The sequence below is a fragment of the Opitutia bacterium KCR 482 genome (assembly GCA_029269845.2).
Lineage (GTDB): Bacteria > Verrucomicrobiota > Verrucomicrobiia > Opitutales > Intestinicryptomonadaceae > Merdousia.
In genome coordinates, this window is the sequence record CP149973.1 from 1,447,672 (window position 1) to 1,505,342 (window position 57,671).

At 55.7% G+C, this 57,671-nt stretch carries 47 protein-coding genes and 2 tRNA genes (2 of these 49 only partly in view); 38 read left to right on the forward strand and 11 right to left on the reverse strand.

The features are described from left to right. From truB to P3B99_006050, 6 genes are all read right to left on the reverse strand, one after another. Nucleotides 1-184 carry the beginning of a tRNA pseudouridine(55) synthase TruB gene (gene truB, locus P3B99_006025; GenBank protein WYJ06765.1) on the reverse strand. 545 nt of this gene lie to the left of the window's left edge, so the window shows 184 of its 729 coding nt (coding positions 1-184); the start codon lies at nucleotides 182-184; the stop codon falls past the left edge of the window. Further along, on the reverse strand, nucleotides 184-1,188 hold the full coding sequence (locus P3B99_006030) for a DHH family phosphoesterase (GenBank protein WYJ06766.1): 1,005 nt from the start codon (nucleotides 1,186-1,188) through the stop codon (nucleotides 184-186). The genes truB and P3B99_006030 overlap by 1 nt, the downstream gene beginning before the upstream one ends. Continuing rightward, entirely contained in the window at nucleotides 1,185-1,556 is a 372-nt protein-coding gene (gene rbfA / locus P3B99_006035; GenBank protein ID WYJ06767.1) for a 30S ribosome-binding factor RbfA, read from the reverse strand. The genes P3B99_006030 and rbfA overlap by 4 nt, the downstream gene beginning before the upstream one ends. A 3-nt stretch (nucleotides 1,557-1,559) precedes the next feature. After that, nucleotides 1,560-4,133, reverse strand: coding sequence for a translation initiation factor IF-2 (gene infB / locus P3B99_006040; protein WYJ06768.1), 2,574 nt, complete (start codon nucleotides 4,131-4,133; stop codon nucleotides 1,560-1,562). Nucleotides 4,134-4,172: 39 nt separating this feature from the next. Beyond that, the gene (gene nusA / locus P3B99_006045; protein WYJ06769.1) at nucleotides 4,173-5,426 is read right to left on the reverse strand and encodes a transcription termination factor NusA; all 1,254 of its coding nucleotides are present in this window, start codon (nucleotides 5,424-5,426) and stop codon (nucleotides 4,173-4,175) included. A gap of 271 nt (nucleotides 5,427-5,697) precedes the next feature. Continuing rightward, nucleotides 5,698-6,600: a hypothetical protein gene (locus P3B99_006050; GenBank protein WYJ06770.1), complete on the reverse strand. Its 903-nt coding sequence runs from the start codon at nucleotides 6,598-6,600 to the stop codon at nucleotides 5,698-5,700. Between the two features lie 55 nt (nucleotides 6,601-6,655). Between P3B99_006050 and P3B99_006055 the strand changes: the two genes are divergently transcribed. Further along, entirely contained in the window at nucleotides 6,656-7,324 is a 669-nt protein-coding gene (locus P3B99_006055; protein WYJ06771.1) for a hypothetical protein, read from the forward strand. A gap of 210 nt (nucleotides 7,325-7,534) precedes the next feature. On the opposite strand, the gene P3B99_006060 is transcribed toward P3B99_006055, so the two are convergent. Continuing rightward, nucleotides 7,535-10,324 (reverse strand): family 78 glycoside hydrolase catalytic domain, encoded by a 2,790-nt coding sequence (locus tag P3B99_006060; GenBank protein WYJ06772.1) that lies wholly within the window; start codon nucleotides 10,322-10,324, stop codon nucleotides 7,535-7,537. 232 nt (nucleotides 10,325-10,556) lie between these two features. Here P3B99_006060 and pflB point away from each other — a divergent pair, with 232 nt between their 5' ends. The 4 genes from pflB (at nucleotide 10,557) to pflA (ending at nucleotide 16,297) form a co-directional block, all read left to right on the forward strand. After that, on the forward strand, nucleotides 10,557-12,803 hold the full coding sequence (gene pflB, locus P3B99_006065) for a formate C-acetyltransferase (GenBank protein ID WYJ06773.1): 2,247 nt from the start codon (nucleotides 10,557-10,559) through the stop codon (nucleotides 12,801-12,803). A gap of 324 nt (nucleotides 12,804-13,127) precedes the next feature. Continuing rightward, on the forward strand, nucleotides 13,128-14,237 hold the full coding sequence (locus P3B99_006070; GenBank protein ID WYJ06774.1) for a hypothetical protein: 1,110 nt from the start codon (nucleotides 13,128-13,130) through the stop codon (nucleotides 14,235-14,237). 153 nt (nucleotides 14,238-14,390) lie between these two features. Beyond that, nucleotides 14,391-15,356 carry a hypothetical protein gene (locus tag P3B99_006075; protein ID WYJ06775.1) on the forward strand — a complete coding sequence of 322 codons (966 nt, stop codon included), beginning with the start codon at nucleotides 14,391-14,393 and terminating at the stop codon, nucleotides 15,354-15,356. A 185-nt stretch (nucleotides 15,357-15,541) separates the two neighbouring features. Continuing rightward, nucleotides 15,542-16,297 carry a pyruvate formate-lyase-activating protein gene (gene pflA, locus P3B99_006080; GenBank protein ID WYJ06776.1) on the forward strand — a complete coding sequence of 252 codons (756 nt, stop codon included), beginning with the start codon at nucleotides 15,542-15,544 and terminating at the stop codon, nucleotides 16,295-16,297. Between the two features lie 171 nt (nucleotides 16,298-16,468). Here the strand turns inward: pflA and P3B99_006085 are convergent, their stop codons facing one another. Genes P3B99_006085 through miaB form a run of 3 tightly spaced genes read right to left on the reverse strand, consistent with a single transcriptional unit; the run spans nucleotide 16,469 to nucleotide 19,162 of the window. After that, entirely contained in the window at nucleotides 16,469-16,876 is a 408-nt protein-coding gene (locus P3B99_006085) for a GNAT family N-acetyltransferase (protein ID WYJ06777.1), read from the reverse strand. Then, nucleotides 16,873-17,736, reverse strand: coding sequence for a phosphatidylglycerol lysyltransferase domain-containing protein (locus tag P3B99_006090; protein WYJ06778.1), 864 nt, complete (start codon nucleotides 17,734-17,736; stop codon nucleotides 16,873-16,875). Before P3B99_006090 ends, P3B99_006085 begins: the two co-directional genes overlap by 4 nt. A gap of 34 nt (nucleotides 17,737-17,770) precedes the next feature. After that, a complete protein-coding gene (gene miaB / locus P3B99_006095; protein WYJ06779.1) occupies nucleotides 17,771-19,162 on the reverse strand; it encodes a tRNA (N6-isopentenyl adenosine(37)-C2)-methylthiotransferase MiaB in 1,392 nt (463 codons plus the stop codon). Nucleotides 19,163-19,310: 148 nt separating this feature from the next. Between miaB and P3B99_006100 the strand changes: the two genes are divergently transcribed. From P3B99_006100 to P3B99_006200, 21 genes are all read left to right on the forward strand, one after another. After that, entirely contained in the window at nucleotides 19,311-20,765 is a 1,455-nt protein-coding gene (locus P3B99_006100; GenBank protein WYJ06780.1) for a pyruvate carboxylase subunit B, read from the forward strand. A 188-nt stretch (nucleotides 20,766-20,953) separates the two neighbouring features. Continuing rightward, complete coding sequence (locus tag P3B99_006105; GenBank protein WYJ06781.1) at nucleotides 20,954-21,763, forward strand: hypothetical protein; 810 nt, start codon at nucleotides 20,954-20,956, stop codon at nucleotides 21,761-21,763. A gap of 257 nt (nucleotides 21,764-22,020) precedes the next feature. Continuing rightward, nucleotides 22,021-22,530, forward strand: a complete 510-nt coding sequence (gene nuoB / locus P3B99_006110) for an NADH-quinone oxidoreductase subunit NuoB (GenBank protein ID WYJ06782.1) — start codon at nucleotides 22,021-22,023, stop codon at nucleotides 22,528-22,530. Between the two features lie 8 nt (nucleotides 22,531-22,538). Beyond that, nucleotides 22,539-23,150, forward strand: coding sequence for an NADH-quinone oxidoreductase subunit C (locus P3B99_006115; protein WYJ06783.1), 612 nt, complete (start codon nucleotides 22,539-22,541; stop codon nucleotides 23,148-23,150). 13 nt (nucleotides 23,151-23,163) lie between these two features. Next, nucleotides 23,164-24,381: an NADH dehydrogenase (quinone) subunit D gene (gene nuoD / locus P3B99_006120; protein ID WYJ06784.1), complete on the forward strand. Its 1,218-nt coding sequence runs from the start codon at nucleotides 23,164-23,166 to the stop codon at nucleotides 24,379-24,381. 18 nt (nucleotides 24,382-24,399) lie between these two features. Then, on the forward strand, nucleotides 24,400-24,951 hold the full coding sequence (locus tag P3B99_006125) for an NAD(P)H-dependent oxidoreductase subunit E (GenBank protein ID WYJ06785.1): 552 nt from the start codon (nucleotides 24,400-24,402) through the stop codon (nucleotides 24,949-24,951). Nucleotides 24,952-24,954: 3 nt separating this feature from the next. Beyond that, a complete protein-coding gene (gene nuoF / locus P3B99_006130; protein ID WYJ06786.1) occupies nucleotides 24,955-26,319 on the forward strand; it encodes an NADH-quinone oxidoreductase subunit NuoF in 1,365 nt (454 codons plus the stop codon). Between the two features lie 2 nt (nucleotides 26,320-26,321). Then, on the forward strand, nucleotides 26,322-27,998 hold the full coding sequence (locus P3B99_006135) for a 2Fe-2S iron-sulfur cluster-binding protein (protein WYJ06787.1): 1,677 nt from the start codon (nucleotides 26,322-26,324) through the stop codon (nucleotides 27,996-27,998). A gap of 3 nt (nucleotides 27,999-28,001) precedes the next feature. After that, nucleotides 28,002-29,126 carry a complex I subunit 1 family protein gene (locus P3B99_006140; GenBank protein WYJ06788.1) on the forward strand — a complete coding sequence of 375 codons (1,125 nt, stop codon included), beginning with the start codon at nucleotides 28,002-28,004 and terminating at the stop codon, nucleotides 29,124-29,126. Between the two features lie 18 nt (nucleotides 29,127-29,144). After that, nucleotides 29,145-29,681 carry an NADH-quinone oxidoreductase subunit I gene (locus P3B99_006145; GenBank protein ID WYJ06789.1) on the forward strand — a complete coding sequence of 179 codons (537 nt, stop codon included), beginning with the start codon at nucleotides 29,145-29,147 and terminating at the stop codon, nucleotides 29,679-29,681. Beyond that, the gene (locus P3B99_006150) at nucleotides 29,681-30,187 is read left to right on the forward strand and encodes an NADH-quinone oxidoreductase subunit J (protein WYJ06790.1); all 507 of its coding nucleotides are present in this window, start codon (nucleotides 29,681-29,683) and stop codon (nucleotides 30,185-30,187) included. Before P3B99_006145 ends, P3B99_006150 begins: the two co-directional genes overlap by 1 nt. 14 nt (nucleotides 30,188-30,201) lie before the next feature. Next, nucleotides 30,202-30,507 carry an NADH-quinone oxidoreductase subunit NuoK gene (gene nuoK, locus P3B99_006155; GenBank protein WYJ06791.1) on the forward strand — a complete coding sequence of 102 codons (306 nt, stop codon included), beginning with the start codon at nucleotides 30,202-30,204 and terminating at the stop codon, nucleotides 30,505-30,507. A 4-nt stretch (nucleotides 30,508-30,511) separates the two neighbouring features. After that, nucleotides 30,512-32,419: an NADH-quinone oxidoreductase subunit L gene (locus tag P3B99_006160; protein WYJ06792.1), complete on the forward strand. Its 1,908-nt coding sequence runs from the start codon at nucleotides 30,512-30,514 to the stop codon at nucleotides 32,417-32,419. A gap of 12 nt (nucleotides 32,420-32,431) precedes the next feature. Beyond that, a complete protein-coding gene (locus P3B99_006165) occupies nucleotides 32,432-33,940 on the forward strand; it encodes an NADH-quinone oxidoreductase subunit M (protein ID WYJ06793.1) in 1,509 nt (502 codons plus the stop codon). 6 nt (nucleotides 33,941-33,946) lie between these two features. Continuing rightward, a complete protein-coding gene (locus P3B99_006170) occupies nucleotides 33,947-35,389 on the forward strand; it encodes an NADH-quinone oxidoreductase subunit N (GenBank protein ID WYJ06794.1) in 1,443 nt (480 codons plus the stop codon). Between the two features lie 45 nt (nucleotides 35,390-35,434). Beyond that, a complete protein-coding gene (locus P3B99_006175; protein ID WYJ06795.1) occupies nucleotides 35,435-35,803 on the forward strand; it encodes a hypothetical protein in 369 nt (122 codons plus the stop codon). A 21-nt stretch (nucleotides 35,804-35,824) separates the two neighbouring features. Further along, the gene (locus P3B99_006180) at nucleotides 35,825-37,192 is read left to right on the forward strand and encodes a TrpB-like pyridoxal phosphate-dependent enzyme (protein ID WYJ06796.1); all 1,368 of its coding nucleotides are present in this window, start codon (nucleotides 35,825-35,827) and stop codon (nucleotides 37,190-37,192) included. A gap of 304 nt (nucleotides 37,193-37,496) precedes the next feature. Further along, nucleotides 37,497-38,912, forward strand: a complete 1,416-nt coding sequence (locus P3B99_006185) for a tetratricopeptide repeat protein (protein ID WYJ06797.1) — start codon at nucleotides 37,497-37,499, stop codon at nucleotides 38,910-38,912. 334 nt (nucleotides 38,913-39,246) lie between these two features. Beyond that, nucleotides 39,247-41,337 (forward strand): beta-agarase, encoded by a 2,091-nt coding sequence (locus P3B99_006190; GenBank protein WYJ06798.1) that lies wholly within the window; start codon nucleotides 39,247-39,249, stop codon nucleotides 41,335-41,337. Between the two features lie 289 nt (nucleotides 41,338-41,626). Further along, entirely contained in the window at nucleotides 41,627-41,848 is a 222-nt protein-coding gene (locus tag P3B99_006195) for a hypothetical protein (GenBank protein ID WYJ06799.1), read from the forward strand. Between the two features lie 28 nt (nucleotides 41,849-41,876). Beyond that, on the forward strand, nucleotides 41,877-42,755 hold the full coding sequence (locus tag P3B99_006200) for a 5'-3' exonuclease H3TH domain-containing protein (protein ID WYJ06800.1): 879 nt from the start codon (nucleotides 41,877-41,879) through the stop codon (nucleotides 42,753-42,755). Nucleotides 42,756-42,871: 116 nt separating this feature from the next. On the opposite strand, the gene P3B99_006205 is transcribed toward P3B99_006200, so the two are convergent. Then, nucleotides 42,872-44,386, reverse strand: coding sequence for an SGNH/GDSL hydrolase family protein (locus P3B99_006205; GenBank protein WYJ06801.1), 1,515 nt, complete (start codon nucleotides 44,384-44,386; stop codon nucleotides 42,872-42,874). Nucleotides 44,387-44,517: 131 nt separating this feature from the next. Here P3B99_006205 and P3B99_006210 point away from each other — a divergent pair, with 131 nt between their 5' ends. The 12 genes from P3B99_006210 to rpoC form a co-directional block, all read left to right on the forward strand. Next, nucleotides 44,518-46,137: a fumarate hydratase gene (locus tag P3B99_006210; protein WYJ06802.1), complete on the forward strand. Its 1,620-nt coding sequence runs from the start codon at nucleotides 44,518-44,520 to the stop codon at nucleotides 46,135-46,137. A gap of 789 nt (nucleotides 46,138-46,926) precedes the next feature. Continuing rightward, a tRNA-Thr gene (locus P3B99_006215) sits at nucleotides 46,927-46,999 on the forward strand. A 47-nt stretch (nucleotides 47,000-47,046) separates the two neighbouring features. After that, nucleotides 47,047-48,237, forward strand: coding sequence for an elongation factor Tu (gene tuf / locus P3B99_006220; GenBank protein WYJ06803.1), 1,191 nt, complete (start codon nucleotides 47,047-47,049; stop codon nucleotides 48,235-48,237). Nucleotides 48,238-48,346: 109 nt separating this feature from the next. Further along, nucleotides 48,347-48,419, forward strand: a tRNA-Trp gene (locus P3B99_006225). 47 nt (nucleotides 48,420-48,466) lie between these two features. Then, on the forward strand, nucleotides 48,467-48,679 hold the full coding sequence (secE, locus tag P3B99_006230) for a preprotein translocase subunit SecE (GenBank protein WYJ06804.1): 213 nt from the start codon (nucleotides 48,467-48,469) through the stop codon (nucleotides 48,677-48,679). Nucleotides 48,680-48,688: 9 nt separating this feature from the next. Beyond that, the gene (gene nusG, locus P3B99_006235; protein WYJ06805.1) at nucleotides 48,689-49,273 is read left to right on the forward strand and encodes a transcription termination/antitermination protein NusG; all 585 of its coding nucleotides are present in this window, start codon (nucleotides 48,689-48,691) and stop codon (nucleotides 49,271-49,273) included. Between the two features lie 59 nt (nucleotides 49,274-49,332). After that, entirely contained in the window at nucleotides 49,333-49,758 is a 426-nt protein-coding gene (gene rplK / locus P3B99_006240) for a 50S ribosomal protein L11 (protein WYJ06806.1), read from the forward strand. A 97-nt stretch (nucleotides 49,759-49,855) separates the two neighbouring features. Next, nucleotides 49,856-50,542 carry a 50S ribosomal protein L1 gene (rplA, locus tag P3B99_006245; protein WYJ06807.1) on the forward strand — a complete coding sequence of 229 codons (687 nt, stop codon included), beginning with the start codon at nucleotides 49,856-49,858 and terminating at the stop codon, nucleotides 50,540-50,542. 15 nt (nucleotides 50,543-50,557) lie between these two features. Continuing rightward, the gene (gene rplJ, locus P3B99_006250) at nucleotides 50,558-51,064 is read left to right on the forward strand and encodes a 50S ribosomal protein L10 (GenBank protein WYJ06808.1); all 507 of its coding nucleotides are present in this window, start codon (nucleotides 50,558-50,560) and stop codon (nucleotides 51,062-51,064) included. Nucleotides 51,065-51,238: 174 nt separating this feature from the next. Further along, nucleotides 51,239-51,616: a 50S ribosomal protein L7/L12 gene (rplL, locus tag P3B99_006255; GenBank protein WYJ06809.1), complete on the forward strand. Its 378-nt coding sequence runs from the start codon at nucleotides 51,239-51,241 to the stop codon at nucleotides 51,614-51,616. A 221-nt stretch (nucleotides 51,617-51,837) separates the two neighbouring features. Further along, nucleotides 51,838-55,608, forward strand: coding sequence for a DNA-directed RNA polymerase subunit beta (rpoB, locus tag P3B99_006260; protein ID WYJ06810.1), 3,771 nt, complete (start codon nucleotides 51,838-51,840; stop codon nucleotides 55,606-55,608). A gap of 37 nt (nucleotides 55,609-55,645) precedes the next feature. Beyond that, a protein-coding gene (gene rpoC, locus P3B99_006265; GenBank protein ID WYJ06811.1) for a DNA-directed RNA polymerase subunit beta' crosses the window boundary here: on the forward strand, nucleotides 55,646-57,671 show its 5' end (the start). Its footprint extends 2,156 nt past the window's final position; the window shows 2,026 of its 4,182 coding nt (coding positions 1-2,026); the start codon lies at nucleotides 55,646-55,648; its stop codon lies off the right edge, out of view.

The following is a 57,671-nucleotide window of genomic DNA, read 5'->3' on the forward strand; positions in this document are numbered from 1 at the left end:
CTTTCGTCGCGCGTCCCACGAGGATTACGAGCAGCCCCGTCGCGAGGGGGTCGAGCGTGCCCGCATGACCCACGCTTCTGATTTTGAGTATGCGCCGCACTTTGTTCACGACGTCGTGCGACGTGCAGCCCGCGTCTTTGTCGATGAGGAGAATGCCCTCGTATTCAGAACCCGCTTTTTCCATTATTTTGACCTGTCTGCGTTTTGAAGCGAAGCCTCTATTAGATTCAAGAGCTTCGGATAGAACGTGTTGATTGTTTCGCCCTCGGCGGTGAAGCCCGCCGCCGCAAGGTGTCCGCCGCCGCCGAAATGTGCGGCGATTTCGTTGACTTTGTATTCGGGCGTTTTTGCGCGGAGGCTTCCCTTGACGCCGTTTTTCATGTCTTCGAGAAGCACCGCGATGTCCACGCCGTCCACGCTTCTTGCGTAGTCAACAAGTCCGTCGCTGTCCGCCTTTTCCGCGCCCGTTTTTTCGTAGACGCCTTCGGGCAACAGCCCTATGCAGACGCGCCCGTCGAAGTGCATTGTGAGCGTTTGGAGGTACGACGCCAAAAGTTTGAGTTTTGCGAATTTCTCGCGCTGGTAGAGCTGTATTGCGACCCACGCCGCGTCCGCGCCCGCCTTGACGAGCGACGTCGCGATTTCGAAAGTTTTTGTGCGCGTCGATGTTGTCGTGAACTGCCGCGTGTCCATGACAATTCCCATGTAGAGCCTGTTTGCGGTCTCTTTGGAGATTTCAAGCCCCGCGTCGAGCGCAAGGCCGCCGATAAGCTCGGCAGTCGCCCCCGCCTTTGCGTCGATTATGTTGATTTTTGCCGACGGGCGGTTTGTCGCGTGGTGGTCTATGCACGCCAGCGGTTCGGGGAAGCGTTTGCAGAGCGAGAGGTTTGTCCGCGCGTAGTCGGCGCAGTCTACCGTCATGATGTCGAAGGACGCGTCGTCGAAAGTTTCGGCGTCGAGCATTGTTTCGCCGACCGCGAAATTTTCGTAGAGGTAGGGTACTTTGTTTTGGTTCACGCACACGACAACCGCTGCGCCCGCCTGCCGCAGAAAGTCGGCGGCGGCAAATTGCGAGGAAATGCAGTCGCCGTCTGGGCGCATGTGTCCCGCGACCGCGATTTTCCTGCCGCGGGCGGCGTCCAGCAGCGCCCTGAATTCTTCGGCGTATTCGGGGAAGAGTAGGCTCATTCGGGCTTTTCCGCTTCCCCTTCGGTCTTTTGTCCGGCGTCGATTTCGTCGATTGCCGCGAGTATTTTAAGCGCGCGTTCGCCCGACGCGTCGAAAATGAATTGTAGGTCGGGCGAGTATTTCAGCACCACTTTCTTGGAGAGCATTTGTCGCAGTTCCTTTTTTATCGACGCCAAAAACTTGCCCGCCCGCGCGATGTTTTCGCGGTTTCCGAGCGCGGAATAGTAGATTTTCGCGTTTCTTAGATCGGGCGAGACGTCCGCCTCCGTCAGCGTGATTGACACCGACTCCGAACGCCAGCGACTGTGCAGCAGCGCGCTAAGCTCTTGGAGTATCAATTCGCCGACTCTGATTTTGCGCTGTCCCATATTTTAGAGGTCGGGTCTGATTTCGAGGATTTCGAAGCATTCGATAACGTCGCCCGTTTCGAATTCGTCGAAGTTGTTGAGCGAGATGCCGCATTCGTAGCCCGCGCGGACTTCCGAAACGTCGTCCTTGAAGCGTTTGATGTCGAATATCTTGCCCTTCGAAATTTCCCTGCCCTTGCGGAACACCCTCGCGAACTTGTCGCGCTTGACAAGCCCTTCGGTGACCATGCAGCCCGCGACCTTTCCGCCTTTCGAGACGTTGAAGAGTGCGCGCACTTCCGCCGCGCCGAGTTTGTTTTCGCGCAGTTCGGGTTCGAGGAGGTTTTTCATCGCGTCGCGAACCATGTTGATGAGTTCGTAGATGATGTTGTGCGTGATGAAATCAACGCCCTTGTGCTTTGCGTAGCCCGAAACGCCGTTTTCCATCTTGACGTTGAACGCCACGATAGACGCGTTTGCGGTTGCCGCGAAATCGACGTCGGTTTTCGAGATTTGCCCGACGCCGCTTGAAATTACTTCGAGCTTTACCTTGTCGCTCTTGATGTCCTCCAAGCAGGCGACGAGCGCTTCCACCGTGCCCGAAACGTCGCTCTTTACGACGCACCTGAAAATCTTTTGGTCTTTGTTTTCGATTGCCGCCATCAGCTCTTCGAGGCTTGTGGGCTTGGGGGCGACTTCCGCCGCCTCCGCCTTTTTGCGTTCGAGGATTGCCTCTTCGGTCATCTTTCGCGCGGTTCTGTCGTTTTCGACGCGCTTGAAAGATTCGCCCGCTTCGGGCGCGCCCGTCCAGCCCATTACGACCGCAGGGGTTGCGGGGGTTGCGTTGTTCATCTTTTTGCCCCTGTCGTCGAGCAATGCGCGCACTTTGCACCAGTTTTCGCCGCAGACGAGCACGTCGCCGGGCTTCATTGTTCCCGCGCGGACGATGACAGTCGATGTTGCGCCGCGGCCGGCTTCGAGCTGGCTTTCAATTACAACGCCTTCTACCGTCGCCTTCGGGTTTGCCTTCAAGTCCATCATTTCGGCTTGCAGAAGCACGAGTTCGAGCAGTTTGTCGATGTTCGTGTTTTTGAGCGCGGAAATCGGCGTGCAGAGCACTTCGCCGCCCCAGTCTTCCGAGGTGATTCCGCGCTTTTGCATTTGCTGTTTTACGCGGTCGATATTCGCGCCCTTTGCGTCCATTTTGTTGATCGCAACAACAATCGGCACGCCCGCCTTTTGGGCGAAGTTAAGGGCTTCGTCGGTCTGCGGCATGAAGCCGTCGTCTGCGGCGACGACAAGAATGGCGATGTCGGTCACATTCGCGCCGCGTTCGCGCATTTTAGAGAACGCCGCGTGTCCTGGGGTGTCGAGGAAAGTGATTTTCTTGCCGCCGCAGTCCACCTGATAGGCGGCGGTGTGCTGGGTGATTCCGCCCGCTTCGCCCGCGACGACGTTCGTGTTTCTGATTGTGTCGAGCAGCGTGGTTTTGCCGTGGTCGACGTGTCCGAGTATGCAGACGATGGGCGGGCGCGGGACGTAGTTTTTGATGTCGTCTTCTATGCGCTTTGCCATTTCGCGCTTTGCGGCGGCGGCGGCAAGCTGCTGCTGCTGTTGTTCGCCCCTGTGCTTGATGTCGAGGTCGAAGCCGTGGTTGAGCGCGATTCTGATTGCGACAGGCTCTTCAATCGCCTGATTCATCGAGGCGAAGATGCCCATGTCCATGAGTTCCGAAATGAGGCGGAAAGGCTTTACGTCTATGGATTTTGCGAAGTCGCGCACAATGATGGGCGGCTTTACCATGATTGTCTTGCGCTTTGCGCCGTCGGCTGCGGGAGCGGCGGCGTCTTTCGGCGCGGTCGGCGGCACAGCGGGCGCGGGGGCGCGGCGCGCCATAGGCGGCACGAGCGGCGCGGGGCTGCGCGACGGCACGGGCGGAACGACCGGCGCGGGAGCGCGGTTAATCGGCGGCACAGCGTGAGCGGAAGACGCGGGGCGCGAGGGCATTTGCACGCGCGGCGGCTGTTTCGGTTCGCTCCTGATGACCACTTCGGGCTGCCTGTTCTGCTCCTGCCTCGGAGTGCTCGGCGGTACGGAGGGCATTGAAATTTTCGGGCGCGACACAAAGGGCGGCGGAACTACCGGCGCGGGTTTGCGCACGGGCGCGGGCGGGGGCGTCATGACGGGCGGTTTCGAGACCGTCGGGGGCGTTTTCACCGCGGGAGCTGGGGGAGGGGGCGGCGGTGTTGCCGCTTTTTGTTCCTCCGCTTTGGGGGCGGGGTTGGCCTCCTCCTTTTTTGCGGCTTCCTCCGCCTTCTTTTCGGCTTCGACTTCCGCCGCAGTCTTTACGACCTTTTTAGGTTCTTCCGCCTTTTCGGGCGCGGGAGCGGCGTCTGCGGCGGCTTCGGGCTTTGCGTTTGCCGCCGTCGCGGTTGCTTTGTAGTCGTTGGCTATTTCTTCGGCATACAGGGGCGCGATTGCGTTGGACGACGTTTTAATCTCCAAGCCGTATTTGTCTTTGCGCTGGTTGATGAAATCAATCAGCTCTTTGCTCGGTATGTTTAGTTCCTTGGCTAAGGCGTGTATTCTGATGCTCATTTATAGCCCTGTTTTTTACTTGTTCTTTTCCGCAAAGTTCTATTGCGCCTGATGCTGTCTTACCGCTTCGATGATTTTTGCGGCTTCGGCTTCGTCAAAGCCGACATTCACGAGGTCGTGCGCTTCCGCGCCTTCGAAAGCTTCGAGGGTGGTGAAGCCCCTGTCTACGAGCATGCAAAGCTCTTCGAACGAGAGCGTCGGCAACGCCTTTGCGAGCGATTCCGCCGCCTGCACAATCTTTTCGTCGAATCCCGCAACTTCCGCCGCCTCTTTTACGACGTCGAGCTTCCAGCCCAACAGGCGCGACGTGAGTTTCGCGTTCGAGCCGCGCTTCCCGATTACCACCGAGAGGTCGGCTTCGGACACTTCGAACGAAATGATTTTGTTGAAATTGTCCACCTTTACGTTCTTTGCGACTGCGGGTTTAATGCACTCTTCCAAGAGTGTAATCGGGTCGGGCGAGTATTTGATGACGTCGATTTTCTCGCCGTTAAGCTCTCTGACAATGCTCTTCACGCGCGAGCCGCCCGCGCCGACGCACGCGCCCACGGGGTCGATGCGGGGGTCTGCGGAGCTTACGGCAATCTTCGTGCGGTAGCCGGGTTCGCGCGCCATTGCCTCAATCTTGACCGAGCCGTCGGCGATTTCCGAGACTTCCAAGTCGAAAAGTCTGCGCACGAATTTGTAGCTTGCGCGGCTGAGGATAATTTCCGGGCCGCGCGGCGAGTTGTCTATTTCCAGAAGCAGGCAGCGGATTCTTTCGCCCGCGCCGTAGTCTTCGCCGGGGACGCATTCGCGCTTGGGCATGATAGCCTCGGCCTTGCCGAGGTCCACTACAAACGCGCCCTTTTCGCGGCGGCGGACTGTGCCCGATACGATGTCGCCCACAACGTCTTTATAGTCGTCGAAAATTCTCTCCTTTTCGAACTGGCGGACTTTCTGGATTATGCTCTGGTATACGTTCTTTGCCGCGATGCGTCCGAGGTTGGAAAGGTCTATTTCGCGTTCGATGACGTCGCCGATTTGGGCGTCGGGCTTGATGAGTTTCGCCTTGTCGATGTGGATTTGCGTTGCGGGGTCTGCGACGCTGTCGCTTACCGTAAGCAGCGCCCACGATTTCAGCGCGCCCGACTTGGGGTTGATGTCGATTTTAAGGTCGTATCCCGCATGCGCGCTCTTGGAGGCAGCATTTTTGATTGCCGCCGCGATTGATTCAATCATGTCCTGACGGCTTATCTGCTTCTCTTTTTCCATGTATTCGAGAATTGCCAAAATTTCGCTGCTGTTGCTCATATTATATTCTTTCGGGATTTAATTGTGTAATTTTCGGTATTTTTGCGTGTAGACAAAAAAGAGCGGGCAAAGCCCACTCCGAGTCTGTGTCAAATAATTCTATCTATATTCTTTCAAGTCAAGTAAAAAAATAGCGCAGTAGGGGTCGGGTGTGGCGGTTTGTCCGCAGCGCGTCGGCGGAAAGGGTGTTTTCCGCTTTTCAGCCGCGCGCTGGGCGCAAAAAAACGCGCCGTGTTTTGCGGCGCGTGCGGTTCTTAAATTCCGTTTGCGGCTACTTGACTTCCAGAATGTAGTCTTTCTGGCTTTTGCCGTCGAGCGAGCCGAGCTTGATTGTGTAGTCAAGCCCGCCCTGCGCCGTCGTCGAGCCGAGCGAAACGTTTTTGCCGTTGAACGTTATCGAGCGGAATTTGCCCGCAGGGGCTTTTTTTCCCGTGCTTGCCAAGAGCGGGTAGACGCCTTTTTTGAGCTTTCCCTTTACGTTTACTTTAAGCTCCGCATTCGAGACATTCGCGCTCTTGACCGAAATCGACGGCATTTTGCCGTCCTTTTCGTTGAAGACGAGGCGGAAGTGGAGATCGGGCATTTCCGCCATGATGGAGTCGAGCACAAGTTCGCCCTTGGCGTTGATTTGCGAGTTGCCCGTGAGGTCAATCGTCGCGCCCGAGTGGTTTTTTACGGGCTTGACGTATATTGCGGGCATTGTGAACATGATGTTGCCTGTCATGTCCATTTTTGTGTCCTCCAAATAGAGGGTGCTGCTTCCCATTTCCTTGCATTTTTCCCAAACCGAGAATTGCAGCGAGCCGTTGAGCGCAACTTGGCTCTTGCGCAATTTCAGGAAGTTTACCGACTTTGTCCAGCCGCCGTGGTTGAAGTAAATCTCTTTTGTGGTGAGCTTTTTGCCGTCCATTACCGCGCGGGTGTCGTACATTACGGAAAGCCCTCTGCATTCGACGGGCATGTCGATTACAAAGTCTTTGTTTCTGGTTTTCAGCCAAACATAGTCTTTGCGACCGGGTTTGCCCTTCATCGGGACGGGGTTGTTGTGGGGGTCTGACTCCCATTCGCAGGTCGAGAATTTTCCCGATTTTCCCTTGATTACAGTGGAGAATCCGAGCGCGAACACTTCGGAGACCGCAAAAATTGCCGTTAAAACCAACAGATATTTCTTCATGTCTTAAAGGTAATTTACGTTTGCCTTTCGTGTCAATTTTATAAACATCGCAAACATGAAAAAGGTTTTGTCGGCATTTATACTGCTTTTTGCCGCCGCAGTGTCGGCGTTCGGCGGCGCGAAGAAAATCGACGCAAGCTCCAACGAAAAATTGCAGGAGACGTTCTTCGAGGCTTTGACCGCCATCGAAAACGACGGGCAGCAGCAGGCGTTTGCCTCCGCAATGGCGACAATCGGCGTCGTGCTTTCGCAGAAATACGGCGAGACCGCCGCGCACAAAAAATATGTCGAGCTTGTCAACGGCAAGACCGCCGACGAAATCGTAGCCCTCGCAAAGTCGATGACTCCCCAGCTCAGAGGGACTGCCAAGCGCGTTGACGGCAAGAGCGCGGAGTCTTTCAACGCGAGCGTCGGGCGAATGCTCATAGGCGTGTCGCTCGATAAGCAACGCCGCTTTTCCGCCGCGGTCGCGAAAATCATGTACGACGCCGAGCAGAAAAAACTCACCGAGACCGATGTCGCAAAAATGCTCGACGGCAAGACCGTTGACGAGGTGATAGATTTTGCCGCCCCCATAAAAACGCCATTCCCCACGAACGAGTCCGAAGAGTTCTATCTCACCCCCGTATCGAAAGAGGAGCTTCGGGCGCGAAAGATAATCCCCGCCGAGGACGAAGCTCCGCAGCCGTATTCGAAATCTCTTGTGCCTACCTCCGCAAAATAGCGGCGTGCGCGGTTGCGCGATGTTTTCAATCGCCCACGCGGCGGGCTTGGTCGGAGACGCGGCGGGCTTTGAAATTTCGGCGTTTTTTGCCCGCGGGTTTTGTTTGTGCGTTTCGCGCGGAGCGTGTCGGCATTGGGCGTTTTGTATATAATAAAAGACGGACTGCCCCTTGCGGGAGAGTCCGTCTTTGTTTTCGGAGTTTGCGTCGCGCTATTTTGCGGCTTTGCGCGGTTCGCCCGCGCAGTGGGGGCGAAGGAGAATTTCGTAAGTGCCGCTTGGCGCATTTTCGATTGTCGGGAAGCCGTCGTCGAATGTCAGCGCGCTTGTTGCGAGCGGGCGTCCGTTTACGCGAATGCTGTTTGCGTTGCGTGTGGGGAATGTGATTTTGCCCGTTGCGTTCGGCGGAATTACCACCGTCCACTCCATTACGCCGTCGGTGATTTTCCACGATGACGACGCCGTTCCGTAGGGGGTTTCGTGCGTGGCGTTTGCGAACGTGAAGCCGCCGCCGGGCTTGGGCTGGAAGAGTATGTTTTTGTAGCCGGGGGCGTTTTCGTCGCGCCAAATGCCCGCAACGTCTTTGTAGAGCCACTGTCCGATTGCCCCGTATGCGTAGTGGTTGAACGAGTTCATGCCCGCCGAGCCGAAGCCCTTTTCGTGCGAGTAGCTGTTCCAGCGTTCCCACATTGTGGTTGCGCCCTGATTAATCGGGAATATCCACGACGGATAGCCTTCGTTGTTGGCGAGCCTGTACGCCAAGTCCATTCTGCCGAATCGCGTGAGGACGGGGTTGAGCAGCGGCGTTCCCACAAAGCCCGTGTTGAGCCTGTATCCGTCGCGCGCGATTGCCGAAACGAGTTTCCCGAAGATTTTTTCGCGCGAGGTTTCGGGGGCGATGTCGAATGCGAGCGTCAGCAGGTACGCCGTCTGGCTGTCGCTTTTCACCGTGCCGTCGGGCGAGACGTAGGCCTTGACGAACGCGGCGCGCACGTCGTCGGCGAGCTTTTCGAAGCGTTTTGCGTCGGCGTCTTTGCCGAGGATTTTCGCAACTTTTGCGGCGATGTCCGTACTGCGGACAAAATACGCCGTGCCGATGAGGTCTCTGGGAGCGTCGGAGTGGGCGGGGTTCGGCTTGCCGTTGGGTTGCAGCCAGTCGCCGAAGCCCGCGTCGGGGCGGATAAGGTCTTTCGAGGTTTTCCTCATGTATTCAACCCAGCCGGCGATTGCCTCGTAGTTGTTTTCGAGAATTTTTTTGTCGCCGAAAGCAGCGTAGATTTCCCACGGGCAGATTGCGATTGCGTCCGCCCAGGCGGCTCTGCCCTGCGCCCCGAACACCGCGGGCGCGATTGCCGCGGGCGCGCCGAACTTCTTTGCGGAGTCGGCGAGGTCGAGCGTCCACTTTGTGAAGAACGCCGAGACGTCCATGTTGAACGCGGCGGTGGGAACGAACACCTGCGCGTCGCCCGTCCAGCCGAGGCGTTCGTCGCGCTGCGGGCAGTCTGTGGGCGTGGAGAAGAAGTTTGCGCGCTGTCCCCAGCGTATGCAGTTTTGGAGGGCGTTGATTTTCGGCTTCGAGCAGAAGAACGAGCCTGTATCGGGCATGTCGTTGTAGAGCACGACGCCGCTTACCCAGTCCGTCTGGGGTTCGATTTCGTCGGAAAGACCGCTGAGTTCCACGTATCTGAATCCGTGGTAGGTGAAGAGCGGCTCCCATTCGTCGGGTCTGATTCCGCCCGCGCTTGTGTAGAAGTCTTCCGAGAGCGCGGAGCGGTAGTTGTCGGTGTAGAGCGTGCCGTCCTGCTGGAGCATTTCGGCGAAGCGCAGTCTTACGGTTTTGCCGTAGCGGGCGGGAATTTTTATCCGCGCCCAGCCCGCGATGTTCTGCCCGAGGTCGAAAATGTATGTGCCCTTTGCGACTTTCCTGACGGAAACGGGCGTGAGAATGTCTTTTATGACAATCGGCTGGTTGCGGCGCGGTTCGAGAAGCGGCTTTGCCTCTACGTTCTTTTCGGCGGGCGTTTTCCAAGCGGAGTCGTCGAAGCCGTTTTTGTTCCAGTCGGGCATTTCCCTGCGGGCGTCGTAGGCTTCGCCGTCGTAGATGTCTGAGTAGAGAATCGCGCCGAAGGAGTATTTCCACGAGGCGTCGGTCGCCACCGTTTCGCGCGAGCCGTCGGCGTATTCGACTTCGATTTGCGCGAGGATTTCGGGGCGGTCTCCGTAGAAGCCGCGCGATTTTTTGTCGGAGCTCATTCTGCCCGAATACCAGCCGTCGGCGATTATCGCCCCGAAGGTATTTTTGCCGCGCCAGAGCATTTTCGTGATGTCGTAGGTGTTGGTTTGGATTCTTGTCTTGTAGTCTGTCCAGCCGGTTCCCCAGAAGTCGTTGCCGACTTTCTTGCCGTTGATGTAGAATTGGAAAATGCCGCGGCTTGCCACATAGAGACGCGCCGACTTTATTTTCTTGCCGAAGTCCGCCTCTTTTCGGAGGTAGGTCGGCGGGAGGTAGTCTGCAACGTGTTCGTTTTTGTGCGAGGGGCGGTTTATTTTAACCGTTTTTGAAATGCGCGGATCGGGCGAGAAAATCCATTTCGCCAACCAGTCCGAATTGTTCAAAAGCCCCGCTTCGAAGAAATTTGCGTCCGACCAGTCCGACGAGTTGCCGTCGGCGTCCCAGTAGCGGACGCGCCAGTAGAGGCGTTCTCGCGAGGAAAGCGGCTTGCCGCCGTAGGGCACTTTCACCGACTGCGACGAAAGCACCTTTCCGCTGTCCCACACGGGGATTTCGCCCCTGCCGTCGGGCGTTTTCATCACCGTAATTTGGTAGGCGGTTTGGACTGCGTTTTTTTCGCCGACAGGGAGTTTCCACGAAAACGTCGGGCTTTCGAGCGAATACCCCACGGGATTTTTGAAAAATTCCCCCACCGTGGTGTCGAAAGGTTTGTCGGCAAACGCCAACGCCGTCGAAAGCGCGATTGTTGCTGTAAAAATAAACTTTTTCATAAAATCATTATCCGTTTTTTGCGCTTCGCGTCAACTTTAATTTCTTGTCGTTGTATTCGAAAGTGTTGAAATTATTGTCTTTTCTTTTGTTTTCGGCTGCGCCTGTGCCGATTAAACAGTTTAATTTTTTTTCGCGCCGATTTTGGTTTACACGAAAACTTTTAGGGGTATTGAATATCGGCATAAAAAATTGAGGAATTTTTACCCTTAACCCCCGTACTTTTTACACACAATGAAAATCGAAAATACAAAACAGGCTTGGGACGGTTTCAAGACCGGCAAGTGGACGGAGTCGGTAGACGTGCTCGACTTCATCAAACTCAACTACACTCCCTACGAAGGCGACGACTCGTTCCTCGCTCCCGCTACGGAGCGCACTAATGCACTTTGGAAAAAGGTGCTTGTTCTGATGAAAAAGGAAATCGAGAAAAACGGCTGTCTCGACGCCGACGTTTCCACTCCCTCCGCGATAGACTCGCACAAGGCCGGCTACATCGACAAAGACGCCGAGGTTATCGTGGGTCTCCAAACCGACGCGCCCCTCAAACGCGCAATCATGCCCTGCGGCGGATACCGCATGGTGCACTCCTCCTGCGAGGCGTACGGCCTTAAAGAGGACGAGCGCGTGAAGGAAATCTTCACAAAATACCGCAAGACGCACAATCAGGGCGTGTTCGACGCCTATACGCCCGACATCAAGGCCGCCCGCCACTCCGCGATTATCACGGGGCTGCCCGACGCCTACGGCCGCGGCAGAATAATCGGCGACTACCGCCGCCTCGCCCTCTACGGAATCGACATTCTCATCGAAGACAAGAAGCGCGAAAAAGCCGAAACCGACGACGCCCTCATGACCGCCGAAGTTATCCGCGAGCGCGAGGAACTTGCCGAGCAAATCGAGGCGTTGGAGGCAATCCGCCGCATGGCGTCGTTCTACGGAATCGACATTTCCAAGCCCGCAACGAACTTCTGCGAAGCCGTCCAGTGGACGTATTTTGCGTATCTGGCGGCGGTGAAAGACCAGAACGGCGCGGCGATGTCGCTCGGCCGCACCACGAGCTTCCTCGACATCTACGCCGAGCGCGACTTGGCCCGCGGCGTTCTCGACGAAAGCGCGGTTCAGGAAATTGTGGACGACTTCGTCATCAAGCTCCGCATGGTGCGCTTCCTCCGCACGCCCGAATACAACGACCTTTTCAGCGGCGACCCCGTTTGGGTAACCGAATCTCTCGGCGGCATGAACGACGACGGCAGGACTTTCGTCACAAAAAATTCCTTCCGCATGCTCCACACGCTCTCGAACCTCGGCCCCGCGCCCGAGCCGAACCTCACGGTTCTCTGGTCGGCAAAGCTTCCCGAGCCGTTCAAGGCGTTCTGCGCAAAAACGTCGATTGCGACCTCCGCTATCCAGTATGAAAACGACGACCTCATGCGCCCCGCTTTCGGCGACGACTACGGAATCGCCTGCTGCGTCTCGCCCATGATTATCGGCAAGGAAATGCAGTTCTTCGGCGCGCGCGCAAACCTCGCAAAGGCTCTCCTCTACGCAATCAACGGCGGCGTGGACGAGCGCACGGGCGCGCTCGTGGCAAAGGGCATGACGCCCATCACTTCCGAGTATCTCGACTACGACGAAGTCTGCCAAAAGCTCGACAAAATGATGGACTGGCTCAGCCGCACATACGTCAACGCCCTCAACATAATCCACTTCATGCACGACAAGTACTACTACGAAAAGGCGCAGTTGGCTTTCATGCAAAAGGACGTTGTTCGCAAATTGGGCTGCGGCATCGCGGGCTTCTCGGTTGTAACGGATTCGCTTTCGGCAATCAAATACGCGAAGGTCAAGGCAATCCGCAACGAGCAGGGCATCGCCGTAGACTTCGAAATCGAGGGCGACTATCCCAAATACGGCAACAACGACGACAGGGTTGACTCCATCGCGACGGGGCTTGTCAAGCAGTTCATGGATAAAATCCGCAAACTGCCCACATACCGCGACGCAATCCAAACGCAGTCGATTCTTACGATTACCTCGAACGTCGTCTACGGCAAAAAGACGGGCAACACCCCCGACGGCAGAAAGGCGGGCGTTCCCTTCGCCCCCGGAGCAAACCCGTTCCACGGCCGCGATTCGAGCGGCGCGCTGGCGTCGCTGTGCTCTGTGGCAAAGCTTCCGTTCGAGCACGCAAAGGACGGCATTTCCAACACGTTCTCGATTCTCCCGAATTCGCTCGGCAAGACAGATTCGGAGAAAGTCTCCAACCTCTGCGGGCTTATCGACGGCTACATGGCAAAGCGCGGACAGCATTTGAACGTCAACGTTCTCATGCGCGAAACGTTCATGGACGCAATGGAACACCCCGAAAAATACCCGCAGCTTACAATCCGCGTTTCGGGCTACGCGGTAAACTTCATAAAGCTTACAAAACCCCAGCAGATGGACGTTATTTCGAGAACATTCCACTCGAAATTCTAACCGCTCCTTTTTGGGAATTTTGCGAAAGACGCGCCGCAAGGCGCGTCTTTTTTTTGTGCGCAAGTTCGGAGGGCGCGGGCGCAGAATTGAGAATACTCTTGTGCGATAAATCCCCGCCAATACGTCGAAAACGACATTATTCAAAAAAAGCGAAAAAATGTCCGCGCATAAAAAGCGCGAAGCGGAAGAACCTAAAATCCCACTGCTTATTTTACTAAAAGGATTTAGATGTGTTTTTTTGATTTTTTATTTGACACGAGTATTCACAATACGGTATCACATTCGCCTATCCAACAATACCAACAAAAATAGGAGTATAACCATATGAGAAAACTTACATATTCGGTGTTTGCTTTGGCGGCGGGGTCGCTCTTTGCCGACACATTCCAGTTTACGGAAACCGAGTCAACAATCGACACGGCCACTATTTACTACATTTCGGGTACGGACGGCGTCAACGAGGGCACGGTTGACAACATTAAGACAAACCCAAGCTCGAATGCGTTTGTTCTTGAAGACATCACCGTAAATTTCACAAAAGACGCCTTGAAAGGTCTTGAAATCACGGGCACGGCAAAAGTGGGCAGCGGCGCATACGCGTTGGGCGCAAAAGGCAATTCGGTTTTGAATTTCAAGGAAGGCGCAACGGTCGGCATGAACTTGAAAAACGGCTTTGCGACAAGCTACGGCAACCACAACAAAGGCGCTCTTACAATCAATGTCGAAAAGGGCTACCTCGGCACGATTATCACCGATACCGCGGTTGCGCAATACGGAACGCTCAACCTCAACCTCCACAAGGCAAACGTCTTGAAAGCGGCGTCTGCAAAATACAACACCCGCATGTTCGTTGACGCCGCCGGACAAATCAACCTGAACATGTCGGCGGACCAAGTGATAGACTTGGACATTCGCACAAGCATCAATAACGCCTTCAACCTTTCGCTCTCCGACGGGGCAAACCTCTTCGTGAAATCGTCGACTGGCTGGATGCCCCCGTCCCTTTCGGGAAAGACATGCTATATTTCGCTCGTTAACGGCGAAATCGACGGCACGGTGCTGTTCCTCGAATCGATTGTAACGTCGGGCGGTTTTGTGGACGGCGAAATTACAATCAGCCATGCGGGTGTCGAACAGGTAATCGCGTTCTTCGATCCCACTACAAATTCTAAAATGGGCGAAGACAAGCTCCGCTTCGGCAAGACGACGATTGACTCGCAGACATACTACTACGCGTCGGCGATTCCCGAACCCGCCGAATGGGCGGCGATTTTTCGGGGCTGCCGTGCTCGCGCTCGCAGTCTACCGCCGCAGGAAGTAGGGCATTTTAATAATTTCGCAAAACCGCCTTCGCGTTCATCGGAGGGCGGTTTTTTTGTCGGCAAATTCCGCGAAAACCCTCTGTTGGGGTTCGGAATGCGTCCAGTGCAGTAAGAGGGGGGCGGCATGATGAGCCCCATGTGCTGACGTTGTCCTGATTTTGTGAATGGTGGAAATAAAATTTTTTTTTACATAAAAGTATTGACTTGATTCAAACTTTCAATTTAGTGCCATTATAATAATCAAATTAAACCAACATAAACAGACATGAAAAAGATACATATAGCTGTGGCGGCATTGCTTGCCGCAAGTTCGGCATTTGCCGATTTTAGTCAAGCGGAATTAATATCCGACTCCGCAAACGGAGACTATTGGTACGTTCAGGGGACCGGCAGCGCTTCCGATTTGGCGGCTATAATACAGGACGGCGAGACTGGCGGAAAAGTCGGCGCGCTTAAATACGGCGCAGGCAATCTGAATTTTGACGACGACACCGTTCTAACGATTTCGGGCGAAAGCGTCATGTACGGTACGTCAAAATACGGCGTCGGGGTGGTCAAAGACCAGAATGCGGGGTTCGTATTTTCCGAAAACACCAAAGGCACTCTCATTGTCAAAAATACAAACGGCATGATTTCGGGCGAGGGCAAGCTTGCCGTAAATATTAAAAAGGGCGAAGCCGGAGTCGGCGGCATTATTACGACGAAAATCGCCGCGCACCAGAATTCGGTTTGGCTGGGCTTGGAGAGGAAAAACGCAATCAGAAATGCCGACGGCGGCGCGTTCATTGCGACAGTCAACAAAGCGTTCACGATTTCAATGTCGGCTTCGCAGCACATCAGGCTTGATGTCCGCAAATACAACCCCGACAAATTCTCCTTTACGGTGACCGACGGCGCGTACTTGTGCATCGACGGTAGCGAATTCTACGGCGATGCAACGAGCGCGAGTGACGTTACAATCAAGTCAGGCAATGCGCTTGAAGACGGCGCGATTCTCTTCCTGAAAGAGGCATTCACTGTCGAGGACGACGGCTCAATTGTCAAGAGGTCGCAGACGTTCAAGATTGTGGACAACTCGGGCAAAACGCTCGATTTGGTTAAGAGCGAAATTACATACGACGGCAAAAATTACTACGCGTTTTCGGCGTCGGCGATTCCCGAACCCGCCGAATGGGCGGCGATTTTCGGGGCTGTCGCGCTCGCGCTCGCAGTCTACCGCCGCAGGAAGTAGGGCGCAAATTTCATTCCCCAATTTCGGCGGAGTCTTCGGACTCCGCCTTTTTTTCGGCAATGCGTCGCTGTGGTATTGCGTACGGGGAGCGGGGCGCGGCATTTCTTTCGGAATGATTCGGACTCCGCTTTTTTTTGTCCGCTTTCGGCGCGGGGTTTACGGATTTTCTTGTAATCCGCTCCCGTATGCCGATTATTTTTTGCGTGATTATCGGGAAAATACATTCGGTTGAAACAATGGGCGCGCTCGACGGCCCCGGGCTTCGGTATGTGCTGTTTTTGAAGGGCTGTCCGTTCCGCTGTGCGTTCTGCCACAACCCCGACACTTGGGGCGCGGCGGAGTACACTGCCCGCACCGCCGGAGAGGTCGCCGCGGACGTCCTCAAATACAGGGAGTTTTTCGCATTTTCGGGCGGCGGCTTCACTGTGTCGGGCGGCGAGCCGCTCATGCAGATTCCGTTCCTCGAAGAGCTTTTCGGAATCCTGAAAAAGGAGGGCATTTCCATCGCCGTAGACACTTGCGGGCATATCGAAAACCCCGAATCGGCGGCGAAAATCGTGGAGCTTGCCGACCTCTTTCTGCTCGACATAAAACATCTCGATTCCGCCGTGCATCAAAAACTTACGGGAAAACCCAACGACAGGGTTCTCGCGTTTTTGGAATATTTGAACTCGCGCGGCAAGGAAATCCATATCCGCGTTGTGCTTCTCAACGGCTATTCTGCCGACGAAGCGTATCTAACGCGCCTTGCGGAATTTCTGAAAAAATACCGCTCCATAACGCGGGTCGATTTGCTGCCATATCACACGCTTGGTGTCCCAAAATGGGAATCGCTCGACATTCCGTATAGGCTAGACTCTTCCGCAGCGCTTTCAAAAGAGCAGTGCGCAAGGGCTTTGGAGATTTTTAAAAAAGCGGGCTTTAACGCAACCCTGCAATAAAAGCGAAGCATGGGGAGGCTGAATGCGTTGTTGCTCTAAAAAGCATTATTTCTAGCAAAATTTCAACGCGGCTTAAAGCCGACGCGCCACGAGTTTTTTAGCGCGGCAATGTCGGAGCAAAATTTGCCCGCAATGTTCCCGTATTGGGTGCAAGCGTTTCCGCGTGAGGGCTTAGAATTTAAATGGAATGTGGGCGTCCATCTTTGCCGCAATCTTTTCGTAAACGCGCCTGCCTTCGGGTGTGGAAATGCATGTTATCCAGTCTATTCCGTCGCGCTTCAAATTTTCTACAACCGCGCGGCAGAGGGCGGTTCCTATTCCCGCTTTGCGGAATTCAGTCTCTACGAACATGTCGAGCAGGTAGGCGTCGCCCACTTTGTCGGAAATAGCCCTGAAAAAGCCGACCAATTGCCCGCCGACAAACGCGCCGTAGGCGCAGTGCGAGTTTTGGAGGGCTTTTTTTGTGGGCGAAAAGTCGCTTGCCGACTGGGCTATCCAGCCTGCAAGTTTATAGAGTCTTGCGACTTGTGCTTCGATTTCGGAAGCGTCTGAGTCGAGCTTTTTAATTTCGTATTTCATTGCTTTGTTGGTACAAGCGACAGCCTTGCGTACATTCTTGCGGGGTCGAGCGACCTTTTCGCCTGCCTCAAATTTGGTTCGCCGAGGTCCTGCTCGCGGTTCATGAAAATGATACCTTGCTTTACAAGATATTCCGCTTCAACTTTTACGAGCATTTGCGCCGCGCCGCGCTCGGATTTTTCCGATTTCTCGAAAACCGCGTCCGCCATTGTGTCGGAAATTTTTGCAAAAACGGCAAGCCCTGCAATTTGTCGGGCTTCGTTCCTCAATATTATGCCCGAAAATCCCGCGTCGGCGAAATTTGCAAACGCCTTTTGCATTGCCGCCGCGTCGAAATCGGCGGCGCGGGCGGCGGCAAATTCGCGGGCTTCGTCGATGTTTGCGGAGTCTATTTCCCCGAAAGTCCAGTGCGGGTTTGCCGTTTCGAAGTGCTTGATGTGGTTGCGTTTCTTGCGCAAAATCGCGCCTTTTAACTCGCGCAGGTCTTCGGTATTGTAAATGTAGTCGGCGTCGCCGTCGCTTTGCAGAATATCGAAAAACTCGGCGGCATCGGGGAATTTTTCGGCATAGTCGGGCGGGGCGTCGTAGATGTAGTCGAACCTTGCGCCTCCCGACTCTGCAAATTTTACGTATTCAATAAGTTGCAGCGGCTCGGTGTCCGCGCCAATCGGATAGTGCAGGATTTTATGTTTGGGTTTGTAGACTGCCACGCGTCCGTTCCAGACTGCAATTTGCGTGTTGTAATTGTCGGAATATGCAAAATTTACGGCAAAAGTCTGCTCGCAGCTGTCGGTCGGGTTTTCGGCGCGGGCAAGCTCGAACAGCTTTTTGTCGGCAAGGGCGATTGGTCTAAACGGCATGTTTTGCATATCGTAATATGCGCGGCGCGGTTAATCAGACGATTTCGCCTTCAAGGGCGGTGATTGTAGCCTTTGCGATTTTTACGTTTACAAGCCTGCCTATTAGCTCAGGCGAGGCGCGGAAAATGGTCTTTCTGTGAGTGCGGGTGCGCCCCATGAAAAGGCTTTCGCCGCGTTTTGCGGGGGCTTCCACAAGTATCTCCTGCGTAGTGCCTACGAGCTTGTCGTGGTAGCGCATTGACTGCTCGGCGAGGTCTGCAAGCAGTATCTGGTTGCGGGCTTCCTTGACTTTTTCGGGCACGGAGTCGGGCAGTTCCGCCGATTTTGTTCCCGTTCTGGGACTGTATTTGAAGATGAACGCCATGTCGAAGTCCGCCGCCTTGAAAACCCTGCGCGTTTCGTCGAAATCGGCGTCGGTTTCGTCGGGATAGCCCACTATTATGTCGGTCGAAATGGAGATATTCGGCTTGCGCGAGCGCAGTTTTTCGACAATTTCCAGAAATTTTTCAGCAGTGTACGGACGCCTCATCTCCTTCAAAATGCGGTTGCTTCCCGATTGGAGCGGAAGGTGGACGTATTCGCAAAGTTTTGGAATGTCGGCATATGCGTCGATAAGGTCGCCTCCGAAAAACGCGGGGTGGGGCGATGTGAAGCGAATTCGGGCGATTCCGTCGATTGCGTTTATTTTTTCCAGCAGGCGCACGAATTCCGTCTTGCCGTCGGTCTTTCCGAGTTCGCGCCCGAAGGCGTTTACTACCTGTCCCAAAAGGGTAATTTCGCGCACGCCGGCGTCGGCGAGTTTTTTGACTTCCCCGACGATGTCGTCGGTCGGCCGCGAGCGTTGCGCCCCGCGTACTTTCGGCACAATGCAGTAGGAGCAGTTCATTTGGCAGCCCTGCATTATCGAGACGAACGCGCACGACTTCCTTGTTCCCGTAATGGGAAGGTGTTTGTTGATGAAAAGGTGCGAGGTTTTGTCGTCGGAGATGTCTACTATTGCCGCGCTCGTTTTCGGGGTGCGTTTTGCGCCGAGGGGAAGTTGGGGGTGTCTGATTCCGCGTTTGCGCATTTCGCAGATTTCTATTGCGATGTCGGCAACCCTGTGGGTCTGGCGCGCGCCCGCAACGAAGTCCAAGTCGGGCAGAAGTTTGACGAGTTCCGCGCCCCTGTTTTGCGCCATGCAGCCCGCGACGCCGACCACGGGAAAGTCTTTGCCGAAAGGCTTGCGCAGCCAGACGAGGTGTCCGAGCTTGCCTATTGCCTTTTGTTCCGCCTGTTCGCGCACGGAGCACGTGTTTACAACGGCGACGTCGCATTCGTTTTCGTCTTCGGTAATTTCCCAGCCGCGTTCGAGAAACTGCGCCGCGATGTTTTCGGAATCGCGGTCGTTCATCTGGCAGCCGTATGTTCTGATGTAGACTTTCACTTCTTGAAAACTTTTTTTCCTTGAAATTCGGGGACAAATGTCGCTTTCTCTATTGCTTGGAAATCCGCGTCGGCGACACAATCCGACATTATGGGGCGGATTTTCTCAAACTTTGGAAGAAAGTAAAAGTCTAAAATATTTAAAAAACATGAAACCTGTAATATTCAACAACACTGTTTTGCGCGACGGACACCAGTCGCTTGCGGCAACCCGCATGACGACCGACATGATGCTTCCCGCGTGCCCGATTCTCGATTCCATGGGCTTCGGCGCGCTCGAAACATGGGGCGGCGCAACGATAGATTCGGGGCTTCGCTTCCTCGGCGAATTTCCGTTCGACAGGCTCGACGCCCTCAAAAAGGCGTGCCCGAAGACAAAGCACATGATGCTTTTCAGGGGGCAGAATATCGTCGCCTACGCGCACTTCCCCGACGACGTCGTTCAGGCGTTCGTCAAGGCTTCGGCGAAGCACGGAATGGACATTTTCCGCATTTTCGACGCTCTCAACGACCCGCGCAACCTCGAATGCGCAATCAGGGCGGTAAACGAGGCGGGCAAAGAGGCGCACGGCACAATCTGCTACACAAAAAGCCCCGTGCACACGGTCGAAAGCTTTGTAAAACTGGGCTGCCAGCTTGAAGACTTGGGCTGCTCGGCGGTGGTAATCAAGGACATGGCGGGGCTTATTCCGCCGTACGTCACCTACGAAATCGTCAAGGGCTTGAAGAAAAACATCAAGATTCCCGTGTGGCTGCACACGCACGACACCGCGGGAATGGGCGCGGTTTCCTACTACGCGGCAATCGACGCGGGCGTGGACGCCGTCGACGTCTCGATTTCGCCTTTCGCAAACGGCACGGGTCAGCCCGACACCGCCCGCATGCTCGCAATGCTCGAAGACCACGCAAGAAAGCCCGACTACGACCTCAAAAAACTCGCCGAACTGCGCGAATATTTCAAGGGCGTCTACGACAAGCTCGGCTTCTACGAAAACCCGAAAAACGAGGTTATCGACACCGACGCGCTCGTCTACCAAGTCCCCGGCGGCATGCTCTCGAACTTCCGCGTACAGCTCAAAGAGCAGAAAATGGAGGACAAGTTCGAGGAGGTTTTTGCGGAAGTTCCCTATGTCCGCGAAAAGCTCGGCTGGATTCCGCTCGTGACGCCGACCTCGCAGATTGTCGGCACGCAGGCGATGATGAACGTGAAATTCGGACGCTGGAAGATGTTTACGCCGCAGGCAATGGACATCGCCCTCGGCTACTACGGGCGCACGCCCGCTCCCGTAGACCCCGAAGTCCGCGCGCTGGCGCAGAAGATTTCGGGCAAAGAGCCCATCGACTGCCGCCCCGCCGACCTCAAACCTGCGGGCATGGAAGACCTGCGCAAGCAGCTCCGCGCAAAGGGAATCAAGGACGACGACGAACATTGCGTCATCTACGCCATGTTCCCGCAGCAGCTCGAAGACCTCTACACGAAGCCGCGCGACGCCTACAAACTCAAATCGCCCGCCGACAAGAAACCCGCGGGCGCGGGCGTTTCGCCGCAGAAGTTCGACATCACAATCGACGGCGTCAGGAAGCACGTCGAAGTCAGCATGTAGCGCGGGGCTTTCCCATTCCGAAACGCCGACCGCAAAGGTTCGGCGTTTTTTTTGCGCAATGCCGATTTTGATGTTTCAATTTTTCCGCCGTTGGCTTAACTTTACGAACTATGGGCAGGATTTTTCTTTTTTGCGCCGCTTTTGCCGCCTGTCTTTTGACGGCGGCTTGCGGAACGTTTCAACGCACGGTGGAAGTGCGCGACGCCGATACGGGTGTTCCCGTATCGGGAGCGTTTGTGTACGCCTCCACCGCCGACATCGTCGCGCCGTTTGCGCCGTGCGGGCTTTACAAGACGGACGCTTCGGGCAGGGTCAAAATAGACGACACCGCCCGCGTCTTGACGATAATTTCGGGCAAGGAGGGCTACGACTTGGCGACGGTCTGCGACGAGGGCATAAAAATCGGCGACGAGCTTAAAACCGAGTTGAAGCTCAAACGCGAAAATCCGTCCGCCCGCCACCCCGCGCGGGTCTTGGCGTTCAGGGCGTTTCCCTCCGACGCCGGCGAAATCGTCAACGAAATGTCGGCGTACTTCGGCAGGCGCAACACAATCATGACGACAATCGGGCAGGAGTATGTGATAGACGCAAAGTTCGTCGTTCGCGACCATTCCACAAAACGCCCGATTCCCGACGCCATGGTGCACGTCCGCCAGCGCATGCCGCTTTTCGGACAACGCGAATACGTCGTGGCGGCGGATTCAAAAGGCGTTGCGACAGTGCCGCTCGAACTCAACTACGCGAGGCTTGTTGTGGACGCGGGCAAGGAGGGCTACGCCCCCACGAAAAAGTTTTCGCCCGACCTCTACAAACACGGCGTCTACTATGTGGAGCTTTCCAGAAAGACCCGCGCGGGAGATTCCGCAAGACCCGTGATGGTGGTCTCCGACACTTCCGAATTTTCTCGCCGCCAGACCGACATTCCCGTTTGGGAGCGTTTCAAAAAATACTACTACAAGGCGGGCGGGACAATAAAGTACATAAGCGAAACCCGATAGGCGGCGCGGTCTTGTTTGCCGCGGGCTGGCGTTCCGCCGCGCATAGGGGGCTTCCCGCGCTTCCGCCTTTTGCGGGAGTTTTTGAGGCTTTTTTGCGGCGGCGCGGGGCAGTCTTTCCTGTTGAAACGCGGGCGTTTGCGCAACCACTTTTCGGCGGGTTTGCAAGAAAATTCCGCCCGTTTGTGCAATTTTTAATAGTTAAAAATTTGTTGAGTTTTCGTTCGGGTCGCTTAGCATGGGTGCCGATTTTTTTCATTATGGATAAGTGTATTCAGCAAGGATTCGACGCAAAAGGCGAGCAGGGCTTTGTCTACACAAAGCTCGACGCGGTCATAAACTGGGTCAGGGCGAACTCGATTTGGCCGCAGCCGATGGGGCTTGCGTGTTGCGCAATCGAACTCATGGCGGTCGGCGGCTCGCGCTTCGACATCGCAAGATTCGGCATGGAAGTCATGCGCTTCTCCCCGCGCCAGAGCGACTGCATGATTGTCGCGGGAACGGTAACCTACAAAATGGCGGGTTCAATCAAGCGCGTGTACGACCAAATGGCGGCTCCCAAGTGGGTCGTGGCGATGGGCGCGTGTGCGTGTTCGGGCGGCATGTTCCGCACTTATTCGACATTGCAGGGCGTCGATAAAATCATTCCCGTGGACGTCTACGTAGGCGGCTGTCCGACCCGTCCCGAAGCCCTGCTCGATGCGCTCGTTTCGCTTCAAAACAAAATCCGCGACGACCATTCCGCAAGGGAACTTTTCGCAAAACAATAGGGTTCGATATGGAAAAAGAAAAAATACTTTCCGAACTGCCGTTTCTGACGGAGCGCAAAAGCGCGGACGGAATGCCCTCGTTCGACTGCCGCCCCGAAGACCTCGTAAAAGCCGCGCAGGTTCTGCGCGACAAATTCGAATTCCAGAGCCTCAACGACATTTCCGCGGTCGATTTCGGCGCGAACCTCGCAAGCCGCCGCTTCGGCGCGGTCTACCATTTCTTCTCGCACACGCAAAAATGCTATCTGCGCTTGGCCGTCGTCTGCGAAAGCGCGGAAGAGCCTAAACTGCCGTCGCTCTGCCCCGTGTTCAAGGGGGCGGACTGGCTCGAACGCGAGGCGTTCGACATGATGGGAATCGTTTTCGAGGGGCACCCGCGCCTTGCGAGAATCCTCATGTGGGACTCGTACCCGTGGCACCCGCTCCGCAAAGACTTTCCCCTCGAAGGCAGGGAAGCCCCGCTTCCGCCGACTTTCGAGGGCAACGAAAACGCGACGAAAGTCGTGCCCGCGCCCGAAGAGGGCGGGCCTTTCCATTCGCCGTCGGGCGGCGTGAAGTTCGTCGCCCAAAAAGAGCCGCGTAGCCGCAGAACGCAGCGCGACTCTTCCGACAACATTTAAGCCCTTTCAAGAGATGGAAAAAGAATTCACATATCCCGAACCCGCGTCGCTTGCGGAGGACAGACTCGGCGAAAAAATGATTGTAAACATCGGGCCGTCGCACCCCGCAACCCACGGCGTGCTGCGCATGAAGCTCGAACTTGACGGCGACCTCATCACCCGCGCCGACCCGATTGTCGGACAGCTCCACAGGGGGCAGGAGAAAGTCGCCGAAAACCTCACCTACAACCAGTTCATTCCCTTTACCGACAGGCTCGACTACCTTGCGCCGATGTGCAACAACATCGCATTCGCCCTTTGCGTCGAGAAAATCGCGGGAATCGAGATAACCGAACGCTGCAAGGCAATCCGCGTTATCTGCTGCGAGCTTTCGCGCATAGCAAGCCACTTGGTCGGCCTTGCCGCCTACGGCATGGACGCCGGCTCGTGGACGGTCTTCATGTACTGCTTCACCCAGCGCGAAAAGCTGATGACGCTTTTCGAACAGCTCACGGGCGCGCGCATGACGTCCTCGTACGCGAGAATCGGCGGGCTTGCGCGCGACATTCCCGACGGCTGGCTCGGCAACGTAAACGCGTTCGCAAACCAGTTTCTGCCCGCGCTCGACGAAATCGACGCGCTGATTACGCGCAACAAAATCTTCGTGGACCGCGCCGCGGGAATCGGCGTTGTCAGCGCGGAGCAGGCTATGCAGTGGGGGCTTACGGGCGCGAACCTCAGGGGCAGCGGCGTCGCCGACGACCTCCGCAAAGACCTTCCCTACCTCGGCTACGAAAACTACGAGTTCGACGTCCCCATCGGCGTCCACGGCGACTGCTACGACCGCTGGCTTGTCCGCATAGAGGAAATGCGCCAGAGTATCCGCATCGTTCGTCAGGCGATAGAAAAAATGCCCGACGGCGCGGTGAACATTTCCGACCCGAAAATAGTCCTGCCCAAAAAGGACAAGGTTTTGCGCGACATGGAGGATTTGATTAACAACTTCGTCCTCACAACGCAAGGCCCCGACATTCCCGCGGGCGAGGCGTACTTCGAGGCGGAAAACCCCAAAGGCGCGCTCGGTTTCTTCGTGATGTCGAAAGGCGGCGGAGTTCCGTACAGGGTGAAGGTGCGCGCGCCGTCGTTCGTGAGCCTCTCGGCGATGCAGGAAATTCTGCCGGGGCACCACATGAGCGACATGGCGGTAATTTTAGGCTCGTTCGACTTCGTTCTCGGCGAGTGCGACAGGTAATTTTTTTAGGAGCTGAAAATGGAAATCAATTCGGAATTGGAAGCCAAGTGCGACGCGATTATCGCGCAGTATCCGCAAAAGCGGTCGGCTGCGATGATTGTAATGCACCTCATTCAGGAGACATTCGGATATTTCGACGACTCCGCAATCAAGTTCGCGGCGGGCAAGCTCGGCGTCGAACCCGTTGACGTCTACGGAATGCTCTCGTTCTACCCGATGTATTCGCAGGAGCCGCGCGGGCGAATCCACATAAAAGTGTGCCGCACGCTCTCGTGCGCGATGGCGGGCTCTGTAAAGCTCGGGCACGAATTGGCGAAGCGCATAGGCTGCCCCGTCGGCGAAACGCGCGGAATCTACACGCTCGAATTTGTGGAATGTCTGGGCAACTGCGTGAAAGGCCCGAACGTTCAGGTTAACGACAAGCTTTTCGAGAGGGTAGTGCCCGAAGACGCCGAAAAATTCGTCGAAAAACTCGGCGAGCTTGACAAAAACGGAGAACTTGACCCGAAGTCGGCTTTCGACGCCCCGCAGGGCGGCGGAGATTTCAATTCACCCGCATACAAAGGCTAAACAATGGCTGCCGAACAAACACGAATCATTTACGAGCACATCGACTTGGAGGGCTGGAATACCTCGGTCGAAAAATACGTCTCGGCGGGCGGGTACAGAATTCTGTCCGAAACCGTCAAGCGCAATCCCGCCGACCTCTGCGCGGAAATGCTGAAATCGAACCTGCGCGGACGCGGCGGGGCGGGATTTCCAATTGGAATGAAGTGGAAATTCATAGACCGCAAAAGCGGAAAGCCAGTGTACCTCATCGCGAACGCCGACGAATCCGAACCCGGGACGTGCAAAGACAGGCTCGTAATCTATCAGGACCCCCACAAGCTCATAGAGGGCATGATGTGCGCCGCATACGCAATCGGCGCGGCGCAGGCGTTCATTTATATTAGAGGCGAGTACATCAACGGATACCGCGTTTTAATCAAGGCAATCGAAGAGGCGAAAGCCAAAAACTTCGTCGGCAAAAACATCTGCGGAAGCGGCTACTCCTGCGAGCTTACCGTTTGCCGCGGCGCGGGCTGCTACGTCTGCGGCGAGGAAACGGGGCTTATACAGTCGCTTGCGGGAAAGCGCGCAAACCCGCGCATCAAGCCGCCGTACTTCCCCGCGGTCATGGGGCTTTACGACTGCCCGACGGTCGTCAACAACGTGGAGTCGCTCTGCTGGGTGCCCGTGGTTTTCGACAAGGGCGGCGAATACGTCTCGAAGCTCGGCGCGCCCGCCGACCCCGGCACGCACGTCTGGGGCGTCAGCGGGCTTGTCCAGAAGCCCGGCCGCTACGAAATCCTCACAGGCTCGTGCACGCTCGGCGAACTTCTCTACGACCTCTGCGGCGGCCCGCTCGCGGGGCGCAGGTTCAAGGCGGTTATCCCGGGCGGCTCGTCGATGAAAATCCTCAAATGGGACGACAAATATAAAATCACAAACCCCGACGGCTCGATAACCGAAATGCGCACGGAGGACATTCCCCTCGACGCCGTTTCGTTTCAAAAATGCGGAACGGCAATCGGCTCTTGCGGCATAATCGTCATGGACAACACAATCGACATGGCGGAGGCTCTCGCGAACCTGTGCCAGTTCTACGCGCACGAAAGCTGCGGACAGTGCACCCCCTGCCGCGAAGGCACCCAGTGGCTCGCGCGGATTTCGCGCCGCATCTGCGAGGGCTGGGGACGCAAAGAGGACGTCGAACTTCTCAAAAGCGTCGCCGACAACATCTGCGGACGCACGATTTGCGCCCTCGGCGAAGGTTCGGCGTGGCCGGTGCAAAGCAACGTCGGCAAGTTCAAAGAGGAATACTACGAGAAAATCCGCCGTCAGGAGACCGTCGGAGGTCAGGCGAGGGCGGACAACAACGCATACAGGCTCATTTAGCGATGGACAAGAAAACCGTAAACGTAAACATAAACGGCACAGACTACACCGTCGAAGCGGGGCGCAATGTCCTCGAAACGTGCCGAAGCTTGGGAATCGAAATTCCGTTCTTTTGCTACCACCCGAATTTGAAGGTTGCGGGTTCGTGCAGAATGTGCCTTGTGTACACGGGCATGCCCGCGCGCGACAGGGCGACGGGCGAACTCATTAAAAATCCCGACGGCTCGCAGAAAATAGCGTGGGCGCCCAAGCCGTCGATTTCCTGCGGAACGAACGTCGCCGAGGGCATGCACGTCATCACCGACAGCGACGCCGTGAAGGACTGCCGCAGAAGCGTCCTCGAATTCCTTTTGCTCAACCACCCGCTCGACTGCCCCATCTGCGACAAGGCGGGCGAATGCAAACTCCAAGAGTACACGCACGCGTACGGCAACGCGGAATCGAGGTATGTTGAGCGCAAAAACGTAAAGCCCAAAAAGGTCGATGTCGCGGGGAAAATCATGCTCGACGCCGAACGCTGCATTCAGTGCTCGCGCTGTATCCGCTTCTGCAACGAATTCATAGGGCACAGCATTTTCGGCTTCACGAAGCGCGGCTCGAAAACCGAAATTTCGGTCTATCCCGAAACGGACAACGACAGCAACTATTTGATTAACGTCTCCGACGGCTGTCCCGTGGGCGCTCTCACCGAAAAGGCGTTCCGCTTCAAGATGAGAACGTGGTTCTTGAAGACCACCGACAGCATTTGCGCCGAAAGCAGCGCGGGCGCCAACACGCGCGTGTGGTCGCGCAACGGAGAAATCTACCGCATCACCCCGCGCCGCAACGACGCCGTCAACGACATGTTCATGAGCGATTCGGGCAGGTACGTTTTCCGCCGCTTCAAGCAGGAAAACAGGCTCGCCCGCGCGCGCATAGACTCGTCGCCGTGCGAGCTTTCCTACGCGGCGGACAGGTGCGTTGAAATTCTCAAACTCGGGAAAGTGGCGATTGTCGCAAACGCGTGGCAGACGCTCGAAGAGCAGTACGCCATTGCGGAGCTTGCAAAGGCGTGCAAGGCGGAAGTCTTCATTGCCTCGCATACCGACGACGACGACGGCAAGCTCGTTTCCGCCGACCGCACGCCCAACATGCGCGGCGCGTTCATCACGGGCTTGACAAAAGCATATCCGCCGTCCGACCTCTCCGACCTCGTGCTGAAAATCCGCGCGGGCGATGTGAAGACGGTTCTTTGCTTCCGCGAAAACTTGCAGGCTTTGGGCTTCGACGCAAAGGATTTCAAGTCGGCGAACGTCGTCTACTGCGGCGCGCTCGAAAACGAAACGAGTGCGGCGGCGAAAATCTGCGTTCCGCTCCGAAGCGAATTCGAAAAGCGCGGGCTGTGGGTCAACCGCCAGTTCCGCGTACAGAAATTCGAAAAGGCGGTCGAGCCGCAAAAGGGCACGATTGACGACCTCGAATTTATAATGTCGCTTTTGCGCGACCTCACGGGGGCGTCGTTCGCGATTCCGTCGGTGGACGAAATCCGCCGCGTAATGGCGTCGAAGATTCCCGCGCTTGCGGACTGCGCCGAGGTGGGTTCGCAGGGCAGGCAGATTGACGGCTCGGCGTTTGCGGACGTGGACTTTCCCGAAGCCGACGCAATCCACTTTACTAAAAACCAGCACGCCAAGGATTGATTTATGGATACGCTTTCGAACATTCCCGTTTTTGCCGACGCGCAGTGGTGCGCAATCGCGACGGACATCGCATTCAAGGTGCTGTGCAGCCTGGGGGCAATAATGCTCGTGATGTGCTTCGCGGGGCTTAGCGTTGTCGCCGAAAGAAAGGTCTGCGCGTACATTCAGGGCAGATTCGGCCCGAACCGCACGGCGATTCCCATTGTTGCTGCGGTTCCGCTTGTTGGCAACTTTCTGAAAAAGAACGGGCTTATGCAGCTCGTTGCGGACGGGCTCAAATTCCTGCTGAAAGAAGACCCTCTTCCGAAGCACGTCAACAAGTTTTGGTATATGGCAGCTCCCGTAATCGCGCTTTCGCCCGTGCTCATCGCCGCGTGCGTTGTCCCGTTCGGCGCGTATTGGAGCGACGGTCAGCTCTGTCCGCTCTCCGCGGCGGACATCGACGTAAGCCTCGTCTTCGCGCTCGCAATCGGCTCTCTTGGCGTGTACGGCGCGCTCATGGCGGGCTGGTCGTCGAACAGCAAATTCCCCTACATGGGCGCGATGAGGGCTTCGGCGCAGGTGGTAAGCTACGAGCTTGCGATGGGGCTTTCGGTTCTGCCCGTGGTTATGTGGGTTGCGCGAAACTCCGACAGCCCCCTGAGCCTTTTCGAAATCGCGCGCGCGCAGCAGAACGTGTGGTTCTGCCTCTTGCAGCCCGTGTCGGCGTTCCTGTTCCTCGTCGCGCTCTTCGCCGAAACGAACAGGCTTCCCTTCGATATGGCGGAAAGCGAAACCGACCTCGTCAGCGGATACCACACCGAATACGGCAGCTTCAAATTCGGGCTGTTCTTCGTGGGCGAATATGGGCACATGGTGCTTGGGTCGTCGCTGTTCATAGTGCTGTTCCTCGGCGGCTGGAATCCGCTTCCGGGGGTGGCGTGGCCCGAATTTTGGGGCTGGGTCGGGGCGGTGATGTCGCTGCTTACGTTCATCGTGAAAATCGCGGCAATGCTCTTCTTCTTTATCTGGGTTCGCTGGACTCTTCCGCGTTTCAGGTACGACCAAGTCATGCGGCTGGGCTGGAAGGCTCTTGTGCCGCTTGCGCTCGCGAACTTCGTGGCATACCTGCTGATTATGTCTTTCTAAATTTCAACGGATAAATCTATGGCTATCGTAGTCGAAAGAAAACGCCTGAGCTTTTGGGAAAAACTCTATTTGCCCCAAATAGTTTCGGGTCTGTTTATAACGTTCAAAAACATATTCAAGCCGCGCGTTACGCTGGAATATCCCGACCAGTCGCCCGTGCTTCCCGTGGGATACCGCGGCGCACCGACGCTCGTGAAGGATTCGCAGGGGCGCGAAAAATGCGTGTCGTGCCAGCTTTGCGAATTCGTCTGCCCTTCGAAGGCAATCCGCGTCTTCCCCGGCCCGATTCCCGAAGACAGCGAGTACGCGTACATAGAAAAAGCCCCGCAGGATTTCCAAATCAACATGCTCCGCTGCATATTCTGCGGGCTTTGTCAGGAAGTCTGCCCCGAAAAGGCGATTGTACTGCAAAACGAATTTTCCATAAACGGCTATACGCGCGAGGAATTTATCCGCCACAAGGCCGACCTCTACGCGGCGGGAGGCGTCCTGCCCGACAAGATTATGAAGTGGAAAAAAGTCAAGGACAACGCAGAATTCGGAGGAAGAAAATAATGGAAGACATTATGTATTACATTTTCTGCGGCTTGTGCCTCGGCGGCGCGGTCGGCGTGCTTACGGTTCGCGGATACGTCAATCAGGCGATGTCGATGCTTGCGTCGATTCTCGGCGCGGCGGGGCTTCTGCTACTGATGAAAGCGTACTTCTTGGCGTTCGTGCTCGTAATGGTCTACGCGGGCGCGGTTCTGGTCTTGTTCGTGTTCGTCGTAATGCTCATAGGCGACAAGCGCGACGGCGCGGGCTGGATAAAGCGCGGCGTTCTGCTGCTGCTCTGGGCGGCGGTGCTCGCGCTCATAGGAGTTTTCGAACCGCAGATTCTGCGCGGCTGCGCGGGCGCAGATACGGCGCAGGCGGGCATTCCCGCGGTGTCGGCGGCGAAAAACTACGGCATTGCGCTCTTCACAACTTTTATGCTGCCGTTCGAAATTGCGGGAATCACGCTCTTGGCGGCGATGGTCGGGGTAATCGCGATAGCAAAACACCGCGACGGAAGGAAATAGAAAGGGACTTTTTTATGGAACACACTTTGCACCAGTTTTTGTTTCCCGCGTTGGCTCTTTTTGCGACGGGTCTTCTCGGCGTGATGTTCAAGCGGAATTTGATTACAATCTTCATGTGCGTGGAGTTCATGCTGCTGGGCGCGATGCTCGCGTTCGCGGCGTTCGCTTCGGCTTACAACGACATGGACGGCGCGGTTTTCGCGTTCTTCGTGCTCGCGATAGCGGCGTCGGAAGTGGCGGTGGGGCTTGCGATAATCACGCGACTGTTCGCCCTCGAAAACACGGTCTCGACGAAACACCTCAACACTCTCGGAGACTAATAAAATGCAATCTCAATTAAGTTTGGTTTTGTTCCTGCCGCTTTTGTCGGCGGCGGTAATCGCGCTGTTTTTGCGCAGGAGCAAGTGGGGCGGCGCGGCGGTCTCGGTGCTGTCGGCGGCGGTCGCGCTTGGGGCGGTTCTCTCGGCGGAATTTGCGTCGGGGGCGGATTCGCTTTTCAAAAGCTCCGCATGTCTCTTCGAACTCGGCTCGCTCAACTTCGACTTCGGCTTCCTCTTCGACGGGCTTACGCGGAACATGCTGTTTGTGGTCTGCTTTGTGGGCTTTCTAATCCACGTTTTCAGCGTGGGATACATGGACGACGACAAGGCGAAGTCGCGCTTCTTTGCGGGCTTGAGCTTCTTCATGTTCTCGATGACGGGGATTGTGCTGGCGTCGAACCTGTTTATGATGTTCGTGTTCTGGGAACTGGTGGGGTTCAGCTCGTACGCGCTGATTGCCCACTATGCCGACACCGATGCCGCCCGCGAGGCTTCCAAAAAGGCGTTCATAGTAAACAGAGTGGGCGACTTCGGCTTTTTGCTCGGCATAATTTTCTGTCAGGCGTCTCTCGGCACGACCGACTTCTGCGGGCTTGCCGAAATTTTCAGGGCGACCCCCGAAAAGGCGTCCACCGCGATGGGGCTTCTGATTCTCTGCGGCTTCCTCGGAAAGAGCGCGCAGTTCCCCCTGCAAGTTTGGCTTGCCGACGCAATGGCGGGGCCGACTCCCGTTTCGGCCCTTATCCACGCCGCGACGATGGTTGCCGCGGGCGTGTTCATGATGGTTCGCCTTTCGACAATCGGCTTCCTCACCCCCGAAGTGCTCGACGTCGCGACGATTCTTTGCGCGTTGATGGCGTTCTTCGCCGGTCTTTGGGCTTTGGGGCAAAACGACATCAAGAAAATCTTGGCGTACTCCACTCTGGCTCACTTGGGCTTGATGGGCGTAGGCGTCGGCTTGGGCTACGAGCTTGCAATGTACCACCTCACGACCCACGCGTTCTTCAAGGCTGCACTCTTCCTTGTGGCGGGCTCGATAATCCACGCGTGCCGCCACGAGCAGGATATCTTCAAAATGGGCGGGCTTTTCAAAAAGATGCCCGCAACCTCGATTGTCGCGCTGATTGCAACGCTCTCGATTATCGCGATTCCGTATTTTTCGGGCTATTACAGCAAAGAGGCGATTCTCACCGCAGCCTACGGACGTTCGGTTGAGGGCGTCCTCTTCGACAAAATCGTTTTCTGGCTCGTCGCGGGAGCGGCGGTGCTTACGCCTATTTACATGGGCAGGCTTTTCTTCAACGTCTTCTGCGGGAAACCGCACTCGGAAAAGGCGGAACACGCGCGGGAAAGCTCTATGTTCATGGTTCTGCCGCTCGTGGTGCTCGCGCTCTATTCGCTCGCGGGGGCTTGGAGCTTTGCGTACGGAATAGTCTGGGCGGACGGAAAAATGAACGCGCTCATTCCCGCTTCGGCGACGTCGTTCATCTCGTCGGTTTGGGAAATCCACCGCTCGGCTCTGGCGAAAATTCCCGACGTCCACACGCTCGAAAACGCTGCGCTTATCGCAACTCTCGTCGGAATCGCTTTCGCGTACGTCGTCTACGGACGCTCGCGCGGCTACGACCTTGTGGAAAAACGCCTGCCGCGCCTCTACAAAGCCCTCAACAAACACGGTTGGTTCGACGACGTTTACAACTACTATGTGGCGAAAGTCCAACAGCGCGTCGCGATTTTCCTTGCGACTTTCGTCGATTTGCTGCTTGTCGAGCTTCTGCTTGTCCGCGGAACGGGCATTGTCTGCGCCGTGATAGGGCAGGGCTTCAAACGGCTTCACGACGCTTCGGCGAACTCGCAGGTCAAGTGGCTTGTGGCGGGGTTCGTCTTATTGTTCGTCATAATTTATGCGTAGGAGATTTCTAAGATGGAAACAAACGATATTTGCAAAATTCTTCTGAACGCGGCGGTTTACGTTCCGCTTTTCTGCGCGCTTTGCACGGCGGTCTTTGCGCCGTTTTTCGGCAACAAAAGCTCGAAGGCGTTGGCGGTGTTCTCTTCGGGGGTGTCGCTCTTCGCCGCCGCAGTCCTGTGGGCGGTCTACGCAAAGGACTTTGCCGACTCGGCGGGCTTCGCGTTTGCGACCGCTCCCGAATTTTTCGGAATCGCGCTTCCCGCGCTTGCCCTGAACGCGGTTTCCGCGCCGATGTTCGCGCTCGCGGCGATTGTGGGCTTTGCGGCGGCTCTCTGGGCGGCGAAGTCTGAAATCGACAACGCGCGCCTCTACTGCATGCTTCTTATGTTCATGCACGGCGGGCTAATGGGCGCGTTTGCGACAACCAACGTTCTCTGGCTCTACATGTTCCACGAATTCGCCCTTGTGCCGACGTTCATTGCAATCTCGCTCTGGGGCGGCGCGGGCAAACGCATGTCGGCAATGGAGATGGCGATTTATCTGACGCTCGGCGCACTCGTGTCGCTGGTGGGCATAATCGCGCTGTACGTGCAGTCCGGGGCGGACAACTTCTCGCTGATTTCCATTGCGCTCGCCGTGGCGAAGTCGCCTCTGAACGCGCAGTGGCAGTACGTTGTTTTCGGACTGCTTATGTTCGGCTTGGGCACGCTTGTTTCGCTCTTCCCGTTCTACTCTTGGGCGCCGCGCACATACTCGGCGGCTCCGACCTCGTTTGCCATGCTCCATGCGGGCGTGCTTAAAAAATTCGGGCTTTATGTCCTGATTCAGGTTGCGCTGCCTTTCCTCTCGAACGGTTGTGCCGACTGGGCGAAGGCGATGGCGGTTCTCGCGCTCTTCAACGTAATCTACATCGGACTCCTCACAATGGTGCAGCGCGACCTCAAAATGATGGTTTCGTATTCGAGCGTGGCGCACATGGGGCTGTGCTTTCTGGGCATCGCCTCGATGTCGGTTTTGGGCGTCGGCGGCACGGTTCTGCTGATGTTTGGGCACGGCGCGAGCGTCGCGCTGCTTTTCATGCTCTCGAACGCGGTCGTCAACCGCACGGGCGAGTGGGACATGTTCAAAATGGGCGGGCTTTACAAACAGACGCCGAACCTTGCGGCGTTCTTCCTTGCCGCGACCCTCGCAAGCTTGGGCTTGCCGATGTTCGCAAACTTCTGGGGCGAGCTTTCGATTCTTGCTTCGCTCTGGAATTTCTCGCCGACAATCTGCGCTCTCGCCGCAACGGGGCTTATCATTTCGGCGATTTACGGGCTTCGCGCGTTCGCCAACGTCTTCATGGGCGAGCCGAAAGACGCAATTGCGCCGAAGTTTTCGCAGATTCCCGACTTGACGTTCGCGGAGAAGCTTCCCGCGGTAATCCTGCTTGCGGCGTTGCTGTTTGTGGGCTTCTGCCCGAAGGCGATTACGTCGGGGCTTAACGCGGATTTGTCGGCAATTCCAACTTTAACAAAGTAGTTTTTTATGGAAGGTATATCTTTTGAATGGGCGAGCGTCTCGACGGAGGCGACTCTTGCGGTTTTCGCCGCGTTGATTCTGTGCATGTCGGCGGTTGCCTCCGACAGGGGCGCGAAGTGGATTTCGCTGTTTGCGATGTTCGGCTTTGTGGCGGCTCTCGCCGTGGAGGTTTTCGCGCCGTTCGGGGCGTCGTCGTTCGGCGGCGCGTTGGGCGGCAAGTCGGTGTTCGGCGTGTTCGCGATTGCGTGCGCGCTGCTCTCGGCGTTGATGGGCTTCCAGTACTTCGCAAAAGGCGCGCGCGGCAGAAATGAGTTCTTCTCAATCCTCATGATTTGCGCGGCGGCTCTTATTCTCTTTGTGCGCTCGAACAACCTGATGTTCGCGTTCGTGTCGCTCGAATGCGCCACAATCTGCCTGTACATCATGGCGGCGTGGAGCAGGGACGTTCCCGCGAGCGTCGAGGCGGCGGCGAAATACCTCGTGATTGCGGGCGTCAGCGGCGCGATGTTCCTGCTGGGCATTGCGTTCGTCTACGGCGCGTCGCTTGCGGTCGGAAGAAACCTGCTTGTGTTCGAAAACTTCACCTTGGGGCTTGTCCACCCGATGTTCCTTACCGGCATAATTTTTGTGGCGGGCAGCGCGTTGTTCAAAGTGGCGGCGTTCCCGTTCCAGTTCTGGTCGCCCGACGTTTACCAAGGCTCGCCGACGCCCGTTTCGGCGTTTTTCGCGGTCGTTTCGAAAGCCGCGGGAATAGTGTTTGTCGGCAAAATCTGCATGTCGCTCGACTTCGCGTCGATTGGGCTTGCCGACCTCCAAAACAAGGCGGTCTTGGCGATGTCGATTGTCGCGGGGGCTACGATTGTCGTCGGCAATTTGGGCGGCATAACACAGGTGAACGTCAAGAGGCTGACGGCGTTTTCGGGCATATCGAACGCGGGCTATATGCTCGTGCTCGTCTGCGCGGTTCTCAAATACGCGTCGCTTGCCGACTTCTTTATGCCCGTCCTCTACTTCTATTTGGCGGCGTACATGTTCGCAAACTACGCGGTTTTCTTTGTCGTAAACGGCTTCGAGGGCTGCGACGACTCGGACCAGACTTTGGCGGACTACCGCGGACTCGCGCGGAAAAGCCCCGTCATGTCGGGCACGCTGATTGTAAACCTTTCGTCGCTTGCGGGCATTCCCCCGACGGCGGGCTTCTTCGGCAAGGTGCTTGTAATCGTGACGGCGTGGAACGCGCAGCTCTACTGGCTTACGGGCATAATGATTGCGGGTTCGGTGGTTTCAATCTACTACTACTTCGCGTGGCTTAGGTCGTCGCTCGATTCGGCGGACGGCGGAGAACGGAAGCTCGACGCAAACCCGCTCTTCTACCCCACAATGGTTGCGCTCTCCGTCGCGACCGTCGCTCTGGGACTCGGCGGCATTCTTTATTTCTACGGAATATAAAATTGTTGCATCGGGCGGCTTCCGTCCTTAGAAACTTCGATTCAAATGAAAAAATTATACGCATTTTTTTTGCTCGCCGCACTTTTGACAGGCTGTAATTCCGAAGACAAGGAAATTTACAGCCGCCAAATCGACATCGTAAGCATTCCCGCGGGCGCGCCGATTGTAATCGACGGCCTGAAAATGGGAACCGCGCCGCTGAGCGTCGGCGTCGAAACGAACGAGGACGGCTACTTTGTCCGCAAAACCGTAATCACGGCGATTCCGCAGGAGGCTTCGCTCCACACGCAGGTTGTTTCGTTCCCCGCGTATCTGGCGTCGAACCCCGAAAAGAGCAAAGTGCCCGAAAAAATCACCTTCCACATGGGCGTCGCGCCTTCGCAGGGCGGCGGGGTGTCGTTCAACGACGAATAAACACAATTTACCGCAACACAAATGTCATCTCAAATCAAATACATTCTCGACGAGGAAAAAATCCCCTCAAACTGGTACAATATCGAAGCGGACTTGAAAGAGCACACGCCCCCGCCCATCGACCCGACTACGGGCAAACCGATGGATCCCGCAAAGCTCGAAACAATCTTCGCAAAAGGCGTGCTCGAACAGGAAATGTCGCGCGAACGCTACATTCCGATTCCCGAACCCGTCCGCGAAATCCTCCGCCAATGGAGACCCTCGCCGCTCTACCGCGCGCGCAGACTCGAAAAAGCCCTTAAAACGCCCGCCCGCATTTACTATAAATTCGAGGGCGTAAGCCCGTCCGGCTCGCACAAATCGAACAGCGCGCTCGCGCAGGTCTTCGAAAACAAAAGGTGCGGCACAAAATTCATCACGACCGAAACCGGCGCGGGCCAGTGGGGCTCCGCGCTCTCGCAGGCGTGCCAGATTTTCGGACTCCATTGCAGAGTCTTCATGGTGAAGTGCTCGTTTATGCAAAAGCCCTACCGCAAGGCGGTTATGGAGCTTTTCGGCGGCGAGACAATTCCCTCTCCCAGCCCCTACACGGAAGCGGGTCGCGCCGTCTTGGCAAAAGACCCCGATTGCAGCGGCTCGCTCGGCATAGCGATTTCGGAGGCGGTCGAAGAGGCGGTGAAAAACCCCGACACCAAGTACTGTCTCGGCTCGGTGCTTAACCACGTTCTGCTCCACCAGACGATTATCGGCGAGGAAGCCCTGCTCCAAATGGAAATGGCAAACGACTATCCCGACATGATTATCGGAGCGTGCGGCGGCGGCTCGAACTTCGCGGGCATCGCGTTCCCGTTCATCGGCGAAATGCTCCGCGGCGGACGCAAGGTAGACGTGTTGGGCGTTGAGCCTTCCGCGTGCCCCAGCCTCACAAAGGGCAAGTACGCCTACGACTTCGGCGACGTCGCGAAAATGACGCCTTTGATGAAAATGTACACGCTCGGCAGCTCGTTCATTCCCCCCGCAGTGCACGCGGGCGGACTGCGCTACCACGGCATGGCTCCGCAAATCAGCAACATCGCAAAACAGGGGCTTATGCGGGCGAGAACCGTCCAGCAGCTCGACGTTTTCCGCGACGCCGTCGCATTCGCGCGTTCCGAGGGAATCATTCCCGCGCCCGAATCTTCGCACGCGATTTCCGCCGCCATGGACGAAGCCCGCAAGTGCGCGGAAACGGGCGAGGAAAAGTGCATACTTTTCAATCTGTCGGGACACGGACACCTCGATATGACCGCATACCTCGACTATTTTGCGGGAAAACTCCGCAACTACGATTATCCCGAACAGGAAATCGCCATGGCGCTTTCGGGCTTGCCCGTCTGCAACGAAAAGTAGCGTTCCCCGACACAAGCGCAAGGCGCGACGCCTTGCGAAAAGTCGGAAAACAAAACGGCGCGGAATTTTAAGTATTTTTTCGCGCCGTTTTTTTGTAATTAAATTGTTTTAACTAAGATGCGCCCCAAGTACCAGAATTGTAGAAACTGGTATTTGGCTGGTATTTAGTTTTGAGGCGGGGTGCGCAGCTTGTTTGCTGTGACTTATTGCGCAGAATTGCTTTGCAATTTGGAGGGGCGTTTTGCTAATGTCGGTTTGAAAAATTCTTCGGCGCGTGTCGGAGCTTTTGGTGTCGAATAAAAATATGTCAATCTCGGCGAAATCGTTTTTTGTTGCGGTGCTGCTGCTTGCCGCGGGGCTTGCGGCGGCGGACGTTCCGTCTGCCCGCGAAATGTGCGGCGTCTTGGACTTCGACCGCGCGAATGTCGAAAGCATTACTTCCGAAACCGTTGCCGAACTTTCCGCCCGCGCCCAAAAGCGCGACTACGACGCCCTCGTATCCCTCGGCGTCTGCCGCCTCCTCGGCTTGGGCACCCAAAAGGACGCCCGACGCGCCGCGGGCGATTTCCTTGCCGCCGCCTTCGCGGGAAATCCCTACGGAATGTTCGCCTATGCCGTTTGCATGTCGGAGGGCGACGGCGTTCCGCAGTACGAAAAGGGGGCTGTCGATTTTTGGGAGCGGGCGGCGAAAAAGGGCTGTCCGAACGCGCTCAACAGGCTAGGCGTCTGCCATTTCAAGGGCGGCGCGGCGGATTTTGACCCCGCCAAGGCAGTCGAGCTGTTCAAAAAAGCGGCGGAGCTTGGCTCGAACAGGGCGAAGGTTTCGCTTGCGCGCGCGCACCTCGAAGGCGTGGGGGTGGAGAAAAATCCAGCGGAAGCCCGCAGGCTTTTGGAGGACGCCGCCCGCGCGGGAAATGTCGTGGCGCAGAACAACCTCGGCGTCTACTACATTGAGGGCATGGGCGGAAATGTGGACGAGTTCGCCGCGTTCCGCTGCTTCGAGCTTGCCGCCAAGAAAAAATATCCGCCAGCCATGCTTTTCTTGGGAATGGCGTATTTGCAGGGCGCGGGGGTCGCCGCCGACGGCGCGCGCGGCTTCGCCCTTGTGCGCGAGGCCGCAGAGCTTGGCAACGCCGAGGCTCAAAACAACCTCGCGGTCTGCTACGCAAACGGCTACGGCGTGCAGCCCAACGCGGCTTCGGCGTTCGACTGGTACAGGAAGTCCGCCGAAAACGGCTACGCCATTGCCCAGAACAACCTTGCCGACTGCTATTTCAACGGCGCGGGTTGCGGCGAAAACAAAGCCGAGGCAGTGAGATGGTACAGACGGGCGGCGTTTCAGGGCGACGTTTCGGCGCAGAGCAATTTGGGATACTGCTACCTTGAAGGAATCGGGATAGGCAAGAGCGCGGCGGACGCAATCAAATGGCTGAAAAAGGCGGCGGACGCAGGCGACGTATCGGCGCAGAGCAATTTGGGGACGTGCTATATCAACGCGGTCGGCGTCGAGCGCAATGTTTCGGAGGCTGTAAAATATTTGAAGCTTGCCGCCGACAAGGGCGACGCGCAGGCGATGGGCAACTTGGGCGCGTGCTATTTCAACGGAATCGGCGTAGAAAAAAACACCCTAAAAGGCGCGGATTTACTGCGCCGCGCGGCGAAAGCCGGCAACGACGAAGCCCGCAAAGCCCTTTACAGAATAAGGGGATACGAGCATTGACGCGGTTTTCCCCCCGCCGCCGTTTTCCTCCGCGTTTTTTCTTGCCCCGCGCCGCGCCCATAACGCGCAGTTTTCAAGACGTGAATTTGGGAATTTTGACATGCAAAAAATTTCGAGCCTGAAAAAGCGATGCGCTTTTGTTTGGCGTTTTGTTTGTAAGTTATTTGTAAACATGCATTAGATGTGTGCCGATTCGGGCGGCATTGGCATACCCGATTTTAAAAAGATACCTATAATCTTTTTTGACTTTTTGCGTCCCAAAAAGTACAATGACCTTATCAGCACCGAAATGAGAGGTGCGCAAAAATAATATGGGGTTGAGAAAAGGAATAATATGAAGTTCGGAAAAACAACTGTATTTGCGGCGGTGTTTGCGCCCCTAGCGGCATTTGCGGCGGAGCTTACTCTTTTCGATTCCGCAAAAGATTCCGCCGTTGTCGAAAACGGCGCCGTAGTTGCGAAAACTCACGAAGGTCTGGTTGTTTCTTATTCCGAAAAGCCCGAACCGCTGGGCGGTGTCGCGATTGACGGCAACTGGGATTTGTCGAAATATTCCGCGCTCAAATTCGAAATCGAAAACCTCGGCAAGGGCGATATTCCGCTTATCATTGTCGCGCAGAACGCCAAGCCCGACTGGGGCAAGCGCACGGGCTTCCAGCAGATTTACCTGCCGCTCTCTTCGGGCAAGACGCTCGAAATGCCGCTTGCGTCGCTTTTCCGCGGCGAGGTTTACGACACGGTAAAGGATTTCCGCAAAATGCGCGGCAACCCGTTCTCGATGTTCACAAACAATGTGGACGTTTCTAAAATCGAGCGCGTGCGCGTGTATGTGCGCTACCCGAAAAGCTCGGACAAATGGCGTTTGAAGAAAATCACCGCGGAGGATTCGTCGACGTACAAAGCTCCCGCGTGGTTCGGCATGCCGAAGGAAAAATTTTTCCCGTTCATAGACAAATACGGGCAGTTCATTCACAAGGAATGGAAAGACAAAATCCACTCCGACGCCGACTTCGCCGCCGAAAGAAAAAAAGAGGCGGAGTATTTCGAAAAGCACGCCGGCGCGCCCGACCGCGACAAATGGGGCGGCTGGAAAGACGGTCCGCAGCTTGCGGCGACTGGGCGTTTCCGCATAGAAAAAGTCGGCGGCAAATGGTGGCTTGTAGACCCCGACGGAAAGCTGTTCTGGTCGCACGGAGCGGTTCGCGTGTCGCCGTCGTCGGGAATCACGCCGCTCGACGGGCGCAAATTCTACTTCAAAGACCTTCCCGCAAAGGACGACGCCTTTGCCCAATTCTACTACACTCACGACGAGCTTCTCCGCCCCTACTATGAAAAGCGCGGCATAAAGGAGACCTACGACTTCTCCGCCGCGAACCTCCGCCGCAAATACGGCGCGGACTGGCTCGAAAAATTCGCCGACATCTGCCACAAACGCTTCAAAAGCTGGGGCTTGAACACGATTGCCAACAGCTCCGACAAGCGCGTATACATGCAGAACAGAACGCCGTTCATCGAGCGTTTCGAAATCAAATCTCCCGAGCTTTCGGGCAGCGAGGGTTGGTGGTGGAGTTTCCGCGACCCCTTCAACCCCAAGTTCCGCGAAAACATACGCAAGAATCTTGCCGACAGAAAGGACGAGCTTTCCGACCCGTGGTGCATAGGTCTGTTTGTGGACAACGAGCTTGACTGGGGGCACCCCGACTCGCATGCGGTCTGGACGCTGCTCTCGCCCGCCGACTGTGTGGCGAAAAGCGTTTTCGCCGCCGACCTCCGCAAAAAATACGGCACTGTCGAAAACCTCAACGCCGTGTGGGGCTCGAAATTCCCGTCGTGGGAAGATTTCCTGAAAGTCTGCGCAAAGCCCCCGAAAGGCGCGTACGACGACTGCGTCGCTTTCTCCGAAAAAGTCATAGAAGAGTACTACAAGGTAATCCGCGACGAAGTGAAGGCCGCCGAACCCCAGCTTCTCTACATGGGTTGCCGTTTCGGCGGAGTGCCGAAATACAATCCGCAGGCGATGTACATCGGCGCGAAATACTGCGACGTCATCAGCTACAACATTTACCGCGACACCCTCGACGAACTCTCTCTGCCAGCGGGAATCGACAAGCCCATCATGATTGGAGAGTTCCATTTCGGCGCGCTCGACAGGGGCAAATTCCACACTGGCTTGGTTGCAAAAAACACGCAGGAGGAACGCGCTCAGGCATATTTCAACTACGTCGAATCGGCGCTGAAACACCCGCAGGTAATCGGCACGCACTGGCACCAGTTTGCCGATCAGGCGACGACAGGCAGATTCGACGGCGAAAATTTCCAAGTCGGCTTCACCGACATCTGCGACACTCCGTATTGGGAGACCGTCGATAAAGTCCGCGAAATCGGATACAAGATGTACAAGGTAAGAAGCGGCAAAGAAAAGTAATAATAGCAGGTACACCCATCACACAGATAACAGCAAGGCTCGTCCGATTCTTTCGGGCGAGCCTTTTCCTTTTTTTGATTGGCGCGGATTTTGTGGGCGCGCTTTGTTCGTGGCGCGGCGGCGCTTGTTTGTGAGGGTTTGATTTTCCTGCGGGTGGCGGACTTTCGTTCGTGGCGTGTTGCGCGGTTGCGTTAGCGTGCTTGCCGATAATGGGGAGAGCCGCGCTTTTCGGGCGGGGCGCGTTCAAAAATGCTTGCGTATCGGGGCGGCTTCGGCGAAATTGGAGGGCATGTTAGGAAGGAAAAAAGTGTTGGTCGCAAAGAACGCAAAATCGGTGCGTTCCGACGACCCGCTTGGAGCTTTCAAGAAAAACTCGCGCGGCGAAATGGGCAGGTATCAGGTTCGCGGCGAACTTTGGAAATCGCTCAAAAAACTTCTGCTTCTTGCCGCCGCTCTCGCGGCGTTCTACTTCGCCCGCGAATGCTGGTTCGCGTGGGACATTTTTCAATAAAACGGAATCGCGCTTCGGAATTTTTATCATGAAATACTATTTAATAGACGGCTACAATCTCGCGTTCAGGTGCTTCTACGCCATGCCCGACCTCACGCGCTCGGACGGTTTTCCCACGGGCGCGCTCCACGCGTTTTTTGCAAGCCTGCTGAAACTGTCGTCGTCGGACACTCCGCATTCGAGCGCGGTATTTTTCGACAGGGGCGGCTCGAAGCGGCACTTGGAAATCTTCCCCGAATACAAGGCGAACCGCGCGGAAGCTCCCGACGCGTTCCGCAAGCAGATTCCGCACATGAAATACCTTTGCGAGCTGTTCGGCTTTGAGCCTACCGAATGCGAGGGCGTGGAGGCCGACGACCTCCTTGCGAGCGCGGCGGTCAGGCTGAAAGCTTCGGGCGCGTCGGTTTCGATAGTGAGCGCGGACAAGGATTTCGCCCAGCTTGTTTCGCCGAATATCCGCCAGCTTCTGCCGCCCAAGCCGCGCACAAAGGAGTGGACGGAGCTTGACTCGATTGGCGTCAAGGCGAAGTTCGGCGTGCCGCCGTCGCAGATACCCGCGTACCTTGCGCTCATAGGCGATACTGCCGACAACATCGGCGGAATCGACGGCGTGGGTCCTAAAACCGCCGCGAAGTGGCTCAAAGATTTCGGCGACATCGAAACGCTCGTGCGCCGCGCCGACTGGATTAAGCCCGAACGCTTCCGCAAAATCGTTGCCGACTCCGCCGCGCTCCTCGAACGCAACTTAAAGCTCATAACGCTCGACACGTCGTTCGACGTTTCGATAACGCCGTCGAAGACGCCCGACTTTGCGGAAATCATAAATTTCCTCGAAGAAATGGAGATGAAAAAGTCGCTGTTTGCCCTGCGCAACTTCGCGAAAGACCAATATCAGATTTCGATATAATCGGATTGTATTTGATTGAAATTGCGGCGGATTGATTTTTTCGGATTCCGCGCCGCGCAAAAAAAATCCGCGGGACGCCTTGTGCCAAGCCGCGGATTTTTTGTTTTTTTTGCCTCCTATTTTTCGAGGAGTTTCAGAACCGTCTGCGCGTAGACCGAAATCAGAAATTTGTTCGGGTGGTTGACGTTGTTTCCCGTCATGTCGATGTAGCGTTTTCTTTGAAGCAGTGCGTCGTGCGCGGCGCGGACGTTCGCGACGGCGACGGATTCGCATTCGAGGCTCTTGTCGATTTTCGGGTATTCGTCCTGCACTTCCATGCGCTTTTGCCAGAGCGTGTTTGCCCGCATGGAGCTTACGATTATGAATTCGGCGTCGGGGTTTTGCCCGCGCACTTTTGCAATCATGCTTTCGAGCTTTTCCCTGCGCGTTTCGGGCGGGCAGGTGTCGTTCATTCCGAACGCGAGAATCACGAGGTCGGGCTTGTCGGGCAGCACGAGGTTTGCGATGTTCTTTTCGCCCCAGCCGATTGTCGTGCCGCCGAGGGCGCGGTTGCGAAGCTCGACGTTTTTGCCGTAGATTTTTTGCAGGCGTTTTTCGACGCTCTTCGCCCAGGTAGGCGAGAACGGCGCGGCGTCCGCCCTGAACGGCGCGTTTGCGCCCGCGGAGATGCTGTCGCCGTAGAGGACGATTTTCACGGGCTTGCCCGATTTCAGAAGCTTCATTGTTTTCGGCAGCGATTTTGCGCCGCGTTTCGGCAAATTAAAAAATGACTGTCCCTGATGTTTGTAGTTAAAAAATACGTCCCGCTGGTGGAACCATTTGCCCTCGGCGAAGAACGCGTATTTGCCGAGGTTTTCGAAAAAGAAGAAGTCGCCGTTTTTCTTGGCCGCCTCTTTTGTGTCGGCGTAAATCGCGGAGTAGGGGACTGTCTCGACCGCGCCGCCCTCCAAAAATTCCACGGTGTTTCCCGAAATTTTGTAGTCGCGTCCCTCCCGCAAAAGCGTTTTTTCGCCGGAGCGGTATGTGTACGCCGCGTCGATTTTCCGCGGGGCGAAAAGCAGTTTTGCCCGCGCCGCCGAGCCGTCCTTTCCTCCGAGCGGGAAGACCGATTCTCCGCGGATTTTCCCGCCCGAAAAAATCGGCGTCAGAATGTCGTCAAGCTTGTAAACATCGGTGTTCGACGCCGCGACGAGCGTCGCGTGTTTTACGGTGATTTTCGGTACTGCGCCGTCGGGGCATTTTGAGTACAGCTTAAATTCCACGGATTTTTCTCCCCGCGCGAGCGCGGCGTTTACGATGTCGCCCGCGTCGATGCATGTGTCCTGAATTTTGCCCGCGCCCAGAAGCGTTGCGGCGTCGAACTCGCGCCCCATGTGCGAGACCGTAATCGAGGGGCTTGTATCCTGCCCGCCCGACATTTCGCAAACTGCGCCGAGCCTCGCCGAAACGACGCGTTTTTCGGCGATTTTCGAAAGGTCGAATTTTGCCGATACGGTATAATTTTTCCCGCCGGTGTTTTCAATCGCGGGAATGTTTCCGCTTGACGGCGCGAGCGTTCCGCCGATTCTGTCGATGTCCGCGCCCGCCGCGAGCGGCAGAGCGGAAATTAAAGCCAAGAGAAATTTTTTCATCGCGCAATGGAAATCAAAAAATCGGGGAGGGTTCAACAAAAATCCCGAATTTCGGCCGCGCTCTTTTGGCTTGTAAAAATTTTCCGATTTGCACATATTCCGAAAATTCGAGAATTGTTATATAAAAACCTATGGCTAATCCACCGTTTGAATACCAAAAAATGTTTCCGCTAGGGAAGGACGATACCAAGTACCGCCTCCTGACAAAAGACTACGTTTCAACCGTCGATTTTAACGGAGAGAAAATCCTTAAAATCGACCCCGAAGGTCTCGCGCTTCTCGCGCGTTCTGCCATGCGCGACGTGTCGTTCTTCCTGCGCCCCGCGCACCTCGAACTCGTCGCGAAAATCCTCAAAGACCCCGAAGCGAGCGACAACGACAAGAGCGTCGCCCTCACCATGCTCCGCAATGCAGAGGTTGCAGCGATGGGCAAGCTGCCGTTCTGTCAGGACACGGGCACTGCGACAATCGTCGCAAAAAAGGGCCAGCGCGTTTGGACGGGCGTCGAGGACGAAGAGTATCTTTCAAAGGGCGTTTACGACTGCTACACGCAGGAGAACCTCCGCTACTCGCAGAACGCCCCGCTTACCATGTGGGACGAGGTCAACACCAAGTGCAACCTCCCCGCGCAAATCGACATCTACGCCACGAATTCCGATTCGTACAATTTCCTCTTTGTCGCAAAGGGCGGCGGTTCGGCGAACAAAACCTACCTCTATCAGGAAACAAAGGCGATTCTCACGCCCGAGCGTCTCATTCCGTTCATGATTGAAAAAATGAAGGGCTTGGGAACTGCCGCGTGCCCTCCCTATCACATTGCGTGGGTAATCGGCGGCACGAGCGCGGAGGCGAACCTCAAAAACGTAAAGCTTGCTTCCGTAAAGTATCTCGACAATCTGCCCACCAAGGGCAACAAGCTCGGGCACGCGTTTCGCGATGTCGAGCTTGAAAAGCGTCTGCTTGAAGAAACCCGCAAGCTCGGTATCGGCGCGCAGTTCGGCGGCGCAAACTTCGCCCTCGACGTCCGCGTTATCCGCATGCCGCGCCACGGCGCAAGCTGCCCCATCGGCTTGGGCGTTTCCTGCTCCGCCGACCGCAACATGAAGGCGAAAATCGACAAGGACGGCATTTGGCTCGAGCAGCTCGAAACCGACCCCGCCAAGTACATTCCCGCCGAATACAAGAGTGTCAACACTGCCGACGGCGCGGTCGCAATCGACCTCAACCGCCCGATGAAGGAGATTCTTGCCGAGCTCACAAAGTATCCCGTCAAGACCCGTTTGAAGCTTTCGGGCACGATTATTGTCGGCCGCGACATCGCCCACGCCAAGCTCAAAGAGCGTCTCGACAGGGGCGAGGGTTTGCCGCAGTACATCAAGGACCACCCGATTTACTATGCGGGCCCCGCGAAAACCCCCGAAGGCATGCCCTCTGGCTCTTTCGGCCCGACCACTGCCGGCCGCATGGACCCTTACGTCGATTTGTTCCAGTCGAACGGCGGCAGCATGATTATGATTGCAAAGGGCAACCGTTCGCAGGTTGTAACGGATTCCTGCAAAAAGCACGGCGGTTTCTATCTAGGCTCGATTGGCGGACCAGCCGCTCTCTTGGCGAAGGAGAACATCAAGAAAGTCGAGTTGCTTGAATATCCCGAGTTGGGCATGGAGGCGATTTGGAAGATTGATGTTGTCGATTTCCCCGCCTTCATTCTCGTAGACGACAAAGGAAACGACTTCTTCAAGCAGTTGTAGCGCGAACCTGCGGGACTTGTTTGGCGCACAGCCAAGTCTTGCTCGAAAAGCAAAAGGGGGCAGTACGAAAGTACAGCCCCCTTTCGTTTTCTGCGCGAGCCTCGCCTGTGCGCCAAACCGTACCCCGCAGAACCGCGCTGGGAAATTTGCGGATTGCCGAGGGTTTTGTTTATATTAGTGCGCGATGTAATCGCGCGGGTAGATTTTTGATTTTGTTTTTTTTGAGGATACCTCTCGGAAGAAGTTTTGGGGAGCGAGTTTTCGGTTTACTTATTTAGCGAAGAATTGTTGTTGGTATTTTAGTTTCTTTTTTTTCTTCCGTTGCCAAGTCTTGCTCGAAAAGCAAAAGGGGGCAGTACGAAAGTACAGCCCCCTTTCGTTTTCTGCGCGAGCCTCGCCTGTTCGCCAAACCGTACCCCGCAGAACCGCGCTGGGATATTTGCGGATTGCCGAGAGTTTTGTTTATATTAGTGCGCGATGTATCGCGCGGTAGATTTTTGATTTTGTTTTTTTTAGGTTGCCTGTCGGAGGAAGTTTAGGGCTGGGATTTTTATTTTTGTGGCTGTCCTTCTGGTTTTTGTTTTGTCTTTTTGTTGGTAATCTGAATATTATGTAATTAGGTGGGGCATTGGGCTTGTTTTTTTATATTTAATGGGGGAGGGTAGGTTTATTTCGAAGTATTGGGAAAATAAAAAATTTAAAAAAAAATGTTGACGTTGGCATGGGGCTTATTCATATTTTGTCCCTTTCAAATAAAAAACGCCAGACAACTGGCGGCTTTTTAGTGTCGCCCCGGTAGCTCAGTTGGCAGAGCACGTCCTTGGTAAGGACGGGGTCGGCGGTTCAAATCCGCTCTGGGGCTCGCGCTTAAAAGTCATCAACAACCTAAAAAATAAAACCGAAAGAACCATGTCGAAAGAATCATTCGTCAGAACGAAACCACACGTAAACGTAGGCACCATCGGTCACATCGACCATGGTAAAACTACACTCACGACCGCAATCTTGAAGGTTCAGTCGGACAAGGGCCTGGCTCAATTTAAGTCCTATCAGGACATTGCTAAGGGCGGCACTGTTCGCGACGCTTCCAAGACTGTTACTATCGCCGTCGCGCACGTCGAATACGAAACTCCCACCCGCCACTATGCTCACGTTGACTGCCCCGGCCACGCCGACTTCGTCAAGAACATGATTACGGGTGCTGCCCAGATGGACGGCGCTATCCTCGTTGTCAGCGCGGCTGACGGCCCGATGCCCCAGACTCGCGAACACATTCTGCTCGCCCGTCAGGTTGGCGTTCCGAAAATCGTAGTTTTCCTCAACAAGTGCGACCTCCTCGACGACCCCGAACTTCTCGAACTCGTCGAAATGGAAGTCCGCGACCTCCTCAACAAGTACCAGTATCCGGGCGACGAAACCACGATTATTCGCGGTTCGGCTCTCGGCGCTCTCGAAGGCACTGAATTCGGCGTAAACAGCATCAACCAGCTCATGGACGCTATTGACGCTGAAATCCCCGAACCCGAACGCCCTGTCGACAAGCCCTTCATGATGTCGGTTGAAGACGTGTTCTCCATCACGGGTCGTGGTACGGTTGCTACGGGTCGTATCGAACGCGGCAAAATCCACGTCGGCGACGAAGTCGAAATCATCGGTCTCGGCGACACCAAGAAGACGACCGTAACGGGCGTCGAAATGTTCCGCAAGCTTCTTGACGAAGGTCAGGCGGGCGACAACGTCGGTCTCCTCCTCCGCGGTATCGAAAAGAATCAGGTGCAGCGCGGTCAGGTTATCGCGAAACCCGGCTCGATTACTCCCCACACGAAGGCCAAGGCTGAAATTTACGTCCTCACCAAGGACGAAGGCGGCCGCCACACTCCGTTCTTCACCAACTACCGTCCGCAGTTCTTCTTCGGTACTGCCGACGTCACGGGCGTTTGCAAACTCCCCGAAGGTGTCGAAATGGTTATGCCCGGCGACAACCTTTCCATCGAAATCGACCTCCAAAAGCCGATTGCTATGGAAAAAGGTCAGCGTTTTGCTATCCGCGAAGGCGGCCGCACAATCGGTGCCGGTCGTATCTCGGAAATCATCGCTTAATTAGCGGTTGATTCAATCGCCGAAAGGTCTTTTACGGCCTTTCGGCTTTGATGTCCGATGCGCTCCCGAATAAAATCGCGGGGCGGCGGACAAAACGAACAACAATTTTAGGGAAGTAGTTCAATTGGTAGAGCAACGGTCTCCAAAACCGTGTGTTGGGGGTTCGAGTCCCTCCTTCCCTGTTGTTCTTTTAATTTAACACATTTCGCGGTTAAACCGCACAAAAAAGATGACCAATCCTTTCCGCAAAATCAGACAGTTTTATCAGGAAACAGTCGTGGAGCTGAAAAAGTCCTCGTGGCCGACGCGCCCCGAACTTGTCAACTCCGTGATAGTCGTATTTGTTGCATTGGGTCTGCTGGGCGCGTTTGTAGCGCTTGCGGACTTTGCCATTTACAACGTCGTGGACTTGCTCACTTGGTTTGTCAAGGGCGGAAAATAAGGCGGGCACATGGAATCTGACACACAGGACACGCGCAGATGGTACGCGGTGCAGACGCGTTCCAATATGGAAAAGAAGGCGGTCGAAACCCTCAAACACATGATTGACGTTGAGGACATGGGCGCGTACATATCGAAAGACGATATTTTGATGCCCGAAGAACGCGTGTCGGAAATCAAGAACGGCAACAAGGTATCCAGAGCACGCAAACTTTACCCCGGTTATATTTTCGTTCGGGTAAAGCTTTTCGACGAAAACGAAAACTTTTTGGAAAAACCGTGGTATTTCGTCCGCGGAATCAACGGTGTAATCAATTTCATGGGCGGCGAACGCCCCGTTCCGCTCCGTCAGGCGGAGGTCGACCGCATTTTTGCGCAGATGGCGCAGTCGGAAGGCACGGAACGTCCGAAAATCAGCTTCAATGTCGGGGAATCGGTCAAAATCCACGAAGGTCCGTTCCTCGGTCTTACCGGTGTTATCGAAGAGGTCGATGCGGAGCGCGGCAAGCTTAAAGTCAGCGTTTCGATATTCGGCAGGTTCACGCCGGTCGAGCTTGAATACTCGCAGGTATCGAGGGCCGACATCGAAGACTAAAACAACGCATTTTACGCACAGCCTCGGCAGTAAAATTCTTATAAGAAAAGAGAACTAAAATGGCAAAAAAAGTAGTAAAAGAAATTAAGTTGCAGCTCCCCGCGGGCGCGGCTAACCCCGCTCCCCCCGTCGGTCCCGCACTCGGTGCGGCGGGCGTGAACATCATGGGCTTCTGCAAAGAGTTCAACGCTAAGACGAAGGACCAAGCGGGCATGATTCTCCCCGTGGTCATTTCCGTATATCAGGATAAGTCTTTCACGTTCATTCTCAAATCCCCGCCGGCTGCGGTTCTTCTCAAAAAGGCCGCGAAAATCGAAACGGCGAGCGCAAAGCCCAACACCGACAAGGTCGGCAAAGTAACGCGCGCTCAAATCAAGGAAATCGTCAAGATTAAGGAAAAAGACCTTAACGCGACAAGTCCCGAACAGGCGGTCAAGATTATCGAAGGCACCGCGCGTTCGATGGGTATTGAAGTCGTAGACTAATTCTTTTTTTCGCATTCGCGCCGAACGAATTTATCGGGAGGCGCGAAAGTGTCTAAACAAACAACAACCGCACTGCAATAGCAGGAGACAAAAAGTCATGGTAAAAAGAAGCAAAAGATACAGACAGGCATCTGACGCCGCCCCGAAAGCGGCTTTGAGCCTTGCCGACGCGGTAAGCGCGTTGCAGGCTATGCCGAAAGCGGGCTTCGACGAAACGGTGGAAATTTCCTTCCGTTTGAATGTCGACCCGAAACAGAGCACCCAGATGGTGCGCGGAACGGTTCGTCTGCCCAACGGCAGCGGCAAAAAGGTAAGGGTAATCGTCTTTACCGAAAACGCCCAGGCGGCACTCGACGCCGGCGCGGACAAAGCAGGTTTCGAAGATCTCATCAAGGAGGTTTCGGAAGGTTTCCTCGATTTCGACGTCGCAATCGCTACGACATCGGCTATGAAGGAAGTCCGCAAGGTTGCGCGCGTTCTCGGTCCGAAAGGCCTCATGCCGAACCCGAAGAGCGGCACGGTTACGGACGACGTTGCTTCGGCAATCGCGGAAGTCAAGGCTGGTCGTGTAGAATTCAAGATGGACAAAACCTCGAACATGAGCGTAGTAGTCGGCAAGCGCAGCTTTGCGACGGAAAAGCTCGCCGAAAACGCGAAGGTCGTTCTCGACAGCGTTGTTGCGGCTCGTCCCGAGGCAATCAAGGGCAAGTTCATCAACTCAATCGCAATCAGCTCGACAATGAGCCCCAGCGTGAAAATCGCGCTGAGCGAAGTCGCACAATAAGGAGAGTTTTTCACAATGAGACCCGAAAAGAAATTTCTCGTAGAAGAAGCTCGCAACCGCCTTTCGGCTGCCGGACACGTTTTTCTGGTAAGCTTCACGGGCGTTAAGGTTTCGGACGCCGCGGAACTCCGCAAGGCGTTGGCGGAAGTCGGTGCGGAATACCACGTCGCGAAGAATTCGATTATTAAAATCGCCGCGAAAGAGCTCGGACTTCCCTCGATGGACTCCGCTCTCGAAGGCCAGACCGGCGTTGTAACGGGCGGCGAAGACCCCGCAGCCGTTGCGAAGGCGATTTCTGCGTTCTTCAAGACCCGCGAAAACTCGACAATCAAGCTCGGCATCATGGGCGAGAAGGTTATGTCGAAAGAGGACGTCGAATACCTCGGCAGCCTCCCGAGCCTTCCCGAACTCCGCGCAAAGTTCCTCTCGCTGCTCAATACGCCCGCAAGCCAGATGGTTCGCGTCATATTCTGCAAGCTCGAAAAGGAAGGCGGCGCGCCCGCAGAAGAGGCTCAGGCGTAGTCGGACTTCGGGACGCGCTTTGCGTTCCGAATTTTTGAAAACAAAATTTAGCCTTCCGCACAGGTTTGCATGGAGCGGAGGGCAAACCAAAAACAACTGAAAGGACAAACTTAGGGGGACATACCCCTTAAATATTCCGCAAGGAATGCTAAGTGTCCAAAGGAGACAAATAAAATGGCAGACATCACAAAAGATCAGGTTATCGAATGGCTCAGCAGCCTCACGGTTGTTGACGCGGCGGCTCTCGTTAAGGAGCTCGAAGAAAAATGGGGCGTTAGCGCGGCTGCTCCCGTGGCGGTAGTAGCGGGCGGCGCGGCTGCTCCTGCGGCTGAAGAAAAGGACTCGTTCGACGTTATCCTCAAAGCGGTTGACCCCGCCAAGAAGATTGCGGTCATTAAGGAAGTCCGCGCAATCACGGGCTTGGGCTTGGCGGAAGCCAAGGCGCTCGTCGAAGGCGCTCCGAAGGCCGTCAAAGAAGGCGTCAACAAAGACGAATCTGCGGAATTGGCTAAGAAGCTCAAGGACGCGGGTGCGGAAGTTGAAGTCAAGTAATAGGTTTGATTATTCAACCGTAATTTTCGCGGAGAGTCCGCGATGCCGAATAAAATCGGCGTCGCGGCTGTCCGCTTTTTCCGCTTAAAATATCCCGAAGCGTAATAACGGGGATAAGTTCTTTTTGAATCCGGATTTCGAATTTGCGCGGAAGCGCCCGACACTCGGTTTTTGGAAAAACGGATTTTGCAGAGGGCGAAAAAAAACAAAATTCCACAAAAATGTCTGAGCGAAAAAACTTTGGAAAACTCAAGGAAGTGATACCGCTTCCCAATCTCATTGAGAATCAGCTCAATTCTTATGCTGATTTTCTCCAAAAAGACGTGCCCCCCTCCAAGAGAAAAATGGTGGGTCTTCACGCCGTTTTCAGCGAGGTATTCCCCATAGAAAGCTACGACGGCAAGCACAGACTCGAATACGTTTCCTACGATTTGGTAGGGCCTAAGCAGACGGAAGTTGAGTGCATAAAGGAAAGCACCACATACTCCGTGGCTTTGCATGTAAAATTCCGCCTCGTCTCGGGCGACTCCACAAAAGAAGACACAATTTTCATGGGCGACATCAATATGATGACCCAAAGCGGCAGCTTTATCGTCAACGGCGCGGAACGCGTTGTCGTCAGCCAGTTGCACCGCAGCCCCGGCATTTGCTTCGAAGAAACGATGCACAGCTCGGACAAAATGCTCTATTCGTTCCGCCTCATTCCCGACCGCGGCACATGGGTTGAAGTTCAGTTCGACCAGAACGACCTGCTTTACGTCTATATCGACCGCCGCCGCCGCCGCAGGAAATTCCTTATCACGACACTCCTCCGCGCTCTCGGACACAGCTCCGACCCCGAAATCGTCAAGCTTTTCTACGAAGTTGAAGATATGTCGGTAAAGCGCGCGTTGCAGATGGAGAACATTTCGCAATACGTTCTCGCCGAACCTGTTACCGACCCCGACAAGGGCATCGTGCTCCTCAAACAGTACGAAACGCTCACAACGATGGCGGTGCAGAAATTCAAGGCGGCAAACATCGAAGAATTTAAAGTTATCGACACTACCGTCGACGACGGCGCAATCGTCCGCGCAATCAAGAAAGACAAGACGAAGAACGAAGAGGGCGCGTTGAAGTACATCTACACGCAGCTGCGCCCCGGCGAACCCGTCAATGTGGAAAACGCGCGTGCGCTCATCCGCCGCACACTCAAAGACCCGAAACGCTACGACTTGGGCAGGGTCGGCCGCTTCAAAATCAACCAGAAGCTCGGCTTGAACACGCCGCTCGAAACCCGCGTTCTCACAAGCGAAGACATCGTTGCGGGCACAAAATACCTTTGCAAACTTAAAAAAGGTCAGGGAATTATCGACGACATCGATAATTTGAGCAGCCGCCGCGTAAGAACCGCGGGCGAACTTCTTGCAAACCAGTGCAGAATGGGCTTGGCGCGTACCGAAAAGCTCGTGCGCGAACGCATGAACGCGTCGGAACAGAACACGGAATCGTTGACAATCCAGCGTCTCGTGAACACGAAGGCGATGACGACGGTTATCCGCGACTTCTTCGCAAGAAACCAGCTCTCGCAATTCATGGACCAAATCAATCCGCTTTCGGAACTCACCCACAAACGCCGTCTTTCGGCTCTGGGTCAGGGCGGTTTGAGCCGCGAACGCGCGGGCTTCGAAGTCCGAGACGTTCACGCGACGCACTACGGCAGAATCTGCCCGATTGAAACGCCGGAAGGTCCGAATATCGGTCTTATCAATTCGCTTTCGTGCTACGCGAAAATCAACGAGTTCGGCTTTATCGAAACGCCCTACCGCAAGGTCGAAAAGGGCTGGGTGCTCGACAAAATCGAATACCTTTCCGCCGACGAAGAGGAGGGCAAGACTATCGCGCAGGCGAGCAGCGAAATCAAGGACGGCAAGCTTGTCGGCAGGGTAATCGCCAGAAACTTCGACGAAGTTTCGGAAGTAGACCCGATGGACGTAGACTACATGGACGTAAGCCCCAAGCAGCTCGTTTCGGTCGCGGCGGGTCTTATCCCCTTCCTCGAACACGACGACGCAAACCGCGCGTTGATGGGTTCGAACATGCAGCGTCAGGGCGTTCCGCTTTTGAAGACTCAGGCTCCGTTTGTCGGAACGGGTATCGAAGGCAGAGTGGCGACGGACTCGCGCACGGTTGTGCTGTCGGAATCCGACGGCATTGTCGCGAGCGTAGACGCAAAGAGAATCGTAATTACGCCCACCGGCGAAATGCCCAAAAAGGTTCAGGGCAAGCTTAAAAGCGACCCCGACAAAAAGATTTACGTATACGAACTGCGCAAATTCATGCGTTCGAACGCATGCACATGCTTCACGCAAAAGCCCGTGGTAAAACACGGACAGAAGGTGAAAGTCGGCACGGTTCTCGCGGACGGCGCGGCTACGGAAGACGGCGAGTTGGCTCTCGGCAAAAACGTTCTCGTGGCGTTCATGCCCTGGAACGGATACAACTTTGAAGACGCCATTCTGCTCTCCGAAAAACTCATCAAGAACGACGTGTTTACGTCGGTGCACATCGAAGAGTACGAAGTAACGGCGCGCGACACGAAGCTCGGGCCCGAAGAAATCACGCGCGATATCCCGAACGTGGGCGAAGACGCGCTGAAAAACCTCGACCGCAACGGCGTAATCCGCATCGGCGCGGAAGTGAAGGCGGGCGACATTCTTGTCGGCAAAATCACGCCGAAGAGCGAAACGGAACTTGCTCCCGAAGAAAAGCTGCTCCGCGCAATCTTCGGCGAAAAGGCGTCGGACGTCAAGGACTCGTCGCTCATCGTTCCGTCGGGCGTCAAGGGCATTATCATGGACGTGAAGGTGTCGACGAAAGTCGACGGCGAAGGCGAAAAGCTCAGCGAAAGCGACATGCGCCGCCGCACGCGCAAAATCAAGGAAGAGCACCGCGCGCAAAGCGACGCCCTCCGCGACGAACTCACCGAAGCGCTATCCAACGTGCTCCTCGGCGAAAAAATCCCGCTCGACGTCCGCAATTCGGAAACGGGCGAAGTCATCATTCCGCAGAACAGGAAGATTACAAAGACGCTCCTGCGCCGCTTGGCGTCGGTCTCGAAGAACATCGACATCGACCCCTCGCCCGTGCGCAACAAGATTTTCGGAATCATCGAAGGTTTCCAGAGCAAGTTCGCGGAAATCGAAGCCGAATGTGCGCGCAAAGTCGCGTCAATCGAAAGCGGCGACGGTTCCGACCAGAACGTCATCAAGAACGTCAAGGTTTACATCGCAACGAAGCGCAAGATTCAGGTCGGCGACAAAATGGCGGGACGCCACGGCAACAAGGGTATCGTAGCCCGCATCGTTCCCGAAGAGGACATGCCCTACCTGCCCGACGGCACGCCCGTTGAAATCTGCCTGAACCCCATGGGCGTTCCCTCGCGAATGAACGTAGGTCAGGTTTTGGAAACGCACTTGGGCTGGGCTTGCAAAAAGCTCGGAATCAAGATTGCGACGCCGATTTTCGACGGTATCAGCGAAAAGGATATCCGCACATACTTGAAAGACACCGGCATGCCCGAAAGCGGCAAGGTTCGCCTCATCGACGGACTGACGGGCAACTACTTCGACCAGCCGATAGTTGTTGGCTACATCTACATGATGAAGCTCAACCACTTGGTTGCCGACAAAATCCACGCCCGCGCGGTCGGCCCGTACAGCCTCATTACGCAGCAGCCTCTGGGCGGCAAGGCGCAATACGGCGGTCAGCGTTTCGGCGAAATGGAAGTTTGGGCGTTGGAAGCGTACGGCGCGGCATACACCTTGCAGGAATTGCTCACGGTCAAGTCCGACGACGTTCAGGGCAGAACGAAGATATACGAACAAATCGTCAAGGGCGACAGTTCGTTGCAGGCGGGTACGCCGCAGTCGTTCAATGTCTTGATGAAGGAAATGCAGGGCTTGTGCCTGAACATAAAGGCGGAAAACAGCGACGACATCGAAATACAGTAGTCGCTTTTGAACCACTAAGAAAATCAAGGAATTTTTTATGGACGAAAACAATACAAGCCAAGCGCGAGAAATTCTCGGTTTCGACAGCGACGCGGGTTTTGACAGCGTTTCCATCGGTCTCGCTTCCCCGGATACGATTCGTTCGTGGTCGCACGGCGAGGTTAAGAACCCCGAAACAATCAACTACCGCACGTTCAAGCCCGAACCCGGCGGTTTGTTCTGCCAGAGAATATTCGGCCCCGTGCGCGACTACGAGTGCGCCTGCGGCAAGTACAAGCGCATCCGCTTTAAGGATCAGGTTTGCGACCGTTGCGGCGTCGAAGTGACGACAAGCCGCGTGCGCCGCGAAAGAATGGGGCATATCGAACTTGCCGTTCCCGTAGCGCACATTTGGTTTTTGAAAAGCATGCCAAGCAGGCTCAGCCTCATGCTCGACATGACTTCGAAAGCCCTCGAAAGCGTAATCTACTACGAACGCTACGTCGTAATCGAGCCACGCAACACGTCCCTTACGTTCAAACAGTTCCTCTCGGAAGAGGAATATCAGGCGGCAATCGACGCGGGCGACGACTTTGTGGCGAAAATGGGCGCGGAAGCTATCCGCGACCTGCTCGCGAAAATCGACTTGGAAAAGCTCGAAGTTGAACTCGTCGAACAAATGCAGTCCACGCGCTCGAAGCAGATTAAGAAAAAGCTCTCGAAGCGTTTGAAACTCGTTCAGGGCTTCATTCAGAGCAACGCGCGTCCCGAATGGATGATTCTCGAAGTCCTGCCCGTCATTCCGCCGGATTTGAGACCCCTCGTTCCGCTCGAAGGCGGCAGATTCGCAACCAGCGACCTCAACGACCTTTACCGCCGCGTAATCAACCGCAACAACCGTCTGCGCAGCCTCATGCAGATGCGCACTCCCGACGTCATCATTCACAACGAAAAGAGAATGTTGCAGGAGTCCATCGACGCGCTGTTCGACAACGGCCGCCATGGCCGTCCCGTAACGGGCGCGGGCAACAGGCCGCTGAAAAGCATCTCCGACATGCTCAAAGGCAAGCAGGGACGCTTCCGTCAAAACCTGCTCGGCAAGCGCGTCGACTACTCCGGCCGTTCGGTTATCGTCATCGGTCCCGACCTCAAACTCAACCAGTGCGGTCTGCCGAAGAAAATGGCGCTTACGCTGTTCGAACCTTTCATCATCCGCCGCTTGAAGGAACTGGGCTTTGTGCACACAGTCCGCAGCGCGCGCAAAATGATTGAAAAGAAGTCGCCCGAAGTTTGGGATATTCTGGAAGAGGTAACCGAGGGGCACCCCGTTATGCTCAACCGCGCTCCGACGCTCCACAGGCTTTCGATTCAGGCGTTCGAGCCTGTGCTCATCGAGGGCGACGCCATCCGCCTGCACCCGCTTGTTTGCGGCGCGTACAATGCGGACTTCGACGGCGACCAAATGGCAGTCCACGTTCCGCTCTCGCTCGAAGCGGTCATGGAGGCGAAACTTTTGATGTTGGCAAGCAACAACATTTTCTCCCCGTCGTCGGGCAAACCTATTTTGACGCCCTCGCAGGACATCGTTCTGGGGTGCTACTACCTCACGTACGAACCTAGCCTCAAAAAGGAAAAAGGCCAGCGCGTTCCGCTGCTTGCGTCGCTCCGCGAAGTCGAGGGCGCACAGGCGGAGGGCATGCTCCACTGGCACGACTGGATTGACTATGTCAACCCCGACTACGGCAAAGACACGATTTTCGGCGACAAAACAAAGAAAATTATCCGCACAACCCCCGGCCGCGTAATCTTCAACACGATTTGGCCGGAAAAGATGGGCTTTGTAAACTTCGTCGTTCCGAAAGGCAAACTCGGCGACCTCATTCTTAACACGTTTAAGATTTGCGGCCGCAGCGAAAGCGCGCCCGTGCTCGACAGAATGAAAAAGCTCGGCTTCCGCACCGCGACGCTCGCCGGCATTTCAATCGGTATCGGCGACATGGACATTCCCGCCGAAAAGAAGGGAATCATCGCCGAAGCCCGCGCGAAAATCAAAGTCATCGAAAACGAATACCACAAGGGTACGA

Bases quoted from the DNA above. Each gene is read 5' to 3' on its own strand.
- P3B99_006030 (WYJ06766.1), bottom strand. From the start codon at position 1,188: ATGAGCCTACTCTTCCCCGAATACGCCGAAGAATTCAGGGCGCTGCTG.
- rbfA (WYJ06767.1), bottom strand. From the start codon at position 1,556: ATGGGACAGCGCAAAATCAGAGTCGGCGAATTGATACTCCAAGAGCTT.
- infB (WYJ06768.1), bottom strand. From the start codon at position 4,133: ATGAGCATCAGAATACACGCCTTAGCCAAGGAACTAAACATACCGAGC.
- nusA (WYJ06769.1), bottom strand. From the start codon at position 5,426: ATGAGCAACAGCAGCGAAATTTTGGCAATTCTCGAATACATGGAAAAA.
- P3B99_006050 (WYJ06770.1), bottom strand. From the start codon at position 6,600: ATGAAGAAATATCTGTTGGTTTTAACGGCAATTTTTGCGGTCTCCGAA.
- P3B99_006055 (WYJ06771.1), top strand. From the start codon at position 6,656: ATGAAAAAGGTTTTGTCGGCATTTATACTGCTTTTTGCCGCCGCAGTG.
- P3B99_006060 (WYJ06772.1), bottom strand. From the start codon at position 10,324: ATGAAAAAGTTTATTTTTACAGCAACAATCGCGCTTTCGACGGCGTTG.
- pflB (WYJ06773.1), top strand. From the start codon at position 10,557: ATGAAAATCGAAAATACAAAACAGGCTTGGGACGGTTTCAAGACCGGC.
- P3B99_006070 (WYJ06774.1), top strand. From the start codon at position 13,128: ATGAGAAAACTTACATATTCGGTGTTTGCTTTGGCGGCGGGGTCGCTC.
- P3B99_006075 (WYJ06775.1), top strand. From the start codon at position 14,391: ATGAAAAAGATACATATAGCTGTGGCGGCATTGCTTGCCGCAAGTTCG.
- pflA (WYJ06776.1), top strand. From the start codon at position 15,542: ATGCCGATTATTTTTTGCGTGATTATCGGGAAAATACATTCGGTTGAA.
- P3B99_006085 (WYJ06777.1), bottom strand. From the start codon at position 16,876: ATGAAATACGAAATTAAAAAGCTCGACTCAGACGCTTCCGAAATCGAA.
- P3B99_006090 (WYJ06778.1), bottom strand. From the start codon at position 17,736: ATGCCGTTTAGACCAATCGCCCTTGCCGACAAAAAGCTGTTCGAGCTT.
- P3B99_006100 (WYJ06780.1), top strand. From the start codon at position 19,311: ATGAAACCTGTAATATTCAACAACACTGTTTTGCGCGACGGACACCAG.
- nuoB (WYJ06782.1), top strand. From the start codon at position 22,021: ATGGATAAGTGTATTCAGCAAGGATTCGACGCAAAAGGCGAGCAGGGC.
- P3B99_006115 (WYJ06783.1), top strand. From the start codon at position 22,539: ATGGAAAAAGAAAAAATACTTTCCGAACTGCCGTTTCTGACGGAGCGC.
- nuoD (WYJ06784.1), top strand. From the start codon at position 23,164: ATGGAAAAAGAATTCACATATCCCGAACCCGCGTCGCTTGCGGAGGAC.
- P3B99_006125 (WYJ06785.1), top strand. From the start codon at position 24,400: ATGGAAATCAATTCGGAATTGGAAGCCAAGTGCGACGCGATTATCGCG.
- nuoF (WYJ06786.1), top strand. From the start codon at position 24,955: ATGGCTGCCGAACAAACACGAATCATTTACGAGCACATCGACTTGGAG.
- P3B99_006135 (WYJ06787.1), top strand. From the start codon at position 26,322: ATGGACAAGAAAACCGTAAACGTAAACATAAACGGCACAGACTACACC.
- P3B99_006140 (WYJ06788.1), top strand. From the start codon at position 28,002: ATGGATACGCTTTCGAACATTCCCGTTTTTGCCGACGCGCAGTGGTGC.
- P3B99_006145 (WYJ06789.1), top strand. From the start codon at position 29,145: ATGGCTATCGTAGTCGAAAGAAAACGCCTGAGCTTTTGGGAAAAACTC.
- P3B99_006150 (WYJ06790.1), top strand. From the start codon at position 29,681: ATGGAAGACATTATGTATTACATTTTCTGCGGCTTGTGCCTCGGCGGC.
- nuoK (WYJ06791.1), top strand. From the start codon at position 30,202: ATGGAACACACTTTGCACCAGTTTTTGTTTCCCGCGTTGGCTCTTTTT.
- P3B99_006160 (WYJ06792.1), top strand. From the start codon at position 30,512: ATGCAATCTCAATTAAGTTTGGTTTTGTTCCTGCCGCTTTTGTCGGCG.
- P3B99_006165 (WYJ06793.1), top strand. From the start codon at position 32,432: ATGGAAACAAACGATATTTGCAAAATTCTTCTGAACGCGGCGGTTTAC.
- P3B99_006170 (WYJ06794.1), top strand. From the start codon at position 33,947: ATGGAAGGTATATCTTTTGAATGGGCGAGCGTCTCGACGGAGGCGACT.
- P3B99_006175 (WYJ06795.1), top strand. From the start codon at position 35,435: ATGAAAAAATTATACGCATTTTTTTTGCTCGCCGCACTTTTGACAGGC.
- P3B99_006180 (WYJ06796.1), top strand. From the start codon at position 35,825: ATGTCATCTCAAATCAAATACATTCTCGACGAGGAAAAAATCCCCTCA.
- P3B99_006185 (WYJ06797.1), top strand. From the start codon at position 37,497: ATGTCAATCTCGGCGAAATCGTTTTTTGTTGCGGTGCTGCTGCTTGCC.
- P3B99_006190 (WYJ06798.1), top strand. From the start codon at position 39,247: ATGAAGTTCGGAAAAACAACTGTATTTGCGGCGGTGTTTGCGCCCCTA.
- P3B99_006195 (WYJ06799.1), top strand. From the start codon at position 41,627: ATGTTAGGAAGGAAAAAAGTGTTGGTCGCAAAGAACGCAAAATCGGTG.
- P3B99_006200 (WYJ06800.1), top strand. From the start codon at position 41,877: ATGAAATACTATTTAATAGACGGCTACAATCTCGCGTTCAGGTGCTTC.
- P3B99_006205 (WYJ06801.1), bottom strand. From the start codon at position 44,386: ATGAAAAAATTTCTCTTGGCTTTAATTTCCGCTCTGCCGCTCGCGGCG.
- P3B99_006210 (WYJ06802.1), top strand. From the start codon at position 44,518: ATGGCTAATCCACCGTTTGAATACCAAAAAATGTTTCCGCTAGGGAAG.
- tuf (WYJ06803.1), top strand. From the start codon at position 47,047: ATGTCGAAAGAATCATTCGTCAGAACGAAACCACACGTAAACGTAGGC.
- secE (WYJ06804.1), top strand. From the start codon at position 48,467: ATGACCAATCCTTTCCGCAAAATCAGACAGTTTTATCAGGAAACAGTC.
- nusG (WYJ06805.1), top strand. From the start codon at position 48,689: ATGGAATCTGACACACAGGACACGCGCAGATGGTACGCGGTGCAGACG.
- rplK (WYJ06806.1), top strand. From the start codon at position 49,333: ATGGCAAAAAAAGTAGTAAAAGAAATTAAGTTGCAGCTCCCCGCGGGC.
- rplA (WYJ06807.1), top strand. From the start codon at position 49,856: ATGGTAAAAAGAAGCAAAAGATACAGACAGGCATCTGACGCCGCCCCG.
- rplJ (WYJ06808.1), top strand. From the start codon at position 50,558: ATGAGACCCGAAAAGAAATTTCTCGTAGAAGAAGCTCGCAACCGCCTT.
- rplL (WYJ06809.1), top strand. From the start codon at position 51,239: ATGGCAGACATCACAAAAGATCAGGTTATCGAATGGCTCAGCAGCCTC.
- rpoB (WYJ06810.1), top strand. From the start codon at position 51,838: ATGTCTGAGCGAAAAAACTTTGGAAAACTCAAGGAAGTGATACCGCTT.